This window comes from Exiguobacterium sp. s95, from assembly GCF_018618655.1.
GTDB classification, from domain to species: domain Bacteria; phylum Bacillota; class Bacilli; order Exiguobacteriales; family Exiguobacteriaceae; genus Exiguobacterium_A; species Exiguobacterium_A oxidotolerans.
Map to the genome: position 1 here is coordinate 1 of NZ_JACSMM010000008.1, position 57,671 is coordinate 57,671.

Sequence of the window (57,671 nt, forward strand, 5' to 3'; positions counted from 1 at the left end):
TGCTCAGAAAGCAATTGGTCGAGTGTCGCACGAAGATCTGCTGCTTTCGTTTTGACCGTGACGTTTTTTGCTTTGTCCTCATGCATCATCGTGTCGTCCGATGCGCCGCCTGATGCGAATGCCGCCGTTCCTGGTAATACGAGTGCTGCTGCCATTGCTGATGCTGCGAATTTTTTAGTATGTTTCATCTGTAATCATTCCTCTCAATTTTTAGTAGTTTTGGTAGTTTCTGTTTCATCCTTCTGAAAAGCCTACGAAGGAGTGAGGCATTTGGATTTAAAAAAGTTTTAAAAAGTTGAAAAAATCTTAAAACGTAATTATGATGCGTTTCAGTAGTCGTTCTGTTTGCCGTTCTGTGTAGCTTACGCGCAAGGATATGAATTGGATTTAAAATTTGTGAAAGAATATCGAAAAATATGGGGAAGTGTTTTTTCTTTCCTTATATACACAATGCGAAATTTTTTTATATGTTGTTTGATTCCTCATGTTACACTTGGAAAAAGAGCAAACTTGTAGCTAAATCGGAACTATTTAATACCAGGTACTAATGTGCTATACTGTTCTTTAGACTGACTCAATGAAAGGTGATCAAGATGGTACAAAACCAAGCAGGAACGGGTCAACCGACACGTGAACGTCTGAAACGGCATCAAAAAGAGCCGAATCAGGAACATCAAGAAAACCCGGAGCAGAAGCAGCGTAAACGTCTTCGTGAGTATTCTTCTCGTCGAGTACCGATTCTTGTACGACTATTGATCGTATTGGTTCTCGTCGCGATTGCACTCGTCGTAGGCGCGATGGTTGGTTACGCGACGTTTGGTGGTGGCGAAGCGATGGATGTATTGAAGCTCGATACGTGGACCCGCATCACCGATTTTTGGATGAAATCTTAGATTAATCAGTGATTGGAGCTGTAGATATGTATACGATTGAACAGATAAAAGAAGTGATTCCGCACCGTTACCCGTTTTTACTCGTTGACCGGATTCTTGAAGTCGAGGAAGGTAAACGAGCGGTCGGCATCAAGAACGTCACGGCGAATGAAGAATTCTTCAATGGCCATTTTCCGGATTACAACGTCATGCCTGGCGTACTGATCGTCGAGGCGTTAGCGCAAGTCGGTGCATTCGCTGTACTGAAAATGGAACAAAACCAAGGGAAACTCGCATTTTTCGCAGGTATTGAAAATTGCCGTTTCAAACGTCAAGTCGTACCCGGTGATCAGCTCCGACTGGAAGTCGAATTGACGAAACTGCGTGGACCGATCGGTAAAGGGCGTGCTACAGCTACGGTCGATGGGGAAGTCGCCTGTACTGCTGAACTAACTTTCGCGATTAAGTGACCTGCTGATGAAACGCTGGTTGATCCCCCTTGCCATATCCTTACTCATCATTCCGGGTTGTCAGCGTGCTGACGTGGTGAAGACGGCTTCCCCGACGGTCTTCATTGATCCTGTCAAACGTGCCGGACAAACGGAAAACATTTCCGCTCAAGTCTCCTTGACGGAAAAGGACCGGATGCGCTTGACGATTCGAACGGCGAATGACATTCGTCTTGACGATCAACAAGTCGACATCCGACTCGATGTCGCCAATCAATCGATTCCGTTCCCGTTCGTCTCGTTCGAAGCGAAGAAGATGGGCGAAGTTCGGACCTATACGGCAGATACGACGATTGAAGAGGATATCTTTGATGAAGAGCGACTCCCTGTGTTGATTATTGATGCGGGAGCCGGGCGTGGCATTGAGATTCCGCTCGAAATCGTCCGTTAAACCAAATGAGAAGCATACGAGAGCCACTTGGATTCCCCGGTTCTCGCATGCTTCTTTTTTGATGTTTGTGATGAAGATGATAGGGAAACTAAATAAGAGTAGTACCTACTATACGTATAGGGAGGACTTGGATGATGTCTGAAAACCATCAAGCTGTCTTAACAGAACTGAATGCTTGCATCATTGCCTGCAACGCGTGCTTCGATGCCTGTTTGAATGAGGAACACGTCGCGCATATGACGGGCTGTATCCGACTCGATCGGGATTGTGCCGATATATGTGGTCTGCTCAGTCAAGCGATTGCTCGAAACAGTTCGAACGTATCTGTACTCGCGAAAGCCTGTATCGAGATTTGTCGTGCGTGTGCGAAAGAATGTGCCGGACATGATCATGACCATTGTCAAAAATGTGCTGAAGCGTGTGAAGCGTGCGCGACAGCTTGCGAGCGACTCGTCTAAAAGTCGAGTGGACGGGACTGCTTTCTTCCTGAAGGGAAGGGGCAGTCTCTTTTTTTGAAAAAAAGATAATGCAATTTAAAGTTTTAGGTGGTTTATTTTTCCTGTATTGTTTAAAATTTAGGCAGAACATATTTTTAGAATGGAGCGAATACTTACATAATGCAAAAACTTAGCATGTATCTTATTGCACTGGTACTGAGCTTTAGTGTCATCCTTCCGGTACAAGCAGCACCGGTGAGTTGGGATGTCACGGGAACGGGGACGAATCCGTACACCCTTACCTTTACAGGGGAAGGACTCGTCGATCTCGAATCAGAAACGACACTCGTCTTCGAAGGCGAAGTGACGGGGAAAAACATCGATATCGCGAAAACGCCGGTCGTGACGTTCACGGCTGAAACGGCACCGACGATCAATATCATTGCGGTCGATCAATCGAAGAACATTCTCGTCGAGTTCGGACGTGTCGTGACAGAAGAACCGGCAGCGGAAGAACCGACAACAGAAGAACCACAAGTCGATCCTGCGACGAAAGAGCCGGCGACTGAGGAACCAGTAACAGAAGAGCCAACAAAAGAAGAGCCGACTAAAGAAGAACCAACAAAAGAAAAGCCTGTCAAAGCAACAACGGGAACAATCAGTGGAACCGTCTGGTATGACGAGAACATGGACGGGATTCGTCAAAGTGGCGAGTTGTTACTCGATGATATTCCTGTATTGCTGTTGAATCATGATGAAGATGTCGTCGACGAAGTGTATACGAAGGAAGGCCGCTACACGTTCTCGAACCTGAAGCCGGGTGAGTACGACGTCGAGATGGACGGATTTGACATGGGGTATTACTACAACTCGCCTCAAAACGTCGGTGACGACCGACTGATCGATTCGGATTTAGATGAAGAGGACGGTTACCTTTATTTAAGGCTGAAAGCCGGTCAAACGGCAGAGATTGATGCAGGGCTGTATGGCGGTGAGGAAGAAGAAGACTTCTCAAACCTCTTGCTCGTCACAAACTTCTTTGACGCGGATGCGAATCAACGACCGGGCTATACAGAAACGGGCGTGCCTGCGACGTATACGGTGACGGACACGATTACCGGAGAAGATGTCTACAAAGAAACAGTCGGTGCGAATGAAGCAATGATGATTGAACTCGAACCAGGGACGTACTCGGTTAAAACAGAAGTGAAATCAGGGTATCTTGTAAAAGCGATGCATTATTTGGATTTGGATGCGTTGCTTGACTTCGAAGATTTTTCAGGTGCCATCACGAAAGCGGACATGAAAGCGATGGCTGAAGATCAGGGTGAAGAACTCGACGAAGAATTCCCGGAGCTCGAGGAATTCATGAAGTTGTTCAAACGAAAGCCGGTCGAAGCCACCTTTACGATGACGGAAGACACGCTCGGATTTTTCTTGGCGGCTGAAGTCGTCCGTGCTGAACCGGTCGAACAAGCGAAACCGACGCCGGTCAAAGCGAAAACGGAGCAGACGCCGGACGTGACCCGTTCGACCAAAATGTCTGGAACGTTGCCGCAAGCAGGGGAAGAAACACCATTCCCGTTTGCTGCGACAGGTGCCGGACTTGCAGTTGTCGGACTGTGGTTCCTCTTACGCCGAAACGGTTAAAAATGAAAGCCTTCTGAATGATTATGTTCGGAAGGCTTTTTCATGTGTGCATCGGTTGACACACACGCACACACGTGTGTATAGTTGTAGTATCAAATGAACAGAAAGAGGGATGACGATGTTAACGACGAAACAAATCAGTGAATTATTACGTGTATCGGAAGAAACGGTCCGTCGCTGGATCCGGACAGGCGAATTGCATGCGGAACAGGATGGAAAAGGTTACTTGGTCGATGAACTGGCGCTGAAACGACTGGTCGATGAAAAGTCACAAATCCCAGGGACGGCGATGAATAAAATCCTCCCGATCATCAATGACATGTTTGGTCCGGAAGCAGCGAAGTTTGCGAAATCGAACTTGTTCGACCCACTCCGTCAATCGATGGATCAGACGCAAAGCGAGTCGGTGCCACCCAAACAGGAAGCGACGGCTGAATCAATTGCTGAACAAATCAGTCAGCTCAAACGTAAAAAACGTCGTCTTGAGCTTGAACATGAACTGAAATTGCTGGATGTTGACGAAAAAATCGCCGCACTCGAGCATAAAGCGAACGGTTTATAACCAGGAAAGACTACCTTCTACGCATGAGGTAGTCTTTTTTTGACGAAAAAAAGACAAAGTTCACGAGCTCGTGAGCTTTGTCGGCAGGCTAGTCCATCATGAGGAAGATGGCGGTGTCGTTGTGTTTTGTTTTTTCTTACGGCGCCAGTACCAATACCCGAGTCCGAGTGTGATCGGAATTGCGGCTAGATACGGATTGGCTTCTAGATAACTGATGATCTCAAACAGCGCGAACCATCCACTGAATAACCCGAGGATGAGTAAGATCGTCCGGATCGCTTCAGGAAGCTTCCGGATACGATATGCGAAGAGACAGACGAGGCAAAAGATGATAATCGCCACGGACATTCCTCCCATTCCCATGACTAGTATAGCGTATTCGAAAAGCTTTTTCGATGCACAAATCTTTCGTCCTCCCGTATAGTGAAGACAGAGAAACTAACGAAGGAAGTGATTGTATGCATTTGACGGTGATTGGGACCGGTTATGTCGGTCTTGTGACAGCGATTGGACTAGCGGACGCGGGACATGAAGTGACATGTGTCGATTTAAATAAAGAACGGATGGAACAGCTTAAACGAGGTATCGTGCCGATTACGGAGCAAGGGATAGACGAGGCACTCGAAAAAAATCAAAGTCGATTGACCTTCACGATGGAGTACCCCGTCTCGGACCTCTACCTCGTCGCCGTCGGTACTCCGGAACGGGCAGATGGCAGTTGCGATCTTTCAGCCGTCGAAGCCGTCGTCCGGTTGATTGAATCGATTAGTCCCGGCGCATCGGTCGTCTTGAAATCGACCGTTCCTCCGGGGACGACGGAGCGGTTAAGTGCGGAGCATCCGTCCCTCCGCTTCGCGATGGTCCCGGAATTTTTGCGGGAAGGAACGGCACTCGCCGATATGCGTCAACCGAGCCGGATTGTCATCGGGACGCGTGACGCGCTACTTGCGCCCCGGCTCGAGGAATTACTCAAGATGACGGACGCACTCGTCGTCCATGTTGATCCGACGACGGCCGAATTGACGAAGTACGCGGCAAATAGTTTCCTGGCCGTCAAAATCAGCTTCATCAATGAAATCGCCCGTCTTGCCGACCGGGTCGGGGCGAACGTCGACGACATCGCCCACGGGATTGGTCTTGATCCACGGATTGGTCCCGCCTTTCTCCGGGCAGGGGCTGGCTACGGCGGATCCTGTTTCCCGAAAGACATCAAAGCCTTGACGACACTTGCACGCACACATGATACGCACCTTCACGTCATCGAAGCAGCGGACCGGACGAATGAAGCCCAGCTCGCATACGTGCTCGAAAAGATTCGTCCCGAGCGTGGCATGCATGTCGCCCTGCTCGGACTTGCCTTTAAACCGGGCACGGATGATTTACGGGACGCACCGGCGTTACGATTGGCCGAACGCCTGCAACAGCTTGGGGTGAAGGTGACAGGCTATGACCCGGCAGCGAAGACCCTGCTCGACCAAAAAACGACGATGGCTGAAGCAGTGGCGGGAGCGGACGTCGCCGTCATCATGACGGAATGGGATGACATCAAGTACGTCTCACCGCAACTCTTGCAGGAACACATGCAGACGCCGCGTTTGATTGACGGACGGAACTGCTGGCAACATCTCGAGGCACCGGGTGACGTCCAGTACGAGGGCATCGGGCGACCGCACCACACATTTTCGAACAATCCATCTAACTGACCTGTTATATAGGGTGAATCCATCAGTGGGTTCATCCTATTTTTTTGTGGAGGAGACGGATGATGAAAATTGAGTATTTCACGGTGCAACCGAGTGGACCTAAAGGAAAGCTTGAGACCGTACCGTTGATGAACGGGTGGGAGCAGCATGTCGACGAGGAGTGGTCGCGGGCGATTCATTACGGCGCAGGGTTGATTCGGGTGACGGACGACGGCGTCGAGCTCCGGATTCCGATCGAGTTTGGATTCGGATACGTCTTGCAATACATCCGTCAGTTCGTCGAAGCGGAACGAAAGACGAAGCGGGCGCGTCATTTGTTGCAGCGGCAACTGGACTGGATCGGGCGTGGCTTACCGATTCAGCTCCGACGAGTCGGTGAACGGATTGAAGTCATGGCGGATTCGCGACATCAGTTCAATCGGACGGATTTTTTGGAGGCGATGGACGTCAGAAACCGGAAGCGGATGTAGTACGGACGAGATTGAGACAAAAGCCGGTCACGCTCGTGTTCTGAAAACCAGCGGGAGCGTGGCTACGTTTGAAGATTCATCTTCGTCTGTGACCCTCGCTAATTATTTGACCAGGGAGAGTGGTGTTTTTTAATTTTGTAAGCGTTTTCAAATTCAGGGGAGTTCAGATTTTTAATTTCCATATACAACCTATTAATATATTTATTAGGTTACTACTATTCCCCTTTTTTTTACATAAAACCTATTGTCCTCTGATTCTGAGTTTTGTATATTTGACCTGTAGCTTACTTACTCACGTATATTAGGCAGTGAGAAGGAGCACGGACCTACAGCACGGGGAATTGCTTGAATAAAGCAATTCCAACAGTTTTCTCTTGTTCATCCCGAACTGGATACATATGAATCACTGACGATCGCCTCGACGTTAGGCGAAGGTCGACGTGTGAAACAGAACGTACTCCTCCAAAGAAGAATAGAGAATTACTGCGTGTTTTTAAGTAAATATATTGAAATATTTTACTTAAAATGTAGGTTATCTAGTTGGGGTTGTCACATTTGGTATTGAAAGATAAGAGGAGGAATCGTAAAAATGGCTCACACGAAAAAATCGAACAAATTGTACGCTGCTGCCGCTGCCCTCGCAGTCACGGCATCTGTCGTCGCACCGGTTGCTGCTGACGCAGCTTCGAAGGTCTCTGTTAAATACATCTCTCCCATCTTGATGAAGCATGCAGGTGGTTCGAAGTATGCGACTAAGAAATTAGTCTTACCGACGAAAGTCAAAGTCAAACTTTCAAACGGTAAATACGAAATGCGCTCTGTCAAATGGAGCGGTTCGATCAAGTTCGAGAAAAAATACATCAACAAATATCAAGTCCTCTACGGTAAAGTCGCCGGAACGACGAAAAAAGCCATCCTCAAAGTCGAACTTCAAAACTATCCAGTCGACGTCCTCGAACCAGAACTCGCACCAGTCGCTGTCGGCGAAAAAGTCGTGCTTCCGAGCACGATCAGCATCCGCTACAAATCAGGAATCATCGTCAAGCGTCCAATCAGTAAATTCAACATCAAAACACCGGATACTTCTAAACCGGGTAACTATAAAATCGCCTATACGTACAAAGGGGCAAACTCAGTCGTAACCGGTTCAATCAAGTATGAAGTCAAAGCGGCCGACATCTCGAACGTCATGGGAAGCGTCGATGATCAGACACTTTCTGTTAAAGCGGACGTCATGTATGCTTCAGCTGACGCGATAGCAGAACTCATGATTTACCCTGGTAAAGACATGTCAGCGACACCGATCGTCGCGAAAGGGATGCTCAAAGACGGTAAATTCATGGCTTCCCAATCTGGTATTCCTGAAGGGACACACAGTTACGTCGTTAAAGTCGGTGATATGAAGTCTCCGGCAATGGAATTCACAGTCGCGAAGACGATGTTGACATCTGCTAAAGCAATGGGCAAAGAAAAAGTCGAAGTCTCCTTCTCACGTGCCGTTGATGGTGTCTCAGCCGACAACTTCAAAATCGCAGGTGGAACGGTTACTTCAGCGGCACTCAGTGCTGACAAGAAATCAGCGGTTCTTGAAGTATCAGGTCTTGAGTATGATAAAGACTACACGGTCGATGCGAAAAACATCATGATCGGTGGCGTCGCGCGTGACCTCGGTTCAATGAGCTTCATGACACAAGGTGTTGAAAACATCTGGATGCTTGAAGTCTCACCAAAAGCATCGACAATCGTTGCGAACGGTGGCGACAACACGGAAGTGACGTTCTTACTCAAGAACAAAGCGACAGGTGAAGTCGACATGAACGCAGACGACATCGTTCTTAAATTATCAACGTCATTCGGTGCACTTTCAAAAGAACGTGTAACGATCCAGGACGGGAAAGCAACGGTCATCCTCACATCTGAGTTCAGCAACACGGACCTCGATGCGATGATCAGCGCGGAAATCATCGAAACAGCGAACGGCGACTACAAAAACCTCATCGGTAAGATTTCTGGTGAAGCGAAAGTCAAGTTCAGCACGATCGCCGTCACGCCGGCTCCGATTGAAATGATCAACATGCTCGCAGCGGAATCGAATCAAGCAGATCGCATCACGATCTTCCTTGATAAAGCCGTCTCGCGTGAGTTACTCCTCAAATCGTTCGGACTCGATAAAGTCCGTCCTTCGCTTCATGAAGAAGAGTATATGGCGAACGACAACATTCAAATCGAACAATTCGATGGTATGAAAAATGTCATCGGCGTCAAAGCGATTCCTTCGAATCCAAAAGCGTTCGAATTGATTCTTGATAAAGAAACACCACTTCAAGACAACGCAGTTGTTAAAGTGGTAGCGAAAATCACGAGTAACACGGATACAGAAGTGAAATCAAAAGCAAGCTTCAAGTTGACGGATGCACGTCCTGCTGAAGTAACGTCTGTCAAAGCGATTGGCTTGAACCAACTCGAAGTGAAGTTCTCTGAAGCAATCGATACAGCGAACTTTAAAATCGATGGCCAGTATGGTGGTAAGTACTTCACTGTCATTCCTTACGGCTTCGATAACAAAATGGGTGTCGATCGTCGCGATACAGTCAAAATCATGTTGAACGACAACTACCCAGGAGTGAAAGAAGGCTACTTCGCAGCTGGCAAACATTCACTTCAAGTATGGGATACGATGGACTTCGCAGCACGTTCGGATGAAATGAACATCGGTACGACACAAAACCTCGACTTCACAGTCGCAGCAGATACAGTCAAACCGACAGCTGGCGTCGTCGTCGAGTCGCCTGAGCAGTTCCGCATCATGTTCAGCAAAAACCTGAAAAAAGCAGACATCAAGGCTCTGTATGGTTCGAAAATGAAGCTCGAACGCTACAACTCAACATCTAAAAAATACGAAGACATCAGCGAATATGCTGAAGTGACATCGTATGATGCAATGACTGGCGAAGCGGTTGTCGAGATGAAACAAGACTGGACAGTCATCTACGATACCGTCAATACGAAAGAGAACTACTACAACGATAAGTTCAAAATCACGCTCGAAAAAGGTGCGATCCAGGCAGAAGCGAACGGTGAGAAAAACGATGCGCTTGCACTCGACTTGAACTATGACGGATCGCCACTCAACACACCGGATGTGAAGAGTGCTGAAATCACAGCAATCGATCGTGTGATGATGTCAACAGACTTCCACGTCATGATGAGTGAGCCGGTGAAATTGCTTGGGAAAGATCAAGCAGATACACCACTCAAAAATGCTGACGGCTTAGTCAACCCGCCGAAGACGACGGTTGAATTCATCGGGAAAAACAAAGACGGCAAAATCGTCACAGTCGACGGTTCGGTTGTCGGATATACAGATACAACAGATAAGAACTTCCGTGTTAAAGCGAACGAGAGTCTCCAGTATCTCGTCGACATGAAAGGGTACGGCGAAGGCTGGAAAGTCGTCGTCAAATCACTTTCAGATGATGTCGGTAACACAGTTGCGACAGCGACACATGACTTCAAACTCATGAAAACACCTGTCACACCGGTCGCTTCACCATTCGAAATCGAAAAAGTGACAGCGAACGCGAAGGATGAAAAAGACGTCATCCGCATCAAGTTCTCTGAAGGCGTCCAGTACGCAGGTATGTATGATGCGACGAGCACGGCGCAATACATCTTCAATGGAAAAGCCCTTCCGGTCGGCACGAGCATCTCGCTTGCTGACTCGGATAACAACGTATCAAACGGACTCGACATCGTGAAAATCAAAGTTCCAGCAGGGACGATCAAAACATTGTCGAACGTCATCACAGTCAACAAAGATCTTCAGTCGTATGACAACTCTGTCTTGACTGGTGGTTACGAGAAAGCAGTTCTTCTCGGATTAAACTAATCACGACACGGACCCTCAATTCAGAAATGGATTGAGGGTTCTTTTATTTGTTGAATCAAGTTAGACAATAATCTTTTAGTAAAACACAAAATAATATTCAAATAGATGTAAATAAAAGCGAGAATAAGCTAGAAAAATAAATAGATTTTATAAAATTTTCCATTATAATTATAGGTGAGGGAGATCCTAAATGAAGGAGTGAAGAGATGCAAAAATGGTTACTCAGTCTGACGATTGTCGGACTGCTTGCAAGTGGACTACCGGTACATACAGAAGCGGCGGGCACGGGCGCGAAAAAAATGCCGACGCCGGGTGCGAAAACGCATAAAGGGTACTTGAAAGGAACGTTCGACCAAAACGGAAAAGCGTTGTTTTATTTCGACTCAGCGAACTATGTTAATGAAGGAACACATATCAAATTCGCAGCGGACGAGACAGAAGACGTCACGGTCTACGAAACGCAAAGTGATTACTTGAAACAACTGGTCTACGAACGCTATGACGCAGTGAGCGGTGAATCGTTATTCTTCCCGCTAAGTTGGAAAGGGCGGCAATATGTCGAAATCAATGGACGTAAAAACACGTCGTTCACGGTCCCGTTCAAACTCGAACGCTTACAACCGATGCGTGATGTCGTCGCGAAGAAAAAAGCGACGGGACAATCGACGAGCTTGATCGTCAAGATGCGCACGGCGGATAGTGACCATGCGCAGTTGTCGCGTAATACGAAGGCGATCGCCAGTGAGACGATTGATGCAGGACTAAAGATGGAGAAGTTCACCTATTCGTCCGTCTATCAAGCGCTTGCGGCGAAGGCGAAACTTGCGAAGTCAGCGGACGTCACCTACGTCGAACTTGACGGACAGATGCAGGGACTCGGAGTGGACCCGTTCAAGAAATACCAGTGGTCGCTGAACAATACTGGGCAACGCGGCGGCGTCAAGGGAGCCGACATCAACTTTGAGGCGATGAAACGACGGATTGCCGGAAAAAACTTAACGACGACGCGCGTCGCCGTCATCGATACGGGTATCAATCCGACCTATGCCGATTTCGCAGGGCGGGTCCGGATGGATCTCGGTTATGACTTTGTCCATAAACGGAAGCTTGCCATCGACGATCATGGTCACGGTACACATGTCGCGGCGATCATTGCAGCGAACAGCAACAATACGTATGGGATGTCGGGCATCAACGCCAAGGCATCAATCATTCCGATCAAAGTCATCGCGTCGAACAATACAGGCTCGAACTCGAACATCGCGAAAGGCATCATTTATGCCGTCAAGAAAAAAGCCAAAGTCATCAATATGAGTCTCGGTGGCGGTTTCTCGTCACTCGCGATTGAAGATGCTCTCGCCTACGCGAAGAAACAAGGTGTCCTCGTCGTCGTCGCGACGGGAAATGACGGGACGAGCCGTTTGTCGTATCCGGCACGGTCGAAGTATGCCTTGTCGGTTGGTTCGACGAATCGGTTTGATCGCCGGTCGACATTCTCGAATTATGGCGACGGACTTGACCTCGTCGCACCGGGACAAGACATTCCGAGTTACCTCAGTGACGGCGAATCGGCCTTTTGGAGCGGGACATCGATGGCAGCACCGCATGTCGCAGGTGTCGCAAGTCTCCTCTACAGCCTGAAACCGACGCTCAAAGCAACAGAAGTCGAGTCGATTCTAAAAAAATCAGCCCAGGACCTCGGGAAGACCGGTTATGACAAGGCGTACGGATACGGACGACTTGACGCCGATAAAGCCGTACGCTATATCAAATAAAAACAACTTAAATAGAAAGTGGGACAGATTCATGAAAACAACATTTGCTAAACTGACACTCGCCACACTGATCGCCGGTTCGACATTGATTGCCGGAACAGCTGAAGCGGCAACGACAACGGAAACGAAGGCGACGACACAGTACAATGGATTGACACCGGGGATGACGATTGCCCAGGCGGCAAAAGTCATCTACGGGAAAGACTACAAAAAGCAATTGACGAAAAAGGGCAGTTCGACGGTCTTGAAACAAAAGGCAGAGGCGACGAGCACGTCACAAGGACAAAAGACGACACTCTACAGCATCTACGATAGAAAAGCAGACTTCCCATCCGCGATAACGACGTTGATGTTCATGACGAAGAAAAATGATTCCGTCTACCGGCTGACTTCAAAATCGCTCGATTTGTATCGCGGGACGACAACGTCAGGTGCACGGGAAAGCAAGATGAAGCTCGCGAAGGGTGCGAAAATCAAAACAGGGATGACAGAAAAACAACTTGATGCGCTTTTATCGGGGAAAGGTCTCGGGGAATGGACAGGTCTTGATACGATTGATTTAACATCTGTTCAAACGAAGCAAGAACTCGAGTTAGGTCTTGCGATTAAAGGCAAGTCGAAATCGTACGTCTTCCAGACGGCAACGAAAACAAAAAAACTCGTGATACTTGATTACAATGCGAAAAAGAAAACGTATGTCGTCTCTGGACAAGCATCGTTATAAGGATACGTGAGGGTCTGTAAACAGCTTTTTTAGCGTATAGACAGTTGTAGTTTATGTAGTTTATAGCTAATGTAAACGCATATTTCTTCTCGTGCTTTCCTCGGGCGAGGCGCAAGCCGTTGCTCCTTGATTCTGACGAACAAGGAGCAGGGTCTCGCCTGCCTCTGACAGCGCGAAACGCGCTTTTCCCGTAGGAGTCACGAGAAGTAATGCGTTTTTTTGGACAGTCATTTTGATTCGGAACGCCCGTTAATAATACCAACGACAAGCAAGGTATAAATAAGCGTTCACAAGGTCCGTCAATCGCTTTAAAGAGTCTGTAAACCAGGCTCTTTTTTTCATTTTTTCCCGTTTTTGACAAAAAGGCAGTTATTTTTTGTATACTCGACTGTAAGAGCGCTCATGCTGAACCGATATAAATGAGAACTCATAAGTACGACATAATACGCAAGATAAAAGGAGAAATGATAGAGTGGAACGCGTCAAAAAGAAACGAAAAGTCAAAAAGCGGTGGACGCCGCTGAAGGTCATGTTGTTGATTGCCTTGGTCCTCGTCGTCGGAATCGGCGGATTCATCGGCTATACATATTACCAAGTCGATCAGACGGTCAAGAAAATTCAATCACCGGTCAAAAACACTGGCGACGCCGTCGTCGAAAAACAAAAACCGCTTTCGGTCCTATTGCTTGGGGTCGATCAACGTCCGGGTGAACGGGGCCGGAGTGACTCAATCATGGTCATGACCCTTAACCCGACACGGAATGAAAGTCGTCTTGTCAGTATTCCCCGGGATACGAAGGTCGACATCATCGGTAAAGGGACGAACGATAAAATCAACCATGCCTATTCGTTCGGTGGACCGGAGATGGCAATCAAGACGGTCGAGAACTTTCTCGACATTCCAATCAACTATTATGCGGAAATCAACATGCAAGGTTTTACGTCACTTGTCGATGCCGTTGGCGGGGTGACGGTCAATAACGACTTAGATTTTAAAGTCGGGGACAAACAGTTTGAGGTCGGAAAAATCAACCTGAATGGAGACGAAGCACTGAAGTATACACGGATGCGCTATGAAGATCCACGGGGGGACTTCGGTCGTCAGATGCGTCAACGCGATGTTATCGGGCAAGTCGTCTCAAAACTGTCGTCAGATGTCTCAATCAGTAAATTCAATGCAATCATGGATGTCGTCGGGGAAAATGCGCAGACCAATGTCTCATTCAAACCGATGCGTACACTTGCCTTTGACTACATGGATGCTTTTAAAAATCAGGAAAACTTGAAGCTTGAAGGAACGGGTGGAAAAGAAGCGGATGGTATTTATTATTGGCATCCGACGGACGCTTCACTCGAACAAACAAAAACAGCGTTACAGTACTCGTTAGGAATCGAATGATAAACAAAAAGAGTGAGCCGACGTGGCTCACTCTTTTTGTTTAAAGGTTTTGTTCAGCGAGGCGGACACGACTCAAGTCGGTCCCATCTTTTGCAAAGCGTTGCAAGCGGTAAGAGTTACTCATGACGAGTCCCGTCGTCTCCGATTCGAGTTGCAGTGGAGCGAGTGTCGCTAACTTGTCATTTGTCACATCGGCTTCAGACCAGTCGATGGCGATGACACGATCATCTTGTAACGTAAAGAAATGATTTCCATAGAACAGATAATCGTTGACGTCGTCACTGAATGTTCGGTCAGGCGCTGCGTAAAGACTATTCAACTCTGCGCTTGATTTGCCGATAAGGTCAATGAGCGTCTCAGTAACGAAGCTCGTATCGAGGTTATCGTTGACCCATGTCAGTAATGTTTCGTCGGCAATGGCATCACCTGACAGCTCTTTCGTCGTATCGGTATTTTTGATGTAGCCCGTCCATTCGTCAGTCAGTTCAACTTTACTAATCGAGTCGGACGCTTCAAGGATCCGGTAGCCATCCCCAAAGTCAGCTTCGTATAAAACGTCCGTCAAGGCTTCATCGCGGTAGATGTTACTGTTACGTGTGTTGACATAAAGGACATTAGCTTCCGGTTTAGCTTCCGGCTTGTCGTCTGTTTTTTCGTCTGTCGTTGATTCTTCGACGGCGACCGGTTGTTCGACGGTCGCATCCGGTGCAGACGATTTCGGACTTGCAAGATAGTTCGAGTAGATATACGTTCCAGCAGCACCAAGCAAGAAACAAAGAATCAATAAAGCAATCCAGCCCCACGGCAGTTTCCGTTTTGGACGTGGTGGAGCAATCGGCTTCGTTTTTTGGCGGCGTGGTGTATCGTCACGTTGCGACCGTGATAACGTCGCGGGTGCTTCCGGCTCGTCATCTTCGAGCGGACCATCTTCATTAAGAATCGGACGGGCGACGAGCATGCCATAAAAATCTGCCAGGCTTTCATGGTGTTTCCCGGCTAAAAAGTTTTGCCATTCGTCGACTGTGACTGTGTCCTGCTTAAAAGGAATAAGTGGTGCGTCTCCTGTCAGACGAATCATCGTGTCTGTCAATGACTCGGTCGAAGCGAGACTCGAACGGATTCGTTCATGGAGACGAATGATGTCGTCCTCGGAGTGCGATGTATAGTATTGGAGTGCTTGCAAAGAGCGGTGCATAAAGAAATTCCTCCTATGTAGATTGCCAGTAATTCATGTAAAAAGAAACATGTCATACTCTATTATACGCAAACTTTTTCAATAAACGTATGTTATTTCCTAAAATAATAGTAACCATTTCCCAATTTTTTGTTATACTGATTCCTAGTTGATAAAAAAGTCACTGCATTAGACAAATAAAGGAGAATAATTAACCCATGAATGAAACGATTAGCTTACAAGAGTTATTTTCAGTTTTACGGAAGTCGCTTTGGCAGATTCTTGCCCTGACAATCGTCGCAGCGGTCATTGCATTTGCTGTCAGTAGCTTCTTGATTAAACCGACCTATCAGGCAGGGACACAAATTCTTGTCACACCGAAAAAACAAGAGGACAACGTCATCGATGCGTCACAAGTGCAATCATCCGTCACGCTCGTCAATACATATCGTGTCATCATTAAGAGTCCAGCCATCTTAGAAAAGGTTCAAGCAGAAGTCGAGAATGCTCCAACGAGCATTGCGACTTTAAATGAAATGATCACCGTCGAAAGTGAACAAAACTCACAGGTCATCAACGTCTCGGTCCAAAGTACAGATGCAGCCCTGGCGTCAAACGTTGCCAATTCAGTCGCGAACGTTTTCAGTGACGACATCACTGAACTGATGAACGTCGATAACGTCAAAGTTTTGTCGGTTTCAGGGATTCCAACGTCACCGGTCAGTCCGAACATTATCTTGAATACGGCGATTGCAGCTGTTGTCGGATTCTTACTCGGAGTCGGTCTTGCATTCTTACGTGAAGTCCTTGACCGCCGTATTCGGACAGAGGATCAAGTTCAACAAATTCTTGATCTGCCGGTCTTAGGGAGTATCCCGGATATCGATAGTAAGGTCTTTAAATCGTCAGCAAAGGCAGCAAAACGAGAGGCGGCAAAACAATATGGCTAAGAAAAGTAAAATGAATAAAGACGCCCGGAACTTGATTACGGTCACACAACCGAAGTCACCGATTGCCGAGCAATACCGAACAATCCGGACGAACATCGAGTTCATGGCCGTCGATAAAGAAATTAAAGTTATTTTGATTACATCAGCAACGCAAAGTGAAGGGAAATCGACGACGTCGTCAAACCTCGCAGTCGCCTACGCGCAACAAGGGAAAAAGGTCTTAATCATTGATACCGACATGCGTCGCCCGACCGTCCACTATACGTTTAAAGTCGCGAACGGTCTCGGTTTATCGAGTCTCTTGACACGCCAAGCGGAACTTGAAAAAGCTGTGTTACCAACAAAAGTCGATAACTTGTCAATTTTGACAGCAGGTCCGATTCCGCCAAACCCGGCAGAACTCTTATCATCGCGGTCGATGGAAAACTTGATTTTACAACTCCGTGAAGCGTATGACGTCATCATTCTGGATGCACCGCCATTACTTCAAGTCGCGGATAGCCGGATTACATCAAAATTAACAGATGGTGTTGTGTTAGTTGTCGGTTGTACGACTTCCGATCGCCAACGTGTCTTAAAGGCAAAAGAACAACTCGAACTGGCAGAAGCGAAAATTCTTGGTGTCGTCTTAAACCGTCGCGAGCTGACGGACGATTCAGCATACCAATACTACTATTCTTATGAGTGAGGGGTTCAATCATGGTTGATTTGCATTGTCATCTCTTACCACTCGTTGACGATGGTCCGGCGAGTGTCGAACATACATTACAACTCGCAGAACAAGCCGTTGCGGAAGGGGTGTCGCAAATCATCGCGACACCACATCTCTATCACCCGCAGTTTGAAACGGAAGACGTCGATGTTCGCCTAACGGTTGCCGAGTTAAACGTCTTACTCAAACAACGCGATATTCCATTGACCGTCTATCCGGGACACGAGATTCGTTTGACGGGAGAGTTGATTGAAGAAATCAAGGATGGAAAAGCGTTACCACTCGCAGATTCACGTTATTTACTGATTGAGTTTCCGTCAAGCGGCATTCCGTCTTATGCGCGGCAAGTCTTCGCCGAATTGATTTCCGACGGCTACATTCCGATCGTCGCCCATCCGGAAAAAAATAAAGCGATCATCCAAAATCCGAATCTCCTGTTCGAATTGATTTCGAACGGAGCAATCAGTCAAGTCACATGTGCCAGTTTGATTGGCAAGTACGGAAAAGACGTCCAACGGTTTGCGGTTGCCTTACTTGAAAACGGCTTGGCCCATCTTGTAGCGTCAGATGCCCACCATATCGAGAAACGTCCGTTCTATTGGGAGCAGTGCCGAAAATATTTGGCACAAGAACTGGAAGACTGGTTGTATGACGAATTGTACGAAAACAATGAAGCCGTCTTATTAAATCAACTTGTAACGATTAATCCACCAAGTCCGGTCGAAAAAAACTGGAAGGGACAGTGGGTCTAAGGTGATATTTGTAAGAGCTAGTAAAGAGAGTGAAATTGCACTCTCTTTTTTCTATGTTAACGCTTACATTATGAAAAAATGGAAATCTTTATGGAAAAAAAGTATCTTTCTGTGTTATCTTAATTTACATAAAGACTACCAAGTTGATTATATTATGGGAATCTGAAATTATACTTAGGAGTGAATTTCATGAAAAGAGTAAAAAAAGCAGTAATTCCAGCAGCAGGTCTCGGGACACGATTTTTACCCGCTACAAAAGCGATGCCGAAAGAAATGTTGCCAATCGTCGATAAGCCGACGATTCAATATATTATCGAAGAAGCAATCGAATCAGGGATTGAAGATATTTTAATTATCACCGGTAAAGGAAAACGGGCGATTGAAGATCACTTCGATTCAGTTCCGGAACTGGAAGCAAACTTGATTTCAAAGAACAAATCAGAGTTGTTGTATCTTGTCGAAGCAACGACAAATATCAACATCCATTTCATCCGCCAATCTAAACCGAAAGGACTAGGTGACGCTATTCTTCAAGCAAAAGCCTTCATTGGCAATGAGCCTTTTGTCGTGATGCTCGGGGATGATATCGTTCAAGCTGATGTTCCATGTACGCGCCAGTTGATTGAACAATACGAAATCACGAACAGTTCGATTATCGGCGTACAGCCAGTTGCCGATAAAGATACACATCGCTATGGCATCGTTGATCCAAGCACTAGCATCTCAGAGCAACTACATAAGGTAAAATCATTTGTCGAAAAACCGGCCCCTGGTACGGCACCATCAAATTTGGCTATTCTAGGTCGTTACTTATTAACACCAGAAATTTTTAAGTACCTTGAAACACAAGAAATTGGTTCGGGTGGGGAAATTCAATTAACGGACGCGATTACGCGCCTCAACGAAATGCAACGCGTGTTTGCTTACGAATTTGATGGCAAACGCTATGACGTTGGTGAAAAGCTCGGTTTCATTCAAACGACACTCGAATTTGCCCTAAAGCGTGACGATCTTGGAGATGATGTCGCGAAGATGATGGAAGACTTACTTGCAGAACGGGCAGCTAATCAATCACTTGTCTAACTCCGCATTTGAAATATGAAGAGAAAGGAACTTCATAGATGAAATTTTATTATTATTATCGAACGCTGACGTTAGCCTGTATCGATGCAGTTGCCCTGATCGTTGCGATGAGCTTTACCTATTTTTTCTTATATCCGAAGGAACTGTTCTCGCTAGTTGATACGCAACTCTTATTACAGTCCGCAGTGTTATTCGCCTTATTATTTGTCAGTGTTGCTTTTTTAATGAAGCTTTACCGTGTGAACTGGAAGTATGCAAGTATTCAAGAAGCATTAACATTGTCATTATCACTTGCGTTAAGTTCAGTCGGTTTGATGGCTTACCAAGTAATTGTGTTTGGACAAATTTTAGAGCGAATTACAATTCTTAGTTTTTGTATTTCGCTGTTGTTACTCGGTGCAATTCGTATTGCGCTCCGCCTACTCGGAATCGGACAACATTGGCGGAAATATGCGTTACCACGACGGATGGTCAAGTCACGGAAACGGACGCTCGTAATCGGCGCCGGACGCGCCGGACGTTCACTCGTTCGCCAGTTATATGCTTCACCATTCCATGAGTTGAAACCAGTTGCCTTTGTTGACGATGATCCAAAGAATATGCACTTCATGATTCAGGGGATCGAAGTCGTTGGGACAACCTACGATTTGGAAACAGTAATCGAAAAACATCGAATCGAAGCAATTGTTCTCGCAATTCCATCGTTGTCGCAACAACGCCGGATTGAACTAATTACGCAAGCAAAAGCTTTATGTAAAAATGTTCAGATTTTACCAATGATCGAGGAACTTGTCACCGGAAAAGTCTCGGTCAATGCGATTCGTGATGTGTCAATTGAAGATTTACTCGGACGGGAAGCCGTTGAACTCGATATTTCCGGGATTCGCTCAGAGATTGAAGGGCGGACCGTCCTCGTGACAGGAGCAGGCGGATCGATTGGCTCAGAAATTTGCCGGCAAATCGTGCAGTTCAATCCAACGACGATTTTGTTACTTGGTCACGGGGAAAATAGTATTTACTTGATTGAACGGGAGTTACGCGGTTTACAGTTGCCGATTAACTTAATTCCAATCATTGCTGACGTACAGGATCGTACGCGACTTGAACAAGTATTTGAAACTCATAAACCGCAAGTTGTTTTCCATGCGGCTGCGCATAAGCATGTACCTTTGATGGAAGCAAATCCTTATGAATCAGTAAAAAACAACGTATATGGAACACAAAATGTTGCAGAAATAGCTGATTTATTTAACGTCGAGCGTTTTGTGATGATTTCAACAGATAAGGCAGTGAATCCAACGAACGTCATGGGATCAACGAAACGAATTGCTGAGATGGTCGTGCAGGATTTAGGAAGTCGTAGCCAAACAAAATTCGCAGTCGTCCGTTTTGGGAACGTCTTGGGAAGTCGAGGGTCCGTCATTCCACTCTTTAAATCGCAAATTTTAGCAGGTGGACCGGTGACGGTCACACACCCAGAAATGACACGCTTCTTTATGACGATTCCGGAAGCGAGTCGTCTCGTCATTCAAGCCGGAATCTTAGCTGATGGTGGCGAAGTATTCGTGCTCGATATGGGTGAGCCGGTTAAGATTGTTGATCTTGCAAAAAATATGATTGAACTGAGTGGATTTACAGAAGATGAGATGCCAATCGTGTTCTCAGGGATTCGACCGGGAGAGAAGATGTATGAAGAACTGTTGAAAGACGGTGAAGTCGATCCGGAAGCTATTTATCCGAAAATCTTCGTTGGCAGAACACGTCAGAAAGAGTCACTCGAGCATATCTTAGCACTCGTAAATCAGCATAGGGAATCACCATTACAATTACGTAATACTTTACTCGATATCGCAAACGATGTCAGTACGCTTGAAAAGAATCTTATTTAAAAGAGTAACAAAGGAGGAACAACAATGAATTATTTGGCGATTAAACGTCCACTCGGCTTCTCAATCGCTTTAGTGGCCTGTATCGTACTTATTCCGATTTTCGTATTGATTATGGCTGCAATTAAGTTCGAATCTCGTGGCCCTGTATTTTTTAAACAAAAACGAGTCGGATTAAATAAAAATCATTTTAACATTTTAAAATTTAGAACGATGTATATCGAAACACCGAATGATACACCAACACACTTGTTAGCAGATCCGGACGTTTATATTACGCGGGTTGGAAAGATATTACGGAAAACAAGCCTGGATGAATTGCCTCAATTGTTTAATATCTTAAAAGGAGAAATGGCATTTGTAGGACCACGTCCAGCACTTTGGAATCAATACGATTTAATTGATGAGCGAGACAAATACAATGCTAATGATACATTGCCAGGGCTGACAGGATGGGCCCAAATCAATGGTCGTGATGAATTACCAATTGAAGTGAAAGCAAAACTCGATGGAGACTATGTACGGCGTATGGGGCTCTTGATGGATGCTAGATGTTTTGTTGCTACTGTGTTTAGTGTATTGAAAAGCGATGGTGTAGTCGAAGGTGGAACTGGAAAGATCACTAATAAAGAAGTAGCAAGCACAAAGGAGTAAAAAAATGAAAAAAGTATTAGTGACAGGTAAAAATGGATATATTTCAAAAAAAATTGTAGAAAAATTTAATAAAGAGCTTATTATGTGCGAAGCAAAGTCAGTACGAAACCAATATTATAACGAGATTAATTTTGAGGAATATTCAACTGTTATTCATACGGCTGCTATCGTTCATAAAAATGATTCAAAAAATAAATTTGCAGAAATTAATAGCGATTTAACATATAAAATAGCGAAAGATTGTAAATCCAAAGGTTGTAAACTGTTCATTTTTATAAGTACTATGAATGTATTTGGACAAACTAATGGAGTGATTAATAGTAGTACAGAAGAAAAACCAATAACTTTATATGGAGAGTCTAAACTAAATGCTGAGAAGAAAATACTTAGTTTAGAAGATGACAACTTTAAAATTGCAATCGTACGACCACCAATGGTATACGGAGCTGAAGCTCCGGGAAATTACAAAAATTTAGTTAAAATTTCTAAGATTTTATATGTTTTCCCTTCGATAAAAAATAAGAGAAGTATGATATTTATAGATAATTTAACTCATTTCATATACGAGTTATATAAAGCTAAAAAATCAGGAGTGTTTCATCCTCAAAATAGTGATTACATATGTACTACTGAATTAGTACTAAATTTAAGGAAAGAAATGAACAAAAAAACCATTCTTTTAAGTTTTTTTAATCCATTGGTAAGATTTTTAATTAAAAAAAACAGTTATTTCGAAAAAATTTTTGGGGATTTATATTATGATCAAGAAGACTTTAAATACGATTTTTATGAATCACCAATTAATTTTGAAAAATCAATCGTAATTATAGAGAGCGAGAATATAAAAAATGAGAATGGATTTAAATAATAAAATATTTGTTTCAATAATAATGCCTACATATAATGATATGGAATTTATCGGGAAATCTATCGATTCTGTATTAAATCAAACCTTTAGAAATTTTGAATTATTAGTTGTCGATGATTGTTCAACAGATGAAACTAAATCTTATATAGAGAAAAGAAAAAATCAAGATGGAAGAATAAAATATCTAAGTAATGATAAAAATTCTGGAGCAGCTGTTTCGAGAAATTTAGGTGTAGAAGTTGCACAAGGAGAGCTCATAGCTTTTATTGATAGTGATGATGTTTGGTTTGAAAATAAGCTTGAAAAGCAAATTGCATTTATGATGGAAAATAACTATCTGTTCACCTGTACTTTTTACAACAAAATAGACACAAATGATAATGATTTGGATACTATAATAACGTTTCCTTTTGAAACAAATTATAATGATTTATTAAAAAATAATTGTGGTAATTCAACAGTTATATACAATGCAAAAAAATTAGGTAAATTTTATATAGAGAATATAAAAAAAAGAAATGATTATTTAATGTGGTTAAAAGTAATAAAAAAAAGTAGCAAGCTCTATTGTCTAGACGAAGTACTATCTAGTCATAGATTACGGCAAGGATCAATTTCGAGTAATAAGCTGGATCTAGTTAAATATCATTGGAAAGTATATCGCGAATATGAAAAAATAAATATTTTCTATTCTTTGTACTTAACTTTGTTTTGGATAAAAAAAACTATACTTAAAAGAGGTAAACGATAATGAAAAACTTAGTAAATGAAATCCTTTTGAAAAAAGAGAAAATAGCAGTAGTAGGTCTTGGATATGTAGGAATGCCAATCGCAGTAGAATTTGCTAAAAAAGTTAAAGTTATAGGTTTTGATATTAGTGAAGAAAAAGTAAATCTTTATAAATCAGGGATTGATCCTACGAAAGAAATTGGAGATGAAGAGATTAAAAAATCAAAGGTAGCGTTTACAAGCAATCCTGAAGATTTAAAAAATGCAAAATTTCATATTGTTGCGGTTCCAACACCAATAAATCTAGATAAAACACCTAATTTAGATCCAGTGATAGGTGCAAGCGAACTTATCGGAAAAAACCTAAGTAAAGGGTCAATTGTAGTTTACGAATCGACTGTTTATCCAGGTGTAACTGAAGATATATGCATCCCTATTCTTGAAAAAAATTCTGGTCTTAAATGCGGAATTGACTTCAAAGTTGGATATTCACCAGAAAGAATTAATCCGGGTGACAAAGTGCATACTTTAGAAAATATTGTTAAAATAGTTTCGGGAATAGATGAAGAATCCTTAGAAATAATAAGTGGCATTTACGAAATAGTAATTAAAGCTGGAGTTCACAAAGCTTCATCAATAAAAGTTGCAGAAGCTGCGAAAGTTGTTGAAAATAGCCAAAGGGACATCAATATTGCTTTTATGAACGAATTAGCAATTGTTTTTAATAAGATGAATATCAATACGAATGAAGTAATTGAAGCAATGAACACTAAATGGAATTCACTAGGTTTTTATCCTGGATTAGTTGGAGGTCATTGTATAGGTGTTGATCCTTACTACTTTATCTATGAAGCTGAAAAATTGGGTTATCATAGTCAGATTATTTTATCAGGAAGAAAAATAAATGATAGTATTGGTAACTTTATTTCAGAAAATATTATTAAACAATTAGTCGTAGCAAATAAAAAAGTCAAAGAGGCAAAAATCGGTATTTTCGGTGCGACATTCAAAGAAGACTGCCCGGATATTCGTAACTCAAAAGTACTAGATATAGTTATGGGATTGAATAGTTATGGAATTGAACCTCAAATTATTGATTATAACGTAAACGAAAAAGACTTTTTCAATGAATATGGTAAAAAAATCTCTGTAATTGATGAAATTAACAACTTAGATTGTATTGTTTTAGCAGTTGGTCATGAGAAATATAAAGAAATGAACGTTGAAGAGTGGAATAATTTATGTGGAAATGTTACAGATAAAGTTTTTATAGATGTAAAAAGTACTGTAAATGAAAAAGATTTAAAAGATGTTGGTTTTAAATACTGGAGCTTATAAAAAGATGAGTAAGGAGAAAAAAATGAGAATTGCTTTATTAGCAGCTGGTTCTGATGTTCATGCAGTTAGGTGGGCAAATAAGTTAAATGAATTAGGACATGAGGTACATTTAATTTTTCAAAAAAATCATGATTTAAAGCAAGATCAGGTTTCCAATCAAATAAAAATTTACAAGTTAAATTTCAAGAAAACAATTGGGTATTATCTGAATGCGATCGAATTAAAAAAAATATTAAACAAAATTAATCCAGATATATTAAATGCACATTATGCAAGTGGCTATGGAACACTTGCGCGTCTTACTAATTTTCATCCATGTATTATTTCTGTATATGGAAGTGATGTATATGATTTTCCTTATAAATCAAAAATAAATATGAATATTATAAAGAAAAATTTAAATTATGCTGATGGGATTGCTTCTACTAGTCATGTTATGGCAAATCAAACTATTGATTTAGGAATTAAACATGAGCTAAAAGATATAAAAATCACACCATTTGGTGTTGATACAAATAAATTTAAAAGAAATGATAGAAATACTTCTAATGAAAAAATTATTATAGGAAGTATTAAAAAACTATCACCTAAATATGGGTTAGAGTATAGTATTAAAGCAATTAAATATATGATTGATAACAAAATGATTGATTTGGAAAAACTAAACTTTGAATATCGAATTTATGGAGAAGGAAATCAAAAAGAGGAGTTTGAAAAGTTCATTAAATTAAATAATTTAGAAAAATATATTAAATTAAAAGGACGAGTTCCAAATACTCAAGTACCAAATGAGCTTAATAATTTTGATATTTTTATAGGGTCTAGTATTTTAGAAAGTGAAAGTTTTGGAGTTGCAATTGTTGAAGCAATGGCTTGTGAGGTACCTGTCATTGTATCAAACGTTGGTGGCTTTAAAGAAGTAGTTGGAAATGGTCAGTATGGTGTAGTTTTTGAAAGAAAAAATGTGAAAGAATTAGCTGATAAAATTATAGATCTAATTGAAAATCCTGAAAAAAGAAGAAAAATGGGGGAATTATCTAGAAAACGTGTTTTGGATGAATACGACTGGGAAAATAACTCAAATTTAATGGTTGATTTCATGAAAAATATAAAGAAGGAATTTAATAAATGAAAAATATTATTATGTTTTCTACTAGCGAAATTTTTGGTGTAAGAAAAACAGGAGGGCTTAAAAGATTTTTAGAACTATATAAATATTATGAGAAATCAAAGAATTATAATGTTGAATTTTATTCTGGCGATGATGATTTAGTTTTAAGAAAAAATAAAATTCTTAATTATACGTCTTTAAAAAGGAAAACAAATAATAAATTTTATGTACCTAATGAGTTGCTTATTTTCTTCCAAAATTTTAAGCATATTAATAATTTGAAAAAGAAAAAATATGATGATTTGATAGTTTTTGATGTACCTACTGCACTATCATTATCGCTTTTGAACTGTAAAGATATAAATTTGTTTATAAGGCAAGACTTGATTGGATATAAATCAATATCTTTGAAAGAAAAAACAAATAACACGTTATTAAAAAAAGTATATTTAAATATGTTAAAAGTAGCAGAAGCCATTTGTTTAATTCAGTCTAAGAAAGTTATAGTTCAATGTGAATATGACTTAAATAAATTACTAGAAAGACATAAGCTCTTAAAACGAATTATTGCAAAAAAAAGCTTTGTACAAATTAATAATATCAACCCAACTTGGATTGAACAAAAAAATAACAAAAATATAGAACAAAAGTCATTTTCTTTTGAAAACATTGGTTTTATTGGTGATTTTTCAAATCAAAGAAAAGGTCACGAATTGTTTTTAAAGGCGATAGAAAGAATAAATTCAGATGATTCAAATGAATTAAATTGTAATGCTATTGTTATAGGTGATGGAGATTCTTTTGATTTTTATAAAACAAAATATGAAAATCAAAACGTATCTTTTATTGGAAGAGTAGAAAATGTTAAAGAATATCTTGCTAATTTTGATTTATTAGTAGTTCCATCGTTTGCAGATTCTTGTCCAAATACTATTCTTGAAGCAATTTATAATGATGTTGCGGTTATCGGTTCAAAAGCAGGTGGAATACCGGAAATTTTAAATTATGAAGAAGCACTTTTTGAACTATCAGTAGAAGACTTAGTTAGCAATATTGAAACGATTTCTAAAGAAGAAAATTACTATTTATTGCTTCAAAAGCAATTGAATAGAAAAGAAGAGTTAATGTTTAACTGGAGTGATAAAATCGCGAGGATTGTTGAAAATGAAAATATTAATTAAAAAAGTACGATCAAATCCTTTTTGGGATAAATTATTAAGAAATATGATTGTTGCTTTATCTGGAGATTCTATTTCTTCAATAATTAATATTTTAGTTTTATTTATATCCATAAAAATAATTGGAAATAAAGACTATGGGATTTTTATTCTTGCACAATCGTACATGTTGATTTTCGATTCGATTTTTAATTTTCAATCGTGGCAAGCAATAATAAAATTTGGTAGTAAATCTTTATATGAAAAAAACTTAAAGGTATTTTGTTCGAACATCAAGGGAAGTAGTATAGTCGATTTTTTAAGTTCTATTTTTGGTTTTATATTAGCAGTATCATTAACTTCTATAATTATTAAGTTTACTGAATGGCCGAATGAAATTAAAGTCATTATATTCATTAGCTGTTTAGAAGTATTGTTTAGATTTACTAATACACCGATTGGAATATTAAGATTAGCTAATAAATTTGAAATGGTAGCTTATCAAAAAATAATAACATCTTTGTTGAGACTATTCTCAGTTGTGATTTATTGGTTATTTGATTTTAATTCTTTGGCTGCTTTTACAATATTTTATGTATCCGCAAATGTTGTTGGGAATATTGTCTTAATTATATTTGCATTTAAAGAATTGAAAAAGATAGTCAATATAAAACAATTATTAAACGCAAAATTAAATTCTTCTGGTATTGAATATTATAAATTTATGGGGTGGACTAATATAAGTTCTACCGTTGATATACCAGCTAAACAATTAGATGTTTTCATAATTTCAACATTTTCAATTGAGCTAGTAACGGTATACAAACTCTATAAGCAAATTGCTGAAATACTTGGAAAACTTACTGCACCACTGTCTCAGGTTATTATGCCGCAATTTTCTATGTTAGCAGCTAAAAAAGAAAACAATAGAGGATATGAAGTAGTACTTAAATTAAAAAAAGTAACTTTACTTTTTATGATCCCTCTCGGGATTATCTTTTCTTTGGTAGCGCCGTTTATTTTGAAATTTTATTTCGGGAATATATATTTCCAAAATTCTATGGTTATGATCCTGTTAATATTTAGTAGAATATACTCATTATCATATGCAGCATTACATCCTTATTTTGTATCAATAGGTCAAGTAAAGAAAAATTTCCAAATTGTATTATGTGCAAACATTTTTTATGTACTTGCTACATTAGTTTTAAGTCAAACTATTGGAATTTATGGAATTGTTATTGCATATCTTTTGGAAGTTATATTTATTGTGAATATGAAGAAAAAAGTAATAAAAAGAATTATAGTAAACGATGAGGTGTTATTAAGTGGATAATATTAAAAATATAGCAATTCTTATTCCATGTTTAGCTAAAGGTGGAGCAGAAAGAGCAGCTGGTTTATTGTCGAAGTATCTTACTAAAGATTTCAACGTATTTTTAATATTATTAGACAGTAAAGAAATTGTTTATGATTATTCCGGAGAAATTGTTTATTTAGAATCAGAGGAGAACTTTAAAAAAAGTAATTTTAAAAATAAACTTTTATTTTTTTCGAAAAAATACAAAAAAATAAAAAAATTAGAGAAAATAAAAAAAGAATTAGAAATTGATTTGACAATAAGCTTTCTTGAAACACCTAATATAATAAATTTACTTACTAAGACCGGTGACAAAAAAATTGTTTCAGTTCGTAGTACTAGATCCTTACAAACTGAAAAAATAATTAGTAGAATCGAAAACACTTTCATCAAATTTCTTTATAAAAATGCCGATAAAATTATTTCTATTTCTGAAGGAGTTAAAACAGATTTGGTAAATCACTTTCATATAAATAGAAATTTAATTCAAACCATATATAATTTTTATGACTTCGATCAAATTAAAAAATTAAAAGAAGATAAATTAAATGATGAAATGGAAAGTTTCTTCCATAAAAGTGATGTAATTATTAATGTAGGAAGATTAATTACTGCTAAAAAACAGGCTAGCATAATCGAAGGATTCAGCCAAGTTCACTTAAATAATCCAAATACAAAACTTTTAATCTTAGGTGACGGACCTTTACGCTTGGAGTTACAAAAAAAAATTAATGACTTAGATTTAGATAATGTAATAAAGATTCTACCTTTCGATAATAACCCTTTTAAATACATATCTAAGGCAAAGATGTTTATTTTGAATTCAGAAAGAGAAGGATTTGCAAATGTAATTATTGAATCCATGGTTTGTAAAACAGCTGTAATTTCTGTTGATTGTTTATCAGGGCCTCGTGAAATTTTAGCTGGATTAGATGATTATGAGAAAGAAATAAATGACATAATCCTTACCGATAGAGGTGTTTTATTTCCAAGAACCTCTAAAAAAGATCAAGAGGAAGCATTTTATATTCAAAAATCTATTGAATTACTTTTAAGTGATAATGAGTTAGTTTCTAATATTGAAAAAAATGCAACTGAATATATTAAAAATTACAATGATGATGCAATATATTTGCAATGGAAAAAAGTTTTCAAAGAAATTTAAATGAGGTGTAAAATTTGTGGTTATTATATTTACTATTAGCAATAATAATTATAGTTATTGAAGTATATAGAAAAAAAGAGTTTTTTTTTGATTTCTTAAGTTTCTTTAATTTATATTTTATTGGATATTATTTGTTTCCAGCGTTTATTTATAATGCTTCTTTTATTGAGTATCATGGAAGATATGAAAAATATCTTGGAGAATTAAGCGGATCTTTCAAGGCCTTTATATTAATCTTCATGTCATACGTATTTGTTTTATTAGGATATCAATATCTCGCTAAAAAAATTAAACTGAAGCGAATAAATAATAATAATAATACAGAAAAAAAGCATTATGATTTTTCTGGGAAAGTTATCATAATAACATCTATTGTTTTATGGATAATTGGATTATTATCTTTATTTGTTTACAGTCGTTCATTCGGAGGCATAGTAAATTTAATTTTAAATTCAGGCCATATCCGAGACGGAAACTATGTCAGTTCTGGAGATGGATCATTAGAATTTATCAGAAGATTTATAGTTGCTTTAATATACCCATCTTATTTTTTATTTGCATATTTTTTAAAAAATCAAAAACTACTTCTATTGCTGATTTTTAGCATTGTGATTTCGTTTCTTTGGTTTTTTATAAATGCTGGAAGGGGAGCTATCTTACAATATATATTAATTTTATTTTTAATATATGCACTAGTCAAAAATAAAAAAATTAATATTCTTAAAACAAGTTTTATAGGATTTATTTTCTTTGTTGGAATAAACTATTTAAGACCATTCTTTAACAGCTTAATGTATTTAAAAGATGGAGTAGATGTTTTTAAAAAGCAATTTATTATTACCTCTACTAGTGGAAGATATTCGATTGAAGGGTTTAAGGATGTGATTTACACATTCTCATACTATTTGGAGCATAAATATGTATCACTTGAAGTAGCCATTAAATCTGTCGACTCTGGAAGACATATAGTAAACTTCTTCAGTGAGTTTGGAATTGCTATCTTAAGTTTAATACCTTCTAAATTTTTGTTTTTTGAAAAGCCAGATTCTATTATTTTTCATAACACTTATTATATAACTGGAATATATGAATCGTCTATTCCACCAGGGGCTATTGCACTTGGGTATTATTCTTTAAGTTCAATAGGTGTAGTAATCTTTTCTGTCGGGTTTGGTCTACTTGGAAAAAAATTAAACGATTATTTTATGAGTATTAATAATGTTATTTCGAAACCTCTGTATGTTTCCAGTATGTTTGTATGGTTAGACCTTTTCGTAGCAGGGGAGATTAGACAAACTTTACAACGATATTTTGTTTATATACTATTATTAGCATTCTTTATAATTAAATCAAAGGTGAGGTGGAGAAGTTGAAAGGAAGTAGTACAGTTTTAATCACAGGTTCTTCTGGATTTATAGGTTATCATCTTAGTAATAAATTAATCAAATTAAACTACAAAGTAATTGGATTAGATAATATGAATAACTATTATGAATTAAATTTGAAAAAGAATAGATTAAATAATTTAATTAAGTCTAATAATTTTATTTTTGAAAATATAGATTTAAAAAATATGAGTGATGTTAAAAATTTATTTGAGAAGTATGATTTTGATGTTGTGGTTAACTTAGCAGCACAGGCTGGGGTCCGATACTCTATTGAAAATCCTTATGCATATTTAGATTCAAATCTAACTGGTTTTTTGAACATATTAGAAGCATGTCGTGCTTATCCTGTAAAACATCTCCTTTATGCTTCATCCAGTTCTGTGTATGGCGGAAATAAAGTAGCTCCATTCTCGACGAACCATAATGTCGATCACCCAGTCAGTCTGTATGCAGCAACAAAAAAATCGAATGAATTGATGGCTCATACCTATAGTCACTTATATGATATTCCTACAACAGGACTACGTTTCTTCACTGTTTACGGTCCATGGGGACGTCCTGATATGGCCTACTTCTCGTTCACGAAGGATATCATTGAAGGAAATCCGATTAAAGTATTTAATCATGGGAAAATGGAACGTGACTTTACGTATATCGATGATATCGTCGAAGGAATTGTCAAATTGATTCCACGTGCCCCGGAAAAAAATCCGGATTGGGATGAAAGTAAGGATGAACTTGGTGCAAGTTTTGCGCCGTACCGTGTTTATAACATAGGAAACAACCAACCGGTTCAACTTATGAAGTTTATAAATGTGTTAGAAGAAAAAATCGGTAAAGAAGCTAATAAACAATACATGGAGATGCAACCGGGTGATGTCATGCGGACTTATGCCGATGTATCTGAACTGGAACGCGATATCGACTTTAAACCGAGCACTAGCATTGAAGATGGACTTGGAAAGTTTGTCGACTGGTACAAAGAATACTACAACGTAAAGTTATGAAAAGGATGAGACAAATGAAAATTACAGTTGCTGGAACAGGATATGTCGGTCTTTCGATGGCCGTTTTACTCGCACAACATAATGAAGTCACATCGATTGACATCATTAAAGAACGTGTCAAGCTCGTCAATGATCGCAAATCACCAATCGTTGATGCGGAAATCGAGAACTTCTTGCAAAATAAAGAATTGAATCTTCATGCGACGACAGATAATTTTGAAGCCTATAAAGATGCCGAGTTCGTCATCATTGCAACACCGACGGATTATGATCCAACACGGAACTACTTCAATACACGGACGGTCGAAAGTGTCATTGCGACGGTCCTTGCCATTAATCCGGACGCGACGATGGTGATTAAATCGACGGTACCGGTTGGCTACACACAAGAGCTAAAAGAGAAGTTCGATACGCCAAACATTATCTTCTCACCAGAGTTCTTGCGTGAAGGGCAGGCACTGCATGACAATCTTTATCCGTCACGTATCGTCGTCGGGGAACAATCGGAACGAGCGCAACAATTCGCGGATCTTTTACTTGAAGGAGCGATTAAAAAGGATGTACCGATTCTTTTGACAGATTCAACAGAAGCGGAAGCGATAAAGCTATTCTCGAATACGTATCTCGCAATGCGGGTTGCCTTCTTCAATGAACTTGATACATATGCTGAAGTACGTAGCCTAGATACGAAACAAATCATCGAAGGCGTCGGGCTTGATAGCCGGATCGGCAATCACTATAACAACCCATCATTCGGTTATGGTGGTTACTGCTTACCGAAAGATACGAAGCAGTTACTCGCGAACTATGATGAAGTACCGAATAACATCATCGGGGCGATTGTTGAAGCAAACCGGACACGGAAAGACTACATTGCTGATACGATCATCAAACAAAATCCGAAAGTCGTCGGCGTCTATCGCCTGACGATGAAGACAGATTCAGATAACTTCCGCGCCTCATCGATTCAAGGGATTATGAAACGAATCAAGGCGAAGGGGATTGAAGTAACGGTCTTCGAACCCGTTTTAACAGAAGATACGTTCTATAACTCACGCGTCATTCGTGATCTTGAAGCGTTTAAACAGGAATCAGACGTGATTCTTTCGAACCGCATGCACCCTGAATTGGGTGACGTCGAAGAGAAAGTCTACACGCGCGATTTATACAGTCGGGATTAATCAAGGTTAAAAAGAGCCGCTATTTTTCGAAGTTAGTTCGAAGAATGGCGGCTCTTTTTTGTTTGGGTCATATGGATGATCAATTTATTTAAAAATCCTTAGCGTATTTATACAATTTATCATTTTCAGTTCTTACTGTTACTACAACTTTGCTTTGGTTTTGCCAAAGACCGAATCTGAAATTGATACTGATCCCCCAGTTAGAGTAAGGATTGATTACTGTATCGATTTCTGAATTTTGAAGGGCTTCCGGAGTGTAGGACGTAAATAAAGTACCATTCTCGTAAATTTCAATTTTTTCGATGAAGACTTTTTCACTCGGTTCATAGTTATATAAGTTGATAGACAAACCTTTGATGAGGCCGTTGATAATGACAGATCCGTAAGCATTCATGGATACATTGGGTTGATCAGAAACGGTGAGGGTTTTTGATGTAGTGACTCCATCAGCTGTTCCTGTAATCGTTACGGTCCCTTCGGATAACGTTTTTAACAAACCATTTTCGTCAACTGTAGCAATGGACTCGTTTGAACTGTTCCAAGTCACTTTCTGATTTGTCGCATCGCTTGGGTAGATTGTAGCAGTCAACTGTTGAGTTTTTCCTGTTTTCATAGTGCTAAGATTTATAATCTCGATAGCAGAAACCGAAATCTTTTGAACTGTGACTTTACGTTTAATTTCTACAGTATTTCCGGCTTTATCTGAGACGCTATAAGTAACAAAGTAATCTCCTTCTACTGAAGTGTCCACTGAACCGGTCGTTTTCATCTCGGCTGTAAGATCGCCATCGTTATTATCAGAAACGGAGACACCTTCCAGTGGATTAAAAGTTGTATTGAGTCCTGCTACTACATCCATTGCTCCGGAAATTACAGGCTTAACATTATCGATGACAACAACTGTACGTGATGTAGAAACAGTATTTCCAGATTGATCGGTGACGGAATACGTTAAAGAGTAGGTCCCGGCTTTATTAACATCGACCGAACCACTAACCTGAATGAAAGATGTGATATCACCATCACTATTATCAGAGGCGGAAATACCTGTTAACGGATTAAAGTCCTGGCCAAAATTGATTTGAATATCTTTTACTCCTGAAAAAACAGGACTGACTTTATCGATTACTGTTACTTTACGTTTAATGGAAGAAACATTTCCAGACCGATCAGTGACCGTGTACGTTACAAAATAGGTTCCGGCTTTATTGACATTAACGGAACCAGTAACTCGAATGGCTGAGGTAATATTACCATCATTGTTGTCAGACACAGAAACACCAGTTAAAGCATTAAATTTATCTCCTAGATTAATTTGGACATTTTTAGCGCCAGCAATTACCGGCTTAATGTTATCAATGATTGTAATCGTACGTGTGACCACCGTTTTGTTTTTTGCTTTGTCTGACACCGTATAAGTCAATTTGTAAATTCCAGCTTTTTTAGTGTTCACCTTACCGGAAATCTTGATATTTTTCGTGATGTTTCCATCGACATTATCTTTGGCAGTAACACCAGTCAAAGCATTAAATGTAGAATTGATATAGATTTTTTTATTAGCAGCACCAGAAATGGATGGTTTAGCAGTATCTTTCTTTACAGTAATCGTACGAGTAACAGTCGTCTTATTTTTCGCTTTGTCTAAAACGGTATAAATCAATTTATAAGTTCCTATTTTTTTGATATTGACAGTACCAGAAACTTTGATTTTTTGTGTGATGATTCCATCGGCATTATCTTTGGAGGTAACACCAGTCAAAGCATTAAAAGAAGAACCGATGTAGACGGTCTTGTTAGTAGCACCAGAAATAGAGGGTCTTGCTGTATCTTTTTTCACTGTGATTGCACGAGTAATAGTTCTCTTATTCTTCGCGTTATCTGAAACAGCATATGTCAGTTTATATGTACCGATTTTTTTCGTATTGACCGCGCCAGAAACTTTAATGTTTTTCGTAACGTTTCCATCGACGTCGTCCTTTGCTGTGACACCAGATAGAGCATTGAAAGAAGTCCCAAGATAAACTGTTTTATTTGCTGCACCGGAAATAGACGGTTTAACAGTGTCTGAAGCTGCGAACGCCGTACTTGGAACAGACGAACAAATTGCTAATAGACAGGTCGCGATAAAGTAGTTTTTAATATTTACTTTCAATCAAATCTCTCCTAAATAAAAATATTTTTATGAAACGATTATATTATACCATTAATGTAAAAAAGTTCTATAAATAAAAATATATAGAATCATTACAATGAGGTATTGTTGACACATAAAATCCATCATATTTTACCAGTCACTCCGGAGACACCTGAAATCCTTGTTCGCTATACAGAAAAACATACCATTCTGCATTCGAAAAAACGTCGTCGTTCTCGATACCACGAATGGATATCATCTCGGATCGGGAGGTATCGACGATTACGGCTGCAATTTAAGGAAAATCAGGGAATGTCCGTTCTGTCGACGTCGTTTTTTGAACGAGACAAAACGCCATCATTATATTGGCATCATTGACCACTCACTGGCTTGTAGCCCAAAAATGTGTTGTCTCCGTAAGACCGAGAGGTCTCCTGTGCTTGTACTTTGGAAGAAGCCTTTACTCAGTATCTCTATAAAGGGCTCCAACATATTCGGTATAACGTGTAACAGACAGGGCTACCGAAGACTGACAGACTGGTTGGATTGTTATCAGTTGGAGTCGTAGCCGTTAAGAAGTGATGCGTCAATAGTCTATCGAACGAGGAAATGGAAGGAACAGAGAATAAGATTAAACTCATCAAACGTCATGGTTATGGCTACCGAAACCTGGAGCAATTCTTTTTGAAATCGTATCTCGAACGTAGTCGTTAAATAGCAATCATATCTTATGGTAAAAATACTAAAAATGTAATATTAAATATTAAATATTAAATTAACCTTTTTAGGAATGAAAATAAAAAGGTTAATCAAATCAATTTTATTCTTAATTGATTTTGTATAATTTCAGCTTTTTACGATTTTCGTAGTTCGAAGAAACTTGCATATTTAGCTGATGATACACGGATTACAAGAATTTTTATTTAAGGTGAATAAGTGATTTTTTATATAGAATCCTATCAAAATAAACAAATAGTAGAATCGATTATTCATTTGATTTGAAATAAAAGGAAACCATAATTTTCTGTGGTAAATTAATCTTTGGGATTATTTATATAAAGATGGAGGAGTCTAGTTGAAAGCTTATTATTCAGGATTGGTTTTAGCCGTTGGTTTTACATTACTTGGGTGGACACATACTGTATCTGCAGTAGAACAAGAGCAGATTAAACGGGTGATTGTTCAAGTTAAAGGAACAGATATGGGAGAAATAGAAGGAGATATTGTCTCTTCTAAAAAAAATCGAAAGCAGACGATTCTTCAGGTCGAGGTACCGGAAGGAACTTCGACATCTTCTTTCATTAAAGAACTTAAACAAGAAGACAACGTATTGCGTGTTGAAGAAGATCGATTGCTAGATTTGACGTATTTACCAAATGACTATTACTTTTATTCACAGTCTCATCATCAAAATATACATTCGGAAGAAGCCTGGAATCGGTCAATGGGAGCTAATGTGACAGTTGCGGTTTTGGATAATGGAATTGATATGAATCATGAAGATCTTTCGAACAAGATTACGGATCCTTATGACGTGGTCTATGATTCTCCTTATACACTGACGAGTGGCGATCACGGAACACACGTTGCAGGTATCGTCGGCAGTTCTATCGATAACTATTACGGAGGGGCGGGTGTTGCGCCATATGCAACCATCATGCCGATTGATGTCTTTGCTGGAACATCTGCTTACACCTCTGATGTTATTGAGGGAGTGTATCGCGCGGTTGATCATGGGGCGAATATCATCAATATGAGTCTTGGAAACTATTATTACAGTTCATTTTTCCAAGACGCGATTACCTACGCCTATAATCGCGACGTATTAGTTATCGCAGCAGCCGGAAACGATGCAACGAGTTCGGCACATTATCCGTCCTCCTATGACCATGTCATCTCTGTTGGTTCGACTACATCAACGGATGAACGGTCTTATTTCTCGAACTTTGGGTCGAATATTGACATTACAGCACCGGGAAGCAGTATTTATTCTACGACTCCTTACAATTCATACAGCTATTACAGCGGGACATCGATGGCTTCGCCAGTTGTCGCGGGTGTTGCGGCTCTTGTGAAATCAGCCGATTATAGTATGTCAGTCGACTCTATTACAGATCGATTGATAAGTACAGCCGACGATTTAGGTGACGCCGGTCGTGACGATTACTTTGGCTATGGACGTGTCAATGCGAAGTCAGCTCTTCATATTCAAGACTTGTCCTATGTCTCGGTAAATGAGGTGTCGGATTCGTCTGATTATATTACGGGATACCTCCCATCGAACAATGGATATGGTAGTATTTATGTCTTTAGCAATTACAATGGAGTATATAATGGATTGATCGCATACGGTTCAGGCATATCAGGAGGAGACTTGTTCTCGTTACCGGTCTCACGCATGCCTGCCGGCACAGAATTACGTGTTGTTTTTGCGGACTACTACGGAAATTCCAGTCCGACCACGTACACCACTGTGGTAGATCGAACGGCACCTAACGCACCATCACTAGGAGCAATGTCGGATCAAACCGAATACGCATACGGATATACAGAACCGAATACATACGTTCAAGTCGAATCGTCTTATCAAGGCTTTGTGACTAGTGGCTATTCCGACTACTACGGTCAATTTAATTTCTATGTTGGAAAACAACCGGCAGGGTCAAATCTCTCTGTGTTTGCGATGGACGCATCAGGTAATCGAAGCGAAACAAGTACGATTACAGTTTCAGATCAGACCGCACCAATCATTTCAAATGTAAATGAAGTGACGGATCAGTCGACAAGTGTGTCTGGTATGACGGAGGCATATGCTAGTGTTTCTGTCTTTAATGACAACAATGAATTACTCGGTACTGTGTATGCAGATGAATCGGGTTCATTTAATGTACCAATCAAGCGTCAAGCGAACGGACAAGGATTATATGTCCTTGCGACAGATCATTCTGGAAATACAAGTACGAGATTCAATGTGCTCGTCGTGGATCGCACTCCACCTAATATCGGTAGTGTGGAACAAGTTGGTGATTCAACTACTGAGGTCAAAGGTGTCGGTGAAGCGAACGTGACCGTTGAAGTAAAAAACACGAGCAAACAATTGCTTGGTCACTCAACATCGGATGCGAACGGCAATTTCGCCGTTACAATACCAAAACAGACAAAAGGAACTACATTGTATGTGACGGCTATTGATGCAGCAGGCAATACAAGTAAACGCTTCACGATTTCCGTTATCGATAATACATTGCCGATTATCAGTGGACTATCTGAAGTCTCAGACCGTATGAACACGATTACAGGCCAGACAGAAGTTGGAAGCTTCGTCGAGCTGACGAATGAAGCGAAAAAGACAATCGCTCAAGGTTATACGGATGAGAAAGGAAACTTCTCCTTAATCATTGAAAAACAAAAAGCAGGGACTATCTTGTATTTACTCGCGACAGATGAAGCCGGTAATATCGGTAATAAGAAGAAACTGACCGTACTCGATAAAAAGGCACCTGTCATCACGAAAGTAGAAGAAGTGTCTGATCAATCTACAGTGGTTAAAGGAATCACTGAAGCAAATGCAACAATCATTCTTAAAAAAGAGAACAAAGAAGTGGTTCGTGGAACGTCAGATACGAAAGGTATATTTAATTTGACGATTCCAAAACAGCTTGCCAAAGTCAAGCTAGTCCTAACGGCAACAGATACAGCAAATAACATCAGTAATGAGAAAACAATTACCGTTATTGACAAAACAGCACCAACAGCACCACAAGTCAGTGAAGTGTCGGATCGCTCGACTGTAATCACTGGGAAAGCGGAAGCGCAGAGTACTGTCATCGTGTCTGTTGATCAAACAGAGAAGTGGCGGACCACTACTCTTGCGAATGGAATGTTCAGCATATCGGTTGAGAAATTAACTGCGAATGCAATCTTGGAAGTGACGGCTGTCGATGAAGCGAAAAACATCAGTGTAGTTACGAAAGTCACGGTCAAAGACCGGACGGCACCAGCTCAACCGAACGTCAATGAAATATCGGACCGTTCGACGACAGTCACGGGAACGACTGAGAAAAAGGCTAAAGTCATCCTGCAAAAAAACAAAGAAGAACTGGCACGGGCGACAGCGGATGCTACGGGACAATTCACGGTGACGGTACCGAAGCAAACGGCCGGAACAGAATTTGTAATCATTGCTCAGGATGAGGCGGGCAATGCAAGTACACCACTCAGCATCCTCGTCATCGATAAAACGGCACCGGCACAACCGACTATCGAGCCGATGACGGATCTCCTTGATACCGTCAAAGGAAAAGCCGAAGTCGGTAGCACGGTCACGGTTAAAAACGGATCGGTACTGCTGGGACAAGTGACGACAAAAGAAGACGGTACGTATGCCATCATCGTTGGCAAACAAAAAGCAGATACTATATTGTCTGTAACAAGCACGGATAAATCAGGGAATGTCAGTCAGGCGGTCGAGACGAAAGTACTCGACCAGACGGCACCTGCTGTTCCAGTCGTGACAGAAGTAACGGATCAGTCGACTTCTGTTAAAGGAAAAGCTGAAGCTGGCTCTGCGGTAGCGGTGAAAGCCGGGACGACGGAACTGGTAAAAGGAACAGCGGATAAAAACGGCGCATTTACGGTCGTCATTCCAAAACAAAAAGCGGGAACACTGCTGTTCATCACCAGTACGGATGCGGCAGGTAACATCAGTAAAACGATTGAAGTTAAAGTACTCGACCGGACGTCACCGCTTGCACCGACACTTTCTGAAGTGACGGATCAAACAACTGTAATTTTAGGGAAGGCCGAAGCAGACGCCGTGATTTCTGTTACGGTAGGGTTGAAGGAAGTAGGCAAAACGGTCGCCGGGAAAGACGGAGCGTTTAAAGTAACGATTCCAAAGCAGGCAGCAGGGACGACCTTGACGATGACTGCAACAGATGGAGCAGGAAACGTCAGTCCGACTGTCACAACGCTTGTAGCTGATAAAACGGCACCAACGCTCCAGGTCAATCAGATCACTAATCGTTCTATTCTCATCACAGGAACGACTGAAGCGAAAGCCAAAATCCAACTGACTTATGCTGCCAAAACGATGGAAACGACAGCTGATGCAACCGGTAAGTTCAGCTTTACGATTAAAGCAGTGAAAACAAACGAAGAGTTCAGCTTTACGGCATCAGATAGCCTGGGAAATAAAAGTGATATCCTAAAAATGAAAGTGACCGATGCGACGCTGCCTGTTCTTAAAGGCGCGACGGATGTGACGCTTGAAGCAGGGATAGTCTTTGATACAAAACGCAATATCACGGCAACGGATGAAACGGACGGAGACCTCACCAAGTCCATCTTAATTGCCGGGACATTCGACAGTAAGAAACCTGGACTTTACAGTCTGACGTACAGCGTAAAAGACCGGGCAGGGAATGAAGCGAAGATGATTCGGCGCATTACGGTCAAAGATACGGTTAAACCGGTTCTGTCAGGTGTGACGAATCAGTCGATCAATCTGAATAGTACGTTTGATTCGAAAAAAGGCATCACTGCGAAAGATAACATCGACGGAGACTTGACGAAGAGGATTCAAGTGTCAGGCAGTGTCAATCTGAAGAAGGTCGGCGCGTATACTTTGACTTATAAAGTCGTGGACCGTTCAGGAAACACGGCGACTCTGGTTCGTAAAATCACGGTCAAAGATAACGTGAAACCAGTCATTACAGGAGCGAAATCAAAAACGATTAAGTACAAATCGACCTTCAATCCGAAGACAGGCGTCACAGCAAAAGATAATGTCGACGGTTCGTTGACGAAATCCATCAAAGTAAAAGGAAGTGTCAACACAAAACGTAAGGGCATATATGCCTTAACGTATACAGTAAAGGATAAAGCAGGAAACAATACTAGTGTGAAAATTAAAATCACAGTGAAGTAAATGTGATGTTCAAAAAGATAGTGACTCCTTCTAAAAAGGAGCACTATCTTTTCATTTCTTGAAATTTAGATGGTGTCTGTCGAATGAAATTATAGAAAAATATAATTAAAAATTGGTTGGCTTTAAGACCATAGAAATCGAAAAAAATTTTAGCATATTAACAGAGTATTTTTAATTTAATTCTGGGGGAATCATAGTATGTGTAATTTTAATAAAGCAATAAAGAATGTAACTCTCCTGTTAGGAATCTGTATTGTCCTATTTTGTCTGCAAACCAAAGTGAATGCAGCGGAGTCTCAATTCTCTCTTCTTCCATTTGAACAAAAAGATCAGGTGATTTATGGAAAAATTCAACCGAATGATGAAGCACATCTTCAGTTCAATCATCAACTTTTTACAGTGAAAAGTAATACGAAGGGGGAGTTCTCTCTTAAACTTAAACAACCAGTAGGAAACGAATCCGTCGTTTTATTTCAGAAAGACAAAGATGGATTTGAACAAAAGACGACTGTACAGCTCGCTACGGATTTCAATACAGACGATTTAAATACGAATAGCATCGTTCCACCTTCGTACCTAGGAATTCAAGACAACCAATTTATTTTCGTAAGCCATTCTTCGTACAGGATATACGTGATTTACGAGGGTAAAACTTATTCTGGATTAGGTTCGTTATTGGTTCCAAAAAATAAGTCAAACGAATTGAAATTTTTTGGACAAGATGATTCACATGAATTTGGTGAAAAAAGTAAACTTGTTGTGAAGCAAGTGAACGAAACTGAATCATTAAAGATCAACTCGTTTGATGTTGAAGGGTCACGATTAAAAGGAACGGCTTGGCCCTATGGACATTTAAAAATAGTAGATAAAGAGGGGAATACCAAACAAGATATTGAACTAGAAGCAGACGGAAACATTGATATTCATATTCCATTGTCCTCTTATGAGTTAGAGGAGGGAACCTCTTTTACTATACAAGATGCGCAATCACCCGTTCCCTTGTTCAACCAAACGATTCAAATCTCCTCATTCATACCTAGTAAAGAGAAGGCAGTCTATTTCTCACATGACGTCAGAAGTAATACAGTCATTGGGAAAACCTATAGTGATGCGCAAGTTCAATTGGACAAACAAACCTGTTCATCACCCGATACATCGGGCATGTTTACATGTTCTCTTGCTATTTCAGAAGACCCGACACATCAATTAACAGTCATCCCAAAAGGAAAACCAGCTGTATCCGTATTTTTCGATACCGATTTCAATACAGATGCCTTTCCATTTTCATTATCGCAATCCTTGTCTTCTAACAATGCAGAATTAAATGGTACGACTCTTTCGAACAAAGAATTCAAAATCGAAGCAAGTAACGGCCTGTCGATAAACTTTAATTCGGATGCGACAGGTGAAATTAAGCTAAAGCTCCCAAATGCATATAATCTGAGCTATCAAGTATTCCTAAAAAGGAAGAATGGCAACTATCACCTAATCAAATCCATTAATGTAGACGATGAGCGAAAAATTCCTGAGCCAGTGTTAAAAGTTCAAAACGGTGAATTGGTTATTTTTAATCCCATGTATGAAAAAGATGCGCATTTACAAGCGGAGTTGTTGATTGAAAAACCTAACGGAGAATGGGATTTAAAACAATTGACGTTTGATCGGTGGATGCAGGAACTGAAAAGCATTAATGTCACAGAAATCCAAGACGGTGATCACTATACGTTAACGTTATTTAAAAAACAAAACGATCCGAATTCACGTGCTATAAAAGGGATATTCAAACGTATCGTGAAACCGAAGTATGATTTGAAACAAAGTAATGCATTAACTTTGGTTGGACGAACAGATCCGTTTGCTAAAGTTAAGATTAACTTCTCAGTCTTCAGAAACTATGAATCCTCTTATATTATGCCTAGAAACTACGAAGCAAAAGCAGATGGAAAAGGAAACTTTCAAATCAGTCTAAATCAAAAACAAGCTTTTAGAATTGATTACAGTGCAAGTATCGATTCAACGATAACGAGTGAGGACGGCTTAAAAAAGGACTACTATTATCAAACCATTGGAGATAGTACATCACCTCGCATTCAACTAGCATCGAAATATATCGCAGACTCAGATCCCGCATTCAATTTACTCTCAGATGATCGATTGAAGAAAATCGAAATTAAATATTTTTCGAACAATAAGTTGATTACAGAAAAGGTAGTTTCACCTGTAAAATATCTAAGCTTTATTTACACTCCTAAAAAACAAACTACTTACAAAGAGAACGCGATCAACAAAATTATGGTTCGTGCCACAAACGTCAGTCAACAGACTTCGTTGTGGTCGACCTTTAAGGTGACGAGTACAGCTTTTCCAAAGGTTCAATTGAAAAAAGTGTATATCGGAGATAAAGAAATCCACGGGAAAATTTCCGTCAAAAAATCATTTGAGTTGCTTGCCAATGATAAAAAATACGTTGTCAAACCCTCATCAAGTGGGACGTTTAAAGTTAAGTTAAAATCACCTATTAAAAAAGGAACGAAGACAATTAAAGTCATCTTAAAAAATGATGTTGATGATAAGAAGACGCTGACAGAAAAAGTATTGACCAGTAAAAAATAATTTAGATTCTTTATTAAGTCGTCAATTGATGTTCTCAAGATATATTTAATCAATAGACATATCTCAACACACGGTGTAGCGATTTTAAGTTCTGGAAAATACTCAGGAATGAACTCGGTCGTGTAAAGCGCATTAAGAAGGAACGGGCGAGGTTCAAAAAAATGTTTGTTTAAGGGTGTACTAATACTATTTTCATTTGCTCAAAAATAATAGATCGAGTTAGTTCATCTAAACTATTGTTTGTTTTTTACACAAGAAGAGGTCCAAGCGATAACCATCGCCTGGACCTCTTTTTGCGTTCGATGTTTCAATTCGTTGACCTGCCTCTGAAAAGTGACCGGTTTTGTTTTGTGCATCCTGTATAATTGTGTCATGCAGAAGCACTCAGAATTGGAATTGAGTAATCGGTTATGAGATTATATTCAAGTGGTTTAGAATTTATTGTAATTCAGCGTCTTGTTTGATTTTAAGTGAATGAACCCATTCTTTTTCGCGTACTTCGCACTTTTCGCACCTTGCTTAGAAGAAATCGTCAATGTCTTGATGTCTTCTTCTTCGTTCAACTCCTGAAGATCTGCCATCCGGTCTTTTGACCATTGGTCTTTTGCGACCGTCGAGTAGTTGAAGCTTTCCCACATGATGCCATCGATGTACGGGTACGTATGGTATTTTAATGTCCCGAAGCCCCAGTTTTGAATCAATGAGAGGTCCGCATGTTTCGTCTTGACGCTCTTTAAGAAGTTCGTCATCGCGACTTGCTGCTGCTCAAGAATCTTTGGTTGGTCGGCATGTTCGTTGTCGATGTCGCCGACTGTATCCAAGAAGACACCGTCGAGTCCTTTATTGACGACCTGCTTTTCGACTTCTTGCATGAGGACCGCTTGGTAATGCTTCGAGTTGATGTCCATTAAGTATGAATCCCACTCCGCGTAGTGGACACGTTGTCCATCACGGTGGAAGAAATCTGATTCCTTTAATTGCGCCATCAAGTCTGTGTTCCAGTTGTCGGCTTCCATCGTGTTGATGTAGCCGTAGACTTTCGTGCCGTACTTTTGAATTTCTGCGATTTGTTTCGCCGAGTAGAAGACCGGTTCGATGATCATGACATCGTACTTTTGCATCTTCTTGATTTTTGATTTCGTCGGTGCATCGTAGTAGACCTTATACGAGCTGACGGAATCGAGTGGATTCGTTGATTGAGCTTTGCCCGTGATTGGTGTCATTAGTAACACTCCTAAAAAAAGAATGCACAAAAAAGACGTCACGCGTTTGAGTGAGATAATACCCATGGTTAGTAGCCTCCTGATTTTTTATCAGAGAGCGGCTGCGGCATTGCAGACTGGCGATCGGTATCCGAAGATCGACGACCCATGTCTTTGCGCCCTTACTTTTCAGTAAGTTTGCCCTTCTCGATATTTAGTTGTAATTGCCTGTTTGACTAAATCTTACCACTGCTAACAAAAATGTAAATAACTATTTTAAGGAGAGTGTGCCATGATTTACACACAGCATAGAAATACAGTCAAATGGATAGAAATGCTAGCTAGTATTTTACTTATCGGTTTCTTTGACTATATGTTTAGCCTTTCGGTCTCGAATTGGGCGATTGATCCGTTAATCTTTTATATTTTATTGTTTGCCCTCCGCTATGGTCTGCTCGGAGCGTTCGTCAGTTTCACGATGACGATGCTGTACCACCTGTTTTTCCTGTCGGTCGAAGGATCAGACATTCTCTTATTTTTATACGACCGGACGGAACTGAGCTGGATCATCTTCCACTTCCTCGTCGCGATGGTCTGCGGGATTTTCAGCACCTCGTTCCAGGAACGTTATTTATCGTTACGGCTCCGCCACGAAGAAGTCGTCGAAGAAAACAACCACTTGCTCGAGACGGTCGAAAAGCTCCGACTGTCGCAGTCGACAATGCAAAAGAAGGTCCTCGACTCGGATCATACATTAACGAAAATCTACCAAGTCGGACTCGAGCTCGACCAAACGGCGGCCGACATCGTCCGCGATCGCCTCGTCGATGTCTTGAAACGTTCGTTCAAGGCAGAGAATCTTGCCATCTATCACGTCGATGCGTCCAAACGGACGTTACGACTCCACGTCCGGTTCGGTGAGAAAGAGGTCTTGCCGCAAACACTATTCATCGATCCGTCGACCGGCATCTATCAACGGATGTTCAAGACGAATGCGATTTCAATCCGGACGATGGACGAGACGGACGTCCCGTTACTGATCGCACCAATCCGCTACGACGGGAAGATTCAGGAAGTTGTCGTCATTCAGGCGATCGACTTCAACCGCCTGACGAGTTACGAGATGAACATCATGCAGTTGATTCTCGACTGGACCGGGACACGAATCGAAAAAGCGTTAACGATGGAATGGAATGCGTCGCGTGGTGATTTGATTGAAGGGACACGGATTTATCAAATCGAGCCATTCAATAAAAAAGTCGCACTCCAACAACACCGAGCTGAACAGTACGATCAGCCGTACAGTACGGTCGTCTTGCCGGTCGAACAGGTCCGGCTGTCGTTGATTGAAATGGAATTAATCCTACGCCAGTCGATGCGGGAAATCGACATCATCGGCTATGACGAGACGAATCAAATGCTCCACTTCCTCTTACCGGGAACACCGCAAGAGAACGCTGAAGGATTCAAGCAACGGATTAAAGAGTTGTTCGCACGAAAAGGAGGGAATCTTGGATGATTTTCTTCGTCCTGTTATTTTTTCTGATTCATGCCGTCATCGTCTTTCTCGTCACGAAACTGATCACGGCACGGATGGACCTGGCACAGCGCGGTCTCGTCAAGTGGATCGCCCTGATCTGTTATTTCGTCCCGTTGCTCGGTGAACTGTTCGGTCTCGTCAGTTGGCTGATCGCAAGACGATACGCGTCAGACAAGACGTTGCTCGACTACGATGACTACATCGAGTTCGACGTCGTCAACCTGGAAGGACTGCAACAACAGGCGGCCGACAACATCGACTTGGTGCCGATGGGCGAAGCGATGGCGATGGACGCGAAGGAACGGAAACAATCGATCGTCCGCTTGACGACGACATCGATTGCCGACTCCGGGAAGTATCTCCAGTTCGGGCTCGACCATGCCGACTCGGAGACGGTCCACTACGCCGCGACGGTCCGCAATACGTTATATGACCGGTACGAAGCGACGATTAAAAGTCGCGAGGAACAACTTAATCCGGGGCATGTCACGACGTATTACCACTTGATTGACGCCTTCGAAGCCTTCATCGAAAGTGGACTGCTCGACGACAGCATGCAAAAACGGATCTTTGATCGGTTCGGATCGTATTTACAAGACATGCGGATTCAGTATCCGACGGACGCGACGTGCTTGAAGGCGTGCGGCAAGCTCGCACTCGCAAAAGGCGACGTCGCGGACGGACTCGGCTACTATGAACGCTTGATCATGCACTACCCGGAGCAAGCGGACGGCTACCTGCTGGCAATCGAATATCACTTCACGAGAGGGGACTGGACGAAGTTGGCCCCGCTCGTGACACAACTAAAAACACACGTCGCACCGGACGACATTCCGGACGACAAACGCTACATTTTGGACCGGCTGGAAGGAGTGGAACTATGAAAAAATCGATCACGACCTACGTCGTCGCCGTCTTCGCGATTCTGCTCGTCACGATCGGCGTCGTCCAGTTGTTACGTCTTGATTATGGACATCGCCTGATTCCGACCGAGGAGACGCAACAAAAGACGTTTCAGACGATGTCGGGCAAGGAGGGACAGATGGACGGAGAACCGTTACAAGTCTATATCCATCAGGATAAAGGCGAGCTCTCAAAAAGTGTCTTGACGAACTTTAAATATGCACTGAAGTACGCGAAAGTCCCGTATACGAATATCTCAATCAAAGAAATCGAGCAATTGGAGCCGTCCGAGCGGACAGTGCTTGTCCTGTCCGGCGAGCATTCGCGCGACTGGCCGTATGAGACGATTCGTCAATTCGTTGAAGACGGCGGACGACTCTATATCGCGGGACGTTTCATCAATCAAGACTGGGCGGAGCTCGTCGGGGTGAAACAGTTCGGTGATTTCAAAGACGGCATCAACGGGTTGACCTTCAAGGAAGAAATCTTCCCTGGTTTCGTCGATTTGCCTGACTCGTCAAACTTGTTCGCCCACAGTATTGCCGACGTCGAGCTGCTACCGCAAGCGGACGTCAAAATCACGGCGTCCGGTGAACCGATTCTTTGGACATCACCGTACGGCAAGGGAACAGTCCTGTTCTGGAACACGACATCGCTCGCTGAGAAAAACTCACGCGGTTTAATGCTCCAGACGTTATCGTTATTGTTCCCGTCATTCGTCAGTCAACAGGCGGCGATCAAAGTGACGCATCTTGATGACTTCCCGTCACCGGTCCCCGGGAATACGAACGCCGCAATCGAGAAGACTTATAACCGGACGATCAAGGAGTTCTTTAAAGAAATCTGGTGGCGTGACATGAAACGAATCGCCGACGAACAAGATGTTACCTATACCGGGTTCATCATCGGCAGCTATAAGAATACGACGGAAGAGACGACGGAAGACTTGTCGGAGAAAATCCGCACCCCGATGCTCAACTATGGGCGGGGTCTGCTGAAGATGGGTGGCGAAATCGGACTGCACGGCTTTAATCACCAGCCACTCGTCGTCGCCGGTGAGACGCTTGACCCGAACCTCGGTTATATCCCGTGGAACAACCGTGATCAAATGGAGGAAGCATTAAAGAAAGTCATCGGGACGCACGACTATTACTTCCCGAACGAGTCGATTCAAAGTTATGTCCCGCCGTCGAACATCATCAATGAGACCGGTTTGACAGCACTCAACAATGTCTTTAAAGACAAGTTGATCGTCGCCTCACTCTACTCGGGTGATCCCTCGATGGGTAGCTATATCCAGGAGTTCGGACCGGATCCTGTCCATCAAAATCTGTATAACTTCCCGCGTATTTCGAGCGGCTACAACGAAACGGCAAACGATACGTTCGTCATGGCGGACGCCATCGCGAACTTCGGAATGTTTACCCACTTCATCCACCCGGATGACGTGCTAGACGAAGACCGGTCGAAAGGGAAGGGCTGGGCAGAGATGGAGAAGACGATGGAAGAGATGTTCCGCGACGTCAAGACGATGTATCCGTACCTCGAGAGCTTGACCCAGTACGAAGCGTATGAAAAATACGTCCAGTACCAACAGTCGGACATCAACGTCACCTATACGGACAAGACGATTGAAATCAACGGGACGAACATGTTGAAGCCATCGGTCATGCTCGTCCGTGTCGCTCCGGGTCAACACCTCAAGACAGGGACGTTCGATTTCGGGACGGTCCGCGCGCTTGCAGGCGAGACGTTGTATCAAGTCACGTTGACGAAAGCAACGGTCACGCTACCGATCGAGGAGGGAACAGAATGAAGATTGGTTTAGTCGTCGAAGGCAGCTATCCCTACGTCAGCGGTGGTGTCGCGAGCTGGGTCCACATGGTGATCCAGCAGATGCCGATGCATCAGTTTGAAATCATCGCCATCACACCGACGCAACTGACGGAAGCGGATTATAAATACAACTTACCGGACAATGTGATGGGTGTGACGAACTTATCACTCGATCTCAAATACGACCGTCCGAAACCGAAGCACGTCCTGTCGGCAGAACAAGGGCGGTTGATTCAACAATGGATGACGTTCCAACACGTCGAAGCCCCGGTCTTCCCGATCTTCGAACAAGCGGTCGGGACGTCGGAGCACTTCTTCGCGAGCCGGCTCTTCTTCGAACTCGTCAAGACGAGTTATGAGACGGAAAAACAATCCGGCTCATTTATCGATTACCTCTGGATGTGGCGGAGTATGTATACGCCGGTCCTCGAGTTACTGCAGGCGGAGTTACCGCAAGTCGACTTGATTCACTCGGCGTCGACCGGATATGCCGGACTCGTCGCGAGTGCGATCAAACAACGCCAAGGCGTGCCGTACATCTTGACGGAGCACGGCATCTACTCGCGGGAGCGGGAAGAGGAACTGTTACAAGCGACGTGGATCCCGGTCGAATACCGGGCGCACTGGATTCGCTTCTTCCACCATTTGTCGGCGGAAGCTTATCAGGAAGCGGATGACGTCATCACGCTGTTCGACCGCAACGGTGAACTGCAACAGGAACTCGGGGCACCAGCGGCGAAGCTGCGGATCATCCCGAACGGTATCGATGCCGTCCGTCTGTCGAGTTTACCGGTCGTCGAGAAGGGACCAATCCTGAAGATTGGTGCCATCGTCCGCGTCGTCCCAATCAAGGACATCAAGACGATGATTCATGCGGCGAAGGTCCTGCAAGAGATGGACGTCGCGTTCGAGCTAACGATCATGGGACCGCTCGACGAGGACGAGGAATATGCGACCGAGTGCCAACAGTTGATCGAACAGTTCGAACTTGATCCGTATGTGACGCTCGCCGGCAAGGTCGACATCGCCGCCTACTTGCCGACGTTTGACGTCTGCTTGTTGACGAGCATCTCGGAAGGGCAACCGCTCGCCGTCCTCGAAGGCATGGCAGCCGGTGTCCCGTGGATCGTGACCGATGTCGGGGCTTGCTCGGAATTGATTAACGGACGCGAAGACGACCCTTACGGACCAGCCGGGTTCGTCGTCCCGCCGGTCAATCCCGGACGGATTGCCGAGCGCTGTGCCTGGTTCGCTACGCATCGTGCGGATGCGAAAAAACTCGGGGAGAACGGCAAGAAACGGGCCTTGAAATACTATCAGACACACCAGTTCATCGCCGAGTATGTGGCACTTTATGAAGAGAGGGGGCTGGCATATGGCGGGCATCGGGTTTAAGCTCCAAAAGCTGTTCCAGGAAGATTATTTTTCAGCACGTCTGAAGGCGTACGCCTTCGCAGGGCTCGTCACATCCGGTCCCTGGTTGATCGTCATCGTCACGATTGCCTTGACGCAGTGGTTGACGACATACTTATCGATCGCTTCGTTCGAGGAACGGACGACGTTCAACTTAACGATTTCTTACTGCTTCATCTTTTCGCAAGTCATCCTCGGGATTCAGCAGCTCGTCGTCACGCGCTACCTCGCCGATTGTTTTTATGAGAAGCGCTACAAGGAAATCTTCCCGACGTTCATCGGGATGACGAAGATGACGATCGCGATTGCCGCCGTCTTCTACGTGGTTTTCCTGACGTTCTCCGAGTTGCCGTTCCTGTCGAACTTGTTGATTTTGATTCTCTTTTTGACGATCAACCTGATTTGGGTGCAGTTCTTATTCCTGAGTGCGGCGAAGTTTTATCAAGCCGTCGCCTACAGCTTTTTAGGGGGGGCGGCAGTGTCGATCATCTCTGTCCTCTTGATCGACCGCTTCTTAATGCCGTACTTGACGGCACCGTTCGCGACGAGCATGGCGTTGACGGCAGGCTTTACGCTCGGGATGCTCGTGACGTTGTTCGGTCTGTTCACGGCGATGTTGTTGACGTTCCCGAACCGGGAGACGAAAGATCCGTTTAGTTACCTCAGTTACTTCGACCGGCATCCGGCATTGTTTTGGACGAGCTTCCTCTACAACATCGGCGTCTGGGTCAGCAACTGGGTGATTTGGTTCTCGGAAGGCGGAGCCGTCCATCTCGGGACGTTCCGGTATCACCCCGTCTACGATACGGCGATCTTCCTCTCGTACTTGACGGTCATCCCGACGATGACGATCTTCGTCATCTCCGTCGAGACCCGTTTCTATGAGCGCTACCGTGTCTTTTACGGTTACGTCAATGAGGGCGGGACGCTCCAGCAAATCAACAAGGCTAAGGGGGCGATGTTGCTGATCTTACGGCAAGAGCTCCAGCGGCTCGTCCGCAACCAGGGACTGTTCACGTTGTTCGTCCTGATTTTTGCCTCGACCTTGCTCAGTAGTCTCGCCTTGTCGAAGGAGACGATCAGCATCTTCCAGATGACGACGATCGGTGCTTTCTCGAACGCGATGGTCCTCGTCCTGACGCTGCTGTTGCTCTATTTCGAAGATCAGCGCGGTGCCTGTATCACGTCACTGCTGTTCTTCGCCGTCAACGGCGTCTTCGCGGTTGCGTTAGCACCGTTCGGATATGACGGATTCGGTCTGAGCTTCGCATTAGGGTCGACGGTGACATTCGCCTACGCCTTGATCCGCTTGATTCAGTACGTCAATGAGATCGATTACCATACGTTTTGCCGCTATGAGCCGCGCCAGCGGTCAACCCGCTTCACCCGCGTCGGGGAACGGTTGAACCGGCGCTCGGCCTAACAAAAAAAGCCTGAATCGAAGTAGCATCTCGCTACTCGGATTCAGGCTTTTTTGTGGACGGTCATCAGCGGCGGTTCATTTCACGCGGATAGCCTTCCGGGTTTTGTGACTGCCAGCGCCAAGCATCCTGGCACATGTCATATAACGTTTTTTCAGCTTTCCAGCCGAGGAGGCGTTCGGCTTTTGACGCATCCGCATAACAGGCGGCGACGTCACCCGGACGACGGTCGACGAACTTGCGTTTGACGTCGATGCCGGTCGCTGACTCGAACGTCGTCACTAAGTCGAGGACGCTTGAGCCGGTCCCTGTTCCTAAGTTGAACGCTTCGATACCTTGGTGCTTATACTCAAGTGCTTTGAGGTGTCCTTTTGCGAGATCGACGACGTGGATGTAATCGCGAATCCCGGTCCCGTCCGGCGTCTCGTAATCCTGTCCGTAGACACTGAGTTCATCCAAACGTCCGGCTGCGACTTGCGTGACGTACGGCATCAAGTTGTTCGGGATGCCGTTCGGGTCTTCCCCGATCAATCCACTGATATCGGCACCAATCGGATTGAAGTACCGTAACAGGGAAATCTCCCAGTCCGTGTCGGACGCCGCGACGTCTTCGAGCATCTGTTCAATCATCAATTTCGTCGCGCCGTACGGATTCGTCGTCGAGCGTGGCGCCGACTCGTCAATCGGTGTCGTTTCCGGCACACCGTAGACGGTCGCGGATGAACTGAAGACGAGTTTTTTGACGTTGTGTCGCGCCATGACCTCAAACAAGACGAGTGAACTGACGAGATTATTCTTATAGTACGACAGCGGTAAGGCGACAGACTCACCGACCGCTTTCAAACCGGCGAAGTGGATGACGGCTTCGATGTCATGCTGCGTAAAGATTTGTTCGAGCGCGTTCATGTCCATCACGTCGTTTTCATAAAACGTGACCGATCTTCCCGCGAGCTGCTCGATCCGGTCGAGGGCGATTTTCTGACTGTTGCTCAAGTTGTCGATGACGACGACTTCATATCCTGCTTGGAGCAGTTCAAGACACGTGTGGCTACCGATATAACCGGCGCCTCCTGTTACTAAGATTTCCATAAAGATTCTCCTTTTTGTTACAATTATTGGATAAGCATAGCATGACAAATGGATTTATTGTAGAGGTAAATATATGTATTGAATAGTAATACAGACTTATGCGACGGAAACATACACAGTTCTGTATTCCTTTTGCGAAAAAAGAAAACGGCTTGCTAGTACCCACAAATTCATCCTAACGTTTAAGTTGCGAAATAAGAATGTTAAGAAGATGAAAGGAATGCTAACAATGTCAGTAATCAAGCTTGAATACGTAATACGACGCCAATACGTTTTGCTTTTGTCCAGTCTTCAAATTCATGTAGTGATTGCCATTTTTTACTTTCCTTTAAATCGATCATCTGATCGGAGTCAATTGCAAAAAGTTCGTGAGCATGGAGGGGATCTGCTTCTGTCCATTTTCGATTGAATACATCATTCGCCATAGCGAGTGCTAATTCTACGACGGACATCGTATCGACGGTCAAACCGTGATTTTCGATGCGAAATGGTAAGATGTCGTCCGCTTGGCGTAATAATTTCTTAGCATTGAACAATTCGTCTGTTTTGGCTTCAATCGGTCCCTTTCCTCCTGTTAAGACGTAGTAGAAGAATTGATCATCATCCGATAACTCGACTAGTTGAATCGTATGATGCGGGAGAAGGATTCCAGTAGTATCTAGGAATTCTGCAGCCATATTCGTAATTTGCGTAGTCGATCCATAAAAGCGTTGGATGACTTCTCGAGCACCTACTCCAGATAGGGTGTAGACGGTTTGGTCTTTCCGATAAGTTTCTTCAAAAGGAACATAGCCAAAATTCTCGCGTAACGTATCATACATTAAATGTGTCGTTGGAGTAGGAATCATTTGAACTAATGTCTGATGCAATCTTTGATTGTCGGCTGGTAAGAACGTCCCCATTGGATAGTAACCTGCGTAGTTAAACAGTTTTTGATACTCAAGTCGTTCCGGTTCGAAGATTCTACTTTCTCTCAACATAAAATCACTCTCTTTCAAATATTTTTTGAATAACTTCGTTTTATTAGGCGTGAAGATTTATATGCAATGGGAGCGAATCATTCTTTCTTTACGATAATCGTACGAACGCGAGACATTCGTTCGACGATCTGCATTTCACGAAGAATGCTTTTTTATTGTTTAACGTGTTCATCGTTCTCATACAAATTGATAGCTTTTCGTACGGTAAGAGCACGCTTGTTACTCATATAGCCAATCATTTGGTTGATAGCATCGAGATGGAGATAATGTTCGGGAACGAGCTGTTGTTCTCTCAAGTATTTAGCTGCTTCGTTTCGGAGATGGCTGCGTTGCTTGAAGGTTGCTTCATTTCTCGCTATACGTTTCTTGATTAAGAATTGATTCAAAAAGTCTTTTCCCTTTAGCGTCACGAAAACGGTCGCAATAATAATTACCCACTGGATGAGTGAGGGATCGAACATCGCAAATAGGTAAGAAAATGGCGGGACACGAAGCAATATGGAGCAGATAACGTAGAACAGTGTACCGAGAATGATATTAAACACTTTTGATTTAAACACTTTATAGTTGATTAGATTCAGAACATAATTGTTGCATTCATTAAACGTCTCCATAACGGATTTAATATGCTTCATTTCATCTAACACGCTATTGCCTGTGAAGGTTTGCAGTGAAGTATTACTATCGATAAGGGGAGGAGAAGCAGTCTGTGGTTGTCTAATAGACATCAGTTGAGGGAATTTGGACGTAACCATATACAGACCTTTGATTATCAATAGACTGATGACGGTCGCAGGGGCGATTAACAAAATGATTCCTTGGACGTTCATTGTATAAGTGTATGTATATAGACCGTGCACCTCATCCTTCTTTAAAAAATTCACGAGCTGCGTAGTTATTTGAATGAGAATGATGATGACGACAAGAGAAGTACCTATCAATTCTCTGCGCTTCTCCATTAAAATCTCTTTGAATGTTGGAACATTTTTCAATTTTTTCATATGATGCCTCCTTGTTTAAGTACAATTCCATAGTGATATGATGAATGCTATGAGGCACCGTCATTTTTTTTCTTGTTTACATAATATACAATTAAAGGTATTATTTCAATTTATTAGATTTAATACTGCGGGATGTGGTTGATGTATAGAGTTCGTTAGATTTTAAATCAAACATAGAAAAAAGTGACAACCCTGGTCACGTATTTAAATTCCCAAGTCCGCTATCGGGCTTAAACGAAACGAATCGTACTTGATGCGCCTTTACAAGGACAGCGACGGGCGGACGCTCGATTACGGTTCTTACGTCATGTATACGATGATGCTTGACTATACCTTGTCGAAAAATCAGACCGACCGCGTCGAAAAGAAGGTCAAGCAAATCGTCCGGAAAATTCCGAAGAACTGGTCCGACTACAAAAAGGTCCGTTACATCAATAACTACATCGTCCGACATACGGCCTATAAGCTCAAGAGTAAGGAAAGTGCCTATACGCCGTATTCAATCCTGTTCAACCGCGAGGGCGTCTGTGAAGGCTATTCACTGACTGTGTATCTGCTGCTGCAGGCAGCTGATGTCGGTGTCCGGTATATCTCAGGTAAAGCAGGCGGTGGGTTACATGCGTGGAACCTCGTCAAGCTGAAAGGGAACTGGTACCACCTCGATACGACATGGAACGATCCCATCCCGAACCGTCCGGATGAAATCCAGGAAGGTTACCTGCTCGTCTCGGACGACACGTTACGGAAAGACCATAGCTGGAATGCCGAGAAGTATCCGAAGACACTGAAGGGGTATGTTTGAAAAATTGACCTAAATGATTAAATAACAGATTTTAATTTTCAATTTATTGTAAAATAAGTTAGGCGTCTAAGCGATGAGATTTGGAATGAGCATGTTAGGAGAAATCGAATTTCGGCTTATAAAAAAGTTGCAATATAGGATTGATTATTTCAATAATAATTAACTATTAATTCGATTTCGTTCTCTTATTTTTATAATCTAATCGATAAATTAGGAGGAAATATGAAGAGTTTGAGTAATAAAATTTTGAGAAGTGTAGTTACAACCGTACTAGCGACAAGCGAAAAAGTCTCACGTCATCGCCCCTTATCACCCTTAAATGGTTCTAATAACTTTACAATAGAGCCAGCTATAGGATCACTTGTATATTGTCAGCTATCTACTGCTGAGCATTCTGGTATTTATATCGGTGAAGGTAAAATCATCGAATTAACAGGTAAGGGGTATGTAAACTTAGTAACACCAAAAGGGTTTACTAATAATCTGTTCAGTACCGATAAAGATATTTTTATCCCGGTCAATCGTCAGACGCGTAAACCTATGGGTAACATCTCGACTGCAACTAGGGCAAAATTAAACACTTGGAGAAAGAGGGATTATAATGTACTAAAAGATAATTGCCACCAATTTTCAGTAGGTTGTATGACAGATAACTTTGAAAATGATTGTAATTATTTGGTTAATGCGAAACAAGAATATGCTAAAAATATTGGAATCGCCCAATCTGAAATTATTTGGACTAGATGGAAGTGGTATCTGAGCTGAATTATGTACGAGCTTACTAATTAATTAGAATAATATGTCCTAAAAAAAGCATATTTTAACCCATTGATAGATAAAAAGATAAGATACATAAATGAATAAAGATGTGACGTGTTTTTTGGCGAGCATACTTTAAGCGAATTTTAAAAAGTTTTGAAGATGCCATTTAGATAGGGTAATCTTATCTAATCTTAAACTAGGAAAACCCCTCCAATCTATGGGCAGCAATCTAGTTAGGTATGGTCTATCGCTCTAACAAAGGTAAATGGAAGAGTGATGATACAAATTTAAAGCGCACCAAGCTGTTAACGCTGCGAAGACTATGACAAATGTAGCAAAAATAGCTGACTCCGTACTCGCACTTGCCGGAGTATTGTCCGAGGTTGCGAACCATGTGAAAGAAGAAACTGAATTAAAAAAATACTAAATGTAAAAGATGAATGTTCAAATATGTTTGTTGCGCTCGGTAAAAAAAGGAAATGAATTCAAAAACAATTTAACCAGTATAACAACGAAATGTATAATTTCTTATTGACGAAGATTACTGAAGAACGACAAAAAGTAACAGAACGTTATTCATCATCATTTGATCTTCAAGTCCGTTCTAATCTTCAAATTGGAGAGTTGAATAAACTTCTCTCAAAGTTGAAATGATTTAAAGTATATAAACAGGGAATCCCTTTATTACCACAAATAGAGGAGGACCAACCATGACCCATTTCGACTATCTCGAGCAGTACCTTAGCACGCACGCGACGTATTCGGCGCTGACGATCAAAGCCTACCGCAGTGATTTACGGCAGCTGAAGAAGGCGTGTGGCGAGTGGTCGGTCAAGTCCCTCCAAACGTATTTTAATCACGTCATCGGACAGTATAAACCGGCGACGGCACTGCGGCGGTATCATGCGTTGATGGCACTCGGGAATGAACTCGTTCGAGTGAAACGACTTAAGGTCAATCCAATGAAACAAGTTCGACCGATCGTCCATCAACACGTCCGGCAACGCGACGGTTATCCGTTGCTTGCGGCAATCGATGTCATCCGGCAAATCAAGCATCCGACGTACCGCCTCTTTTTCGAACTCATCAGCCAAACGGGCCTCCGCTTCATGGAGGCCCGTTTGTTGTCGATCGAGGACATTCAGTTTAC

General features: G+C 42.0%; 45 protein-coding genes, 2 pseudogenes and 1 riboswitch (1 of these 48 running past the window's edge). Of the genes and pseudogenes, 39 read left to right on the top strand and 8 right to left on the bottom strand.

Going from position 1 to position 57,671, the window contains the following annotated elements; all coding sequences use genetic code 11:
* Positions 1 to 188: pseudogene (locus tag KNP99_RS12005) on the bottom strand (copper amine oxidase); the annotation flags it as partial.
* A gap of 405 nt (positions 189 to 593) precedes the next feature.
* Here KNP99_RS12005 and KNP99_RS12010 point away from each other — a divergent pair.
* The 6 genes from KNP99_RS12010 to KNP99_RS12035 all read left to right on the top strand — a co-directional run bounded on the left by KNP99_RS12010 (position 594) and on the right by KNP99_RS12035 (position 4,421).
* Complete coding sequence (locus tag KNP99_RS12010) at positions 594 to 893, top strand: DNA-directed RNA polymerase subunit beta (protein ID WP_214807075.1); 300 nt, start codon at positions 594 to 596, stop codon at positions 891 to 893.
* Positions 894 to 919: 26 nt separating this feature from the next.
* Positions 920 to 1,342: a 3-hydroxyacyl-ACP dehydratase FabZ gene (fabZ, locus tag KNP99_RS12015; protein ID WP_012371522.1), complete on the top strand. Its 423-nt coding sequence runs from the start codon at positions 920 to 922 to the stop codon at positions 1,340 to 1,342.
* A 7-nt stretch (positions 1,343 to 1,349) separates the two neighbouring features.
* Positions 1,350 to 1,772: a hypothetical protein gene (locus KNP99_RS12020; RefSeq protein ID WP_088837943.1), complete on the top strand. Its 423-nt coding sequence runs from the start codon at positions 1,350 to 1,352 to the stop codon at positions 1,770 to 1,772.
* A gap of 131 nt (positions 1,773 to 1,903) precedes the next feature.
* The gene (locus KNP99_RS12025; RefSeq protein WP_214807076.1) at positions 1,904 to 2,230 is read left to right on the top strand and encodes a four-helix bundle copper-binding protein; all 327 of its coding nucleotides are present in this window, start codon (positions 1,904 to 1,906) and stop codon (positions 2,228 to 2,230) included.
* 159 nt (positions 2,231 to 2,389) lie between these two features.
* On the top strand, positions 2,390 to 3,859 hold the full coding sequence (locus tag KNP99_RS12030) for an SdrD B-like domain-containing protein (RefSeq protein WP_215193251.1): 1,470 nt from the start codon (positions 2,390 to 2,392) through the stop codon (positions 3,857 to 3,859).
* Between the two features lie 118 nt (positions 3,860 to 3,977).
* Positions 3,978 to 4,421 carry a helix-turn-helix domain-containing protein gene (locus tag KNP99_RS12035; protein ID WP_088837940.1) on the top strand — a complete coding sequence of 148 codons (444 nt, stop codon included), beginning with the start codon at positions 3,978 to 3,980 and terminating at the stop codon, positions 4,419 to 4,421.
* A 96-nt stretch (positions 4,422 to 4,517) separates the two neighbouring features.
* Here the strand turns inward: KNP99_RS12035 and KNP99_RS12040 are convergent, their stop codons facing one another.
* Complete coding sequence (locus KNP99_RS12040; protein ID WP_251132049.1) at positions 4,518 to 4,769, bottom strand: hypothetical protein; 252 nt, start codon at positions 4,767 to 4,769, stop codon at positions 4,518 to 4,520.
* A 110-nt stretch (positions 4,770 to 4,879) separates the two neighbouring features.
* Between KNP99_RS12040 and KNP99_RS12045 the strand changes: the two genes are divergently transcribed.
* The 6 genes from KNP99_RS12045 to KNP99_RS12070 all read left to right on the top strand — a co-directional run bounded on the left by KNP99_RS12045 (position 4,880) and on the right by KNP99_RS12070 (position 14,381).
* Positions 4,880 to 6,124 (top strand): UDP-glucose dehydrogenase family protein, encoded by a 1,245-nt coding sequence (locus KNP99_RS12045; RefSeq protein WP_215193252.1) that lies wholly within the window; start codon positions 4,880 to 4,882, stop codon positions 6,122 to 6,124.
* Positions 6,125 to 6,183: 59 nt separating this feature from the next.
* Positions 6,184 to 6,594 carry a hypothetical protein gene (locus KNP99_RS12050; RefSeq protein WP_251133092.1) on the top strand — a complete coding sequence of 137 codons (411 nt, stop codon included), beginning with the start codon at positions 6,184 to 6,186 and terminating at the stop codon, positions 6,592 to 6,594.
* Positions 6,595 to 7,183: 589 nt separating this feature from the next.
* A complete protein-coding gene (locus KNP99_RS12055; RefSeq protein ID WP_215193253.1) occupies positions 7,184 to 10,483 on the top strand; it encodes a hypothetical protein in 3,300 nt (1,099 codons plus the stop codon).
* Between the two features lie 206 nt (positions 10,484 to 10,689).
* Complete coding sequence (locus KNP99_RS12060; RefSeq protein WP_215193254.1) at positions 10,690 to 12,258, top strand: S8 family peptidase; 1,569 nt, start codon at positions 10,690 to 10,692, stop codon at positions 12,256 to 12,258.
* 31 nt (positions 12,259 to 12,289) lie between these two features.
* Positions 12,290 to 12,982, top strand: coding sequence for a hypothetical protein (locus KNP99_RS12065; protein WP_215193255.1), 693 nt, complete (start codon positions 12,290 to 12,292; stop codon positions 12,980 to 12,982).
* Between the two features lie 472 nt (positions 12,983 to 13,454).
* Positions 13,455 to 14,381 carry an LCP family glycopolymer transferase gene (locus KNP99_RS12070; RefSeq protein WP_215193256.1) on the top strand — a complete coding sequence of 309 codons (927 nt, stop codon included), beginning with the start codon at positions 13,455 to 13,457 and terminating at the stop codon, positions 14,379 to 14,381.
* 40 nt (positions 14,382 to 14,421) lie between these two features.
* On the opposite strand, the gene KNP99_RS12075 is transcribed toward KNP99_RS12070, so the two are convergent.
* On the bottom strand, positions 14,422 to 15,576 hold the full coding sequence (locus tag KNP99_RS12075) for a hypothetical protein (RefSeq protein ID WP_215193257.1): 1,155 nt from the start codon (positions 15,574 to 15,576) through the stop codon (positions 14,422 to 14,424).
* 197 nt (positions 15,577 to 15,773) lie between these two features.
* Here KNP99_RS12075 and KNP99_RS12080 point away from each other — a divergent pair, with 197 nt between their 5' ends.
* From KNP99_RS12080 to KNP99_RS12155, 16 genes are all read left to right on the top strand, one after another.
* A complete protein-coding gene (locus KNP99_RS12080) occupies positions 15,774 to 16,505 on the top strand; it encodes a YveK family protein (protein ID WP_215193258.1) in 732 nt (243 codons plus the stop codon).
* The gene (locus KNP99_RS12085; protein WP_215193259.1) at positions 16,498 to 17,193 is read left to right on the top strand and encodes a CpsD/CapB family tyrosine-protein kinase; all 696 of its coding nucleotides are present in this window, start codon (positions 16,498 to 16,500) and stop codon (positions 17,191 to 17,193) included. Before KNP99_RS12080 ends, KNP99_RS12085 begins: the two co-directional genes overlap by 8 nt.
* 11 nt (positions 17,194 to 17,204) lie before the next feature.
* Positions 17,205 to 17,969 (top strand): tyrosine-protein phosphatase, encoded by a 765-nt coding sequence (locus KNP99_RS12090; protein ID WP_215193260.1) that lies wholly within the window; start codon positions 17,205 to 17,207, stop codon positions 17,967 to 17,969.
* 189 nt (positions 17,970 to 18,158) lie between these two features.
* The gene (gene galU / locus KNP99_RS12095) at positions 18,159 to 19,052 is read left to right on the top strand and encodes a UTP--glucose-1-phosphate uridylyltransferase GalU (RefSeq protein ID WP_215193261.1); all 894 of its coding nucleotides are present in this window, start codon (positions 18,159 to 18,161) and stop codon (positions 19,050 to 19,052) included.
* Between the two features lie 38 nt (positions 19,053 to 19,090).
* Positions 19,091 to 20,941 carry a polysaccharide biosynthesis protein gene (locus KNP99_RS12100; protein ID WP_215193262.1) on the top strand — a complete coding sequence of 617 codons (1,851 nt, stop codon included), beginning with the start codon at positions 19,091 to 19,093 and terminating at the stop codon, positions 20,939 to 20,941.
* A gap of 24 nt (positions 20,942 to 20,965) precedes the next feature.
* Positions 20,966 to 21,592, top strand: coding sequence for a sugar transferase (locus KNP99_RS12105; RefSeq protein WP_215193263.1), 627 nt, complete (start codon positions 20,966 to 20,968; stop codon positions 21,590 to 21,592).
* 4 nt (positions 21,593 to 21,596) lie between these two features.
* Positions 21,597 to 22,460, top strand: a complete 864-nt coding sequence (locus KNP99_RS12110) for an NAD-dependent epimerase/dehydratase family protein (RefSeq protein WP_215193264.1) — start codon at positions 21,597 to 21,599, stop codon at positions 22,458 to 22,460.
* On the top strand, positions 22,441 to 23,211 hold the full coding sequence (locus KNP99_RS12115; RefSeq protein WP_251133093.1) for a glycosyltransferase family 2 protein: 771 nt from the start codon (positions 22,441 to 22,443) through the stop codon (positions 23,209 to 23,211). The genes KNP99_RS12110 and KNP99_RS12115 overlap by 20 nt, the downstream gene beginning before the upstream one ends.
* Positions 23,211 to 24,527 carry a nucleotide sugar dehydrogenase gene (locus KNP99_RS12120; RefSeq protein ID WP_215193265.1) on the top strand — a complete coding sequence of 439 codons (1,317 nt, stop codon included), beginning with the start codon at positions 23,211 to 23,213 and terminating at the stop codon, positions 24,525 to 24,527. Before KNP99_RS12115 ends, KNP99_RS12120 begins: the two co-directional genes overlap by 1 nt.
* A 4-nt stretch (positions 24,528 to 24,531) precedes the next feature.
* A complete protein-coding gene (locus KNP99_RS12125; protein ID WP_215193266.1) occupies positions 24,532 to 25,659 on the top strand; it encodes a glycosyltransferase family 4 protein in 1,128 nt (375 codons plus the stop codon).
* On the top strand, positions 25,656 to 26,819 hold the full coding sequence (locus tag KNP99_RS12130; RefSeq protein WP_215193267.1) for a glycosyltransferase family 4 protein: 1,164 nt from the start codon (positions 25,656 to 25,658) through the stop codon (positions 26,817 to 26,819). The genes KNP99_RS12125 and KNP99_RS12130 overlap by 4 nt, the downstream gene beginning before the upstream one ends.
* Positions 26,803 to 28,131, top strand: a complete 1,329-nt coding sequence (locus tag KNP99_RS12135) for a lipopolysaccharide biosynthesis protein (protein WP_215193268.1) — start codon at positions 26,803 to 26,805, stop codon at positions 28,129 to 28,131. Before KNP99_RS12130 ends, KNP99_RS12135 begins: the two co-directional genes overlap by 17 nt.
* Positions 28,124 to 29,320, top strand: a complete 1,197-nt coding sequence (locus KNP99_RS15530) for a glycosyltransferase (RefSeq protein WP_215193269.1) — start codon at positions 28,124 to 28,126, stop codon at positions 29,318 to 29,320. The genes KNP99_RS12135 and KNP99_RS15530 overlap by 8 nt, the downstream gene beginning before the upstream one ends.
* Before the next feature lie 14 nt (positions 29,321 to 29,334).
* Entirely contained in the window at positions 29,335 to 30,693 is a 1,359-nt protein-coding gene (locus KNP99_RS12145) for an O-antigen polymerase (protein ID WP_215193270.1), read from the top strand.
* Positions 30,690 to 31,715, top strand: a complete 1,026-nt coding sequence (locus KNP99_RS12150) for an NAD-dependent epimerase (protein ID WP_215193271.1) — start codon at positions 30,690 to 30,692, stop codon at positions 31,713 to 31,715. Before KNP99_RS12145 ends, KNP99_RS12150 begins: the two co-directional genes overlap by 4 nt.
* A gap of 14 nt (positions 31,716 to 31,729) precedes the next feature.
* The gene (locus KNP99_RS12155; protein ID WP_215193272.1) at positions 31,730 to 32,896 is read left to right on the top strand and encodes a nucleotide sugar dehydrogenase; all 1,167 of its coding nucleotides are present in this window, start codon (positions 31,730 to 31,732) and stop codon (positions 32,894 to 32,896) included.
* Between the two features lie 88 nt (positions 32,897 to 32,984).
* Here the strand turns inward: KNP99_RS12155 and KNP99_RS12160 are convergent, their stop codons facing one another.
* Positions 32,985 to 35,048, bottom strand: a complete 2,064-nt coding sequence (locus tag KNP99_RS12160; RefSeq protein ID WP_215193273.1) for an immunoglobulin-like domain-containing protein — start codon at positions 35,046 to 35,048, stop codon at positions 32,985 to 32,987.
* A gap of 579 nt (positions 35,049 to 35,627) precedes the next feature.
* Between KNP99_RS12160 and KNP99_RS12165 the strand changes: the two are divergent.
* The 3 genes and pseudogenes from KNP99_RS12165 to KNP99_RS12175 all read left to right on the top strand — a co-directional run.
* Positions 35,628 to 35,744, top strand: a pseudogene (locus tag KNP99_RS12165) (transposase); the annotation flags it as partial.
* Positions 35,745 to 36,105: 361 nt separating this feature from the next.
* Positions 36,106 to 40,959 carry an Ig-like domain-containing protein gene (locus KNP99_RS12170; protein ID WP_215193275.1) on the top strand — a complete coding sequence of 1,618 codons (4,854 nt, stop codon included), beginning with the start codon at positions 36,106 to 36,108 and terminating at the stop codon, positions 40,957 to 40,959.
* A 198-nt stretch (positions 40,960 to 41,157) separates the two neighbouring features.
* Positions 41,158 to 43,572 (top strand): hypothetical protein, encoded by a 2,415-nt coding sequence (locus KNP99_RS12175; protein ID WP_215193276.1) that lies wholly within the window; start codon positions 41,158 to 41,160, stop codon positions 43,570 to 43,572.
* Positions 43,573 to 44,003: 431 nt separating this feature from the next.
* On the opposite strand, the gene KNP99_RS12180 is transcribed toward KNP99_RS12175, so the two are convergent.
* Complete coding sequence (locus KNP99_RS12180; protein ID WP_251132214.1) at positions 44,004 to 44,795, bottom strand: glycoside hydrolase family 191 protein; 792 nt, start codon at positions 44,793 to 44,795, stop codon at positions 44,004 to 44,006.
* A 107-nt stretch (positions 44,796 to 44,902) separates the two neighbouring features.
* Positions 44,903 to 44,987, bottom strand: a riboswitch (cyclic di-GMP riboswitch).
* 79 nt (positions 44,988 to 45,066) lie between these two features.
* Here KNP99_RS12180 and KNP99_RS12185 point away from each other — a divergent pair.
* The 5 genes from KNP99_RS12185 to pelG are packed head-to-tail and all read left to right on the top strand — an operon-like array spanning position 45,067 to position 51,889.
* Positions 45,067 to 46,293: a hypothetical protein gene (locus KNP99_RS12185; protein ID WP_215115797.1), complete on the top strand. Its 1,227-nt coding sequence runs from the start codon at positions 45,067 to 45,069 to the stop codon at positions 46,291 to 46,293.
* The gene (locus KNP99_RS12190; RefSeq protein ID WP_215193277.1) at positions 46,290 to 47,198 is read left to right on the top strand and encodes a hypothetical protein; all 909 of its coding nucleotides are present in this window, start codon (positions 46,290 to 46,292) and stop codon (positions 47,196 to 47,198) included. The genes KNP99_RS12185 and KNP99_RS12190 overlap by 4 nt, the downstream gene beginning before the upstream one ends.
* Positions 47,195 to 49,033, top strand: a complete 1,839-nt coding sequence (locus KNP99_RS12195) for a DUF2194 domain-containing protein (RefSeq protein WP_215193278.1) — start codon at positions 47,195 to 47,197, stop codon at positions 49,031 to 49,033. Before KNP99_RS12190 ends, KNP99_RS12195 begins: the two co-directional genes overlap by 4 nt.
* Complete coding sequence (gene pelF, locus KNP99_RS12200; protein ID WP_214769000.1) at positions 49,030 to 50,448, top strand: GT4 family glycosyltransferase PelF; 1,419 nt, start codon at positions 49,030 to 49,032, stop codon at positions 50,446 to 50,448. Before KNP99_RS12195 ends, pelF begins: the two co-directional genes overlap by 4 nt.
* Positions 50,429 to 51,889 (top strand): exopolysaccharide Pel transporter PelG, encoded by a 1,461-nt coding sequence (pelG, locus tag KNP99_RS12205; protein ID WP_215193279.1) that lies wholly within the window; start codon positions 50,429 to 50,431, stop codon positions 51,887 to 51,889. The genes pelF and pelG overlap by 20 nt, the downstream gene beginning before the upstream one ends.
* A gap of 64 nt (positions 51,890 to 51,953) precedes the next feature.
* Here pelG and galE read toward each other — a convergent pair whose 3' ends face one another.
* The 3 genes from galE to KNP99_RS12220 all read right to left on the bottom strand — a co-directional run bounded on the left by galE (position 51,954) and on the right by KNP99_RS12220 (position 54,957).
* The gene (galE, locus tag KNP99_RS12210) at positions 51,954 to 52,976 is read right to left on the bottom strand and encodes a UDP-glucose 4-epimerase GalE (RefSeq protein ID WP_215193280.1); all 1,023 of its coding nucleotides are present in this window, start codon (positions 52,974 to 52,976) and stop codon (positions 51,954 to 51,956) included.
* A 239-nt stretch (positions 52,977 to 53,215) separates the two neighbouring features.
* A complete protein-coding gene (locus KNP99_RS12215) occupies positions 53,216 to 53,956 on the bottom strand; it encodes a hypothetical protein (protein ID WP_215193281.1) in 741 nt (246 codons plus the stop codon).
* A 152-nt stretch (positions 53,957 to 54,108) separates the two neighbouring features.
* Positions 54,109 to 54,957, bottom strand: a complete 849-nt coding sequence (locus KNP99_RS12220; RefSeq protein ID WP_215193282.1) for a hypothetical protein — start codon at positions 54,955 to 54,957, stop codon at positions 54,109 to 54,111.
* Between the two features lie 253 nt (positions 54,958 to 55,210).
* Between KNP99_RS12220 and KNP99_RS12225 the strand changes: the two genes are divergently transcribed.
* The 3 genes from KNP99_RS12225 to KNP99_RS12235 all read left to right on the top strand — a co-directional run.
* Positions 55,211 to 55,759, top strand: a complete 549-nt coding sequence (locus KNP99_RS12225; RefSeq protein WP_215193283.1) for a transglutaminase domain-containing protein — start codon at positions 55,211 to 55,213, stop codon at positions 55,757 to 55,759.
* A gap of 222 nt (positions 55,760 to 55,981) precedes the next feature.
* Complete coding sequence (locus tag KNP99_RS12230) at positions 55,982 to 56,524, top strand: lecithin retinol acyltransferase family protein (protein ID WP_215193284.1); 543 nt, start codon at positions 55,982 to 55,984, stop codon at positions 56,522 to 56,524.
* A gap of 707 nt (positions 56,525 to 57,231) precedes the next feature.
* Positions 57,232 to 57,671: the 5' portion of a tyrosine-type recombinase/integrase gene (locus KNP99_RS12235; RefSeq protein ID WP_215193285.1), read on the top strand. It continues 388 nt past the right edge of the window; 440 of the gene's 828 nt are visible here — the first part of the coding sequence; the start codon lies at positions 57,232 to 57,234; its stop codon lies beyond the right edge, outside the window.

What these genes read in the sequence shown, in the direction of transcription:
- KNP99_RS12010 (WP_214807075.1), top strand. Translation starts at nt 594, where the DNA reads ATGGTACAAAACCAAGCAGGAACGGGTCAACCGACACGTGAACGTCTG.
- fabZ (WP_012371522.1), top strand. Translation starts at nt 920, where the DNA reads ATGTATACGATTGAACAGATAAAAGAAGTGATTCCGCACCGTTACCCG.
- KNP99_RS12020 (WP_088837943.1), top strand. Translation starts at nt 1,350, where the DNA reads ATGAAACGCTGGTTGATCCCCCTTGCCATATCCTTACTCATCATTCCG.
- KNP99_RS12025 (WP_214807076.1), top strand. Translation starts at nt 1,904, where the DNA reads ATGATGTCTGAAAACCATCAAGCTGTCTTAACAGAACTGAATGCTTGC.
- KNP99_RS12030 (WP_215193251.1), top strand. Translation starts at nt 2,390, where the DNA reads ATGCAAAAACTTAGCATGTATCTTATTGCACTGGTACTGAGCTTTAGT.
- KNP99_RS12035 (WP_088837940.1), top strand. Translation starts at nt 3,978, where the DNA reads ATGTTAACGACGAAACAAATCAGTGAATTATTACGTGTATCGGAAGAA.
- KNP99_RS12040 (WP_251132049.1), bottom strand. Translation starts at nt 4,769, where the DNA reads ATGTCCGTGGCGATTATCATCTTTTGCCTCGTCTGTCTCTTCGCATAT.
- KNP99_RS12045 (WP_215193252.1), top strand. Translation starts at nt 4,880, where the DNA reads ATGCATTTGACGGTGATTGGGACCGGTTATGTCGGTCTTGTGACAGCG.
- KNP99_RS12050 (WP_251133092.1), top strand. Translation starts at nt 6,184, where the DNA reads ATGATGAAAATTGAGTATTTCACGGTGCAACCGAGTGGACCTAAAGGA.
- KNP99_RS12055 (WP_215193253.1), top strand. Translation starts at nt 7,184, where the DNA reads ATGGCTCACACGAAAAAATCGAACAAATTGTACGCTGCTGCCGCTGCC.
- KNP99_RS12060 (WP_215193254.1), top strand. Translation starts at nt 10,690, where the DNA reads ATGCAAAAATGGTTACTCAGTCTGACGATTGTCGGACTGCTTGCAAGT.
- KNP99_RS12065 (WP_215193255.1), top strand. Translation starts at nt 12,290, where the DNA reads ATGAAAACAACATTTGCTAAACTGACACTCGCCACACTGATCGCCGGT.
- KNP99_RS12075 (WP_215193257.1), bottom strand. Translation starts at nt 15,576, where the DNA reads ATGCACCGCTCTTTGCAAGCACTCCAATACTATACATCGCACTCCGAG.
- KNP99_RS12080 (WP_215193258.1), top strand. Translation starts at nt 15,774, where the DNA reads ATGAATGAAACGATTAGCTTACAAGAGTTATTTTCAGTTTTACGGAAG.
- KNP99_RS12085 (WP_215193259.1), top strand. Translation starts at nt 16,498, where the DNA reads ATGGCTAAGAAAAGTAAAATGAATAAAGACGCCCGGAACTTGATTACG.
- KNP99_RS12090 (WP_215193260.1), top strand. Translation starts at nt 17,205, where the DNA reads ATGGTTGATTTGCATTGTCATCTCTTACCACTCGTTGACGATGGTCCG.
- galU (WP_215193261.1), top strand. Translation starts at nt 18,159, where the DNA reads ATGAAAAGAGTAAAAAAAGCAGTAATTCCAGCAGCAGGTCTCGGGACA.
- KNP99_RS12100 (WP_215193262.1), top strand. Translation starts at nt 19,091, where the DNA reads ATGAAATTTTATTATTATTATCGAACGCTGACGTTAGCCTGTATCGAT.
- KNP99_RS12105 (WP_215193263.1), top strand. Translation starts at nt 20,966, where the DNA reads ATGAATTATTTGGCGATTAAACGTCCACTCGGCTTCTCAATCGCTTTA.
- KNP99_RS12110 (WP_215193264.1), top strand. Translation starts at nt 21,597, where the DNA reads ATGAAAAAAGTATTAGTGACAGGTAAAAATGGATATATTTCAAAAAAA.
- KNP99_RS12115 (WP_251133093.1), top strand. Translation starts at nt 22,441, where the DNA reads ATGAGAATGGATTTAAATAATAAAATATTTGTTTCAATAATAATGCCT.
- KNP99_RS12120 (WP_215193265.1), top strand. Translation starts at nt 23,211, where the DNA reads ATGAAAAACTTAGTAAATGAAATCCTTTTGAAAAAAGAGAAAATAGCA.
- KNP99_RS12125 (WP_215193266.1), top strand. Translation starts at nt 24,532, where the DNA reads ATGAGTAAGGAGAAAAAAATGAGAATTGCTTTATTAGCAGCTGGTTCT.
- KNP99_RS12130 (WP_215193267.1), top strand. Translation starts at nt 25,656, where the DNA reads ATGAAAAATATTATTATGTTTTCTACTAGCGAAATTTTTGGTGTAAGA.
- KNP99_RS12135 (WP_215193268.1), top strand. Translation starts at nt 26,803, where the DNA reads ATGAAAATATTAATTAAAAAAGTACGATCAAATCCTTTTTGGGATAAA.
- KNP99_RS12155 (WP_215193272.1), top strand. Translation starts at nt 31,730, where the DNA reads ATGAAAATTACAGTTGCTGGAACAGGATATGTCGGTCTTTCGATGGCC.
- KNP99_RS12175 (WP_215193276.1), top strand. Translation starts at nt 41,158, where the DNA reads ATGTGTAATTTTAATAAAGCAATAAAGAATGTAACTCTCCTGTTAGGA.
- KNP99_RS12180 (WP_251132214.1), bottom strand. Translation starts at nt 44,795, where the DNA reads ATGACACCAATCACGGGCAAAGCTCAATCAACGAATCCACTCGATTCC.
- KNP99_RS12185 (WP_215115797.1), top strand. Translation starts at nt 45,067, where the DNA reads ATGATTTACACACAGCATAGAAATACAGTCAAATGGATAGAAATGCTA.
- KNP99_RS12190 (WP_215193277.1), top strand. Translation starts at nt 46,290, where the DNA reads ATGATTTTCTTCGTCCTGTTATTTTTTCTGATTCATGCCGTCATCGTC.
- KNP99_RS12195 (WP_215193278.1), top strand. Translation starts at nt 47,195, where the DNA reads ATGAAAAAATCGATCACGACCTACGTCGTCGCCGTCTTCGCGATTCTG.
- pelF (WP_214769000.1), top strand. Translation starts at nt 49,030, where the DNA reads ATGAAGATTGGTTTAGTCGTCGAAGGCAGCTATCCCTACGTCAGCGGT.
- pelG (WP_215193279.1), top strand. Translation starts at nt 50,429, where the DNA reads ATGGCGGGCATCGGGTTTAAGCTCCAAAAGCTGTTCCAGGAAGATTAT.
- galE (WP_215193280.1), bottom strand. Translation starts at nt 52,976, where the DNA reads ATGGAAATCTTAGTAACAGGAGGCGCCGGTTATATCGGTAGCCACACG.
- KNP99_RS12215 (WP_215193281.1), bottom strand. Translation starts at nt 53,956, where the DNA reads ATGTTGAGAGAAAGTAGAATCTTCGAACCGGAACGACTTGAGTATCAA.
- KNP99_RS12220 (WP_215193282.1), bottom strand. Translation starts at nt 54,957, where the DNA reads ATGAAAAAATTGAAAAATGTTCCAACATTCAAAGAGATTTTAATGGAG.
- KNP99_RS12225 (WP_215193283.1), top strand. Translation starts at nt 55,211, where the DNA reads ATGCGCCTTTACAAGGACAGCGACGGGCGGACGCTCGATTACGGTTCT.
- KNP99_RS12230 (WP_215193284.1), top strand. Translation starts at nt 55,982, where the DNA reads ATGAAGAGTTTGAGTAATAAAATTTTGAGAAGTGTAGTTACAACCGTA.